General features: G+C 37.4%; 46 protein-coding genes (2 of these 46 cut by a window edge). 25 read left to right on the forward strand and 21 right to left on the reverse strand.

Features of this window, described 5'->3' with window-relative positions; genetic code table 11:
* The 3 genes from BTO23_RS12995 to BTO23_RS13005 all read right to left on the reverse strand — a co-directional run.
* Positions 1-46 carry the 5' end (the start) of an HlyD family secretion protein gene (locus BTO23_RS12995; protein ID WP_060992159.1) on the reverse strand. The gene continues 1,178 nt to the left of window position 1, outside the view, so only the first 46 of its 1,224 coding nucleotides appear in the window; it begins with the start codon at positions 44-46; the stop codon falls past the left edge of the window.
* A complete protein-coding gene (locus BTO23_RS13000) occupies positions 39-407 on the reverse strand; it encodes an MFS transporter (RefSeq protein WP_061003632.1) in 369 nt (122 codons plus the stop codon). The genes BTO23_RS12995 and BTO23_RS13000 overlap by 8 nt, the downstream gene beginning before the upstream one ends.
* Before the next feature lie 107 nt (positions 408-514).
* Positions 515-1,543, reverse strand: a complete 1,029-nt coding sequence (locus BTO23_RS13005) for an AraC family transcriptional regulator (protein ID WP_060992161.1) — start codon at positions 1,541-1,543, stop codon at positions 515-517.
* Positions 1,544-1,717: 174 nt separating this feature from the next.
* Here BTO23_RS13005 and BTO23_RS13010 point away from each other — a divergent pair, with 174 nt between their 5' ends.
* Entirely contained in the window at positions 1,718-2,185 is a 468-nt protein-coding gene (locus BTO23_RS13010; RefSeq protein ID WP_061003634.1) for a NanQ anomerase/TabA/YiaL family protein, read from the forward strand.
* Between the two features lie 81 nt (positions 2,186-2,266).
* Here the strand turns inward: BTO23_RS13010 and bcsG are convergent, their stop codons facing one another.
* From bcsG to bcsE, 3 genes are read right to left on the reverse strand one after another with little or no spacing between them, the layout of a single operon-like run.
* Entirely contained in the window at positions 2,267-3,892 is a 1,626-nt protein-coding gene (gene bcsG / locus BTO23_RS13015; RefSeq protein WP_060992163.1) for a cellulose biosynthesis protein BcsG, read from the reverse strand.
* On the reverse strand, positions 3,889-4,065 hold the full coding sequence (locus BTO23_RS21355; RefSeq protein ID WP_170066741.1) for a hypothetical protein: 177 nt from the start codon (positions 4,063-4,065) through the stop codon (positions 3,889-3,891). The genes bcsG and BTO23_RS21355 overlap by 4 nt, the downstream gene beginning before the upstream one ends.
* A gap of 4 nt (positions 4,066-4,069) precedes the next feature.
* The gene (bcsE, locus tag BTO23_RS13020; protein WP_061029660.1) at positions 4,070-5,617 is read right to left on the reverse strand and encodes a cellulose biosynthesis protein BcsE; all 1,548 of its coding nucleotides are present in this window, start codon (positions 5,615-5,617) and stop codon (positions 4,070-4,072) included.
* 271 nt (positions 5,618-5,888) lie between these two features.
* On the opposite strand from bcsE, the gene BTO23_RS13025 reads away from it, so the two are divergent.
* The 6 genes from BTO23_RS13025 to BTO23_RS13050 are packed head-to-tail and all read left to right on the forward strand — an operon-like array spanning position 5,889 to position 16,724.
* On the forward strand, positions 5,889-6,104 hold the full coding sequence (locus tag BTO23_RS13025) for a hypothetical protein (protein ID WP_060992165.1): 216 nt from the start codon (positions 5,889-5,891) through the stop codon (positions 6,102-6,104).
* Positions 6,101-6,871, forward strand: coding sequence for a cellulose biosynthesis protein BcsQ (gene bcsQ, locus BTO23_RS13030; protein ID WP_105063728.1), 771 nt, complete (start codon positions 6,101-6,103; stop codon positions 6,869-6,871). The genes BTO23_RS13025 and bcsQ overlap by 4 nt, the downstream gene beginning before the upstream one ends.
* Before the next feature lie 4 nt (positions 6,872-6,875).
* Positions 6,876-9,497, forward strand: coding sequence for a UDP-forming cellulose synthase catalytic subunit (bcsA, locus tag BTO23_RS13035; protein ID WP_060992167.1), 2,622 nt, complete (start codon positions 6,876-6,878; stop codon positions 9,495-9,497).
* Positions 9,488-11,794, forward strand: coding sequence for a cellulose biosynthesis cyclic di-GMP-binding regulatory protein BcsB (gene bcsB, locus BTO23_RS13040; RefSeq protein WP_060992168.1), 2,307 nt, complete (start codon positions 9,488-9,490; stop codon positions 11,792-11,794). Before bcsA ends, bcsB begins: the two co-directional genes overlap by 10 nt.
* A complete protein-coding gene (gene bcsZ / locus BTO23_RS13045) occupies positions 11,791-12,969 on the forward strand; it encodes a cellulose synthase complex periplasmic endoglucanase BcsZ (RefSeq protein WP_105063729.1) in 1,179 nt (392 codons plus the stop codon). The genes bcsB and bcsZ overlap by 4 nt, the downstream gene beginning before the upstream one ends.
* Positions 12,960-16,724, forward strand: coding sequence for a cellulose synthase subunit BcsC-related outer membrane protein (locus BTO23_RS13050; RefSeq protein WP_105063730.1), 3,765 nt, complete (start codon positions 12,960-12,962; stop codon positions 16,722-16,724). Before bcsZ ends, BTO23_RS13050 begins: the two co-directional genes overlap by 10 nt.
* A gap of 93 nt (positions 16,725-16,817) precedes the next feature.
* Here the strand turns inward: BTO23_RS13050 and BTO23_RS13055 are convergent, their stop codons facing one another.
* The 3 genes from BTO23_RS13055 to norR all read right to left on the reverse strand — a co-directional run bounded on the left by BTO23_RS13055 (position 16,818) and on the right by norR (position 21,399).
* On the reverse strand, positions 16,818-17,864 hold the full coding sequence (locus BTO23_RS13055; RefSeq protein WP_105063731.1) for a hybrid-cluster NAD(P)-dependent oxidoreductase: 1,047 nt from the start codon (positions 17,862-17,864) through the stop codon (positions 16,818-16,820).
* Positions 17,865-17,958: 94 nt separating this feature from the next.
* Positions 17,959-19,620: a hydroxylamine reductase gene (hcp, locus tag BTO23_RS13060; RefSeq protein WP_060992172.1), complete on the reverse strand. Its 1,662-nt coding sequence runs from the start codon at positions 19,618-19,620 to the stop codon at positions 17,959-17,961.
* Between the two features lie 249 nt (positions 19,621-19,869).
* Positions 19,870-21,399, reverse strand: a complete 1,530-nt coding sequence (gene norR / locus BTO23_RS13065; RefSeq protein WP_105063732.1) for a nitric oxide reductase transcriptional regulator NorR — start codon at positions 21,397-21,399, stop codon at positions 19,870-19,872.
* A gap of 246 nt (positions 21,400-21,645) precedes the next feature.
* Here norR and BTO23_RS13070 point away from each other — a divergent pair, with 246 nt between their 5' ends.
* From BTO23_RS13070 to ccoP, 5 genes are all read left to right on the forward strand, one after another.
* On the forward strand, positions 21,646-23,376 hold the full coding sequence (locus tag BTO23_RS13070) for a putative bifunctional diguanylate cyclase/phosphodiesterase (RefSeq protein ID WP_170066742.1): 1,731 nt from the start codon (positions 21,646-21,648) through the stop codon (positions 23,374-23,376).
* A 165-nt stretch (positions 23,377-23,541) separates the two neighbouring features.
* Positions 23,542-23,880, forward strand: a complete 339-nt coding sequence (locus tag BTO23_RS13075; RefSeq protein ID WP_060992176.1) for a c-type cytochrome — start codon at positions 23,542-23,544, stop codon at positions 23,878-23,880.
* A 5-nt stretch (positions 23,881-23,885) separates the two neighbouring features.
* Positions 23,886-25,301, forward strand: coding sequence for a cytochrome-c oxidase, cbb3-type subunit I (gene ccoN, locus BTO23_RS13080; protein WP_061029639.1), 1,416 nt, complete (start codon positions 23,886-23,888; stop codon positions 25,299-25,301).
* Positions 25,301-25,915 (forward strand): cytochrome-c oxidase, cbb3-type subunit II, encoded by a 615-nt coding sequence (gene ccoO / locus BTO23_RS13085; protein WP_105064269.1) that lies wholly within the window; start codon positions 25,301-25,303, stop codon positions 25,913-25,915. The genes ccoN and ccoO overlap by 1 nt, the downstream gene beginning before the upstream one ends.
* A 2-nt stretch (positions 25,916-25,917) precedes the next feature.
* Positions 25,918-28,074, forward strand: a complete 2,157-nt coding sequence (gene ccoP, locus BTO23_RS13090) for a cytochrome-c oxidase, cbb3-type subunit III (RefSeq protein WP_105063734.1) — start codon at positions 25,918-25,920, stop codon at positions 28,072-28,074.
* A gap of 109 nt (positions 28,075-28,183) precedes the next feature.
* On the opposite strand, the gene arsB is transcribed toward ccoP, so the two are convergent.
* Positions 28,184-29,227, reverse strand: coding sequence for an ACR3 family arsenite efflux transporter (gene arsB, locus BTO23_RS13095; protein ID WP_105063735.1), 1,044 nt, complete (start codon positions 29,225-29,227; stop codon positions 28,184-28,186).
* A gap of 173 nt (positions 29,228-29,400) precedes the next feature.
* Complete coding sequence (locus tag BTO23_RS13100) at positions 29,401-29,742, reverse strand: ArsR/SmtB family transcription factor (protein WP_060992181.1); 342 nt, start codon at positions 29,740-29,742, stop codon at positions 29,401-29,403.
* A gap of 210 nt (positions 29,743-29,952) precedes the next feature.
* Between BTO23_RS13100 and BTO23_RS13105 the strand changes: the two genes are divergently transcribed.
* Entirely contained in the window at positions 29,953-30,312 is a 360-nt protein-coding gene (locus BTO23_RS13105; protein WP_061003662.1) for a hypothetical protein, read from the forward strand.
* Between the two features lie 80 nt (positions 30,313-30,392).
* A complete protein-coding gene (locus tag BTO23_RS13110) occupies positions 30,393-31,052 on the forward strand; it encodes a hypothetical protein (RefSeq protein ID WP_060992183.1) in 660 nt (219 codons plus the stop codon).
* 74 nt (positions 31,053-31,126) lie between these two features.
* Here the strand turns inward: BTO23_RS13110 and BTO23_RS13115 are convergent, their stop codons facing one another.
* Entirely contained in the window at positions 31,127-31,594 is a 468-nt protein-coding gene (locus BTO23_RS13115; protein WP_105063736.1) for an Lrp/AsnC family transcriptional regulator, read from the reverse strand.
* A 149-nt stretch (positions 31,595-31,743) separates the two neighbouring features.
* Here BTO23_RS13115 and BTO23_RS13120 point away from each other — a divergent pair, with 149 nt between their 5' ends.
* Positions 31,744-32,703 (forward strand): hypothetical protein, encoded by a 960-nt coding sequence (locus BTO23_RS13120; protein WP_105063737.1) that lies wholly within the window; start codon positions 31,744-31,746, stop codon positions 32,701-32,703.
* Positions 32,704-33,102: 399 nt separating this feature from the next.
* Here the strand turns inward: BTO23_RS13120 and BTO23_RS13130 are convergent, their stop codons facing one another.
* Positions 33,103-34,227 (reverse strand): M14 family metallopeptidase, encoded by a 1,125-nt coding sequence (locus BTO23_RS13130; protein ID WP_105063738.1) that lies wholly within the window; start codon positions 34,225-34,227, stop codon positions 33,103-33,105.
* A 55-nt stretch (positions 34,228-34,282) separates the two neighbouring features.
* Positions 34,283-35,437, reverse strand: a complete 1,155-nt coding sequence (locus BTO23_RS13135; protein ID WP_061003670.1) for an aminotransferase-like domain-containing protein — start codon at positions 35,435-35,437, stop codon at positions 34,283-34,285.
* Between the two features lie 113 nt (positions 35,438-35,550).
* Here BTO23_RS13135 and BTO23_RS13140 point away from each other — a divergent pair, with 113 nt between their 5' ends.
* Positions 35,551-36,420, forward strand: a complete 870-nt coding sequence (locus tag BTO23_RS13140) for an AraC family transcriptional regulator (RefSeq protein WP_061003673.1) — start codon at positions 35,551-35,553, stop codon at positions 36,418-36,420.
* On the opposite strand, the gene BTO23_RS13145 is transcribed toward BTO23_RS13140, so the two are convergent.
* The gene (locus tag BTO23_RS13145) at positions 36,407-37,258 is read right to left on the reverse strand and encodes an EamA family transporter (RefSeq protein WP_061003675.1); all 852 of its coding nucleotides are present in this window, start codon (positions 37,256-37,258) and stop codon (positions 36,407-36,409) included. The genes BTO23_RS13140 and BTO23_RS13145 overlap by 14 nt on opposite strands.
* Before the next feature lie 152 nt (positions 37,259-37,410).
* On the opposite strand from BTO23_RS13145, the gene BTO23_RS13150 reads away from it, so the two are divergent.
* Both BTO23_RS13150 and yghU read left to right on the forward strand, forming a co-directional pair.
* On the forward strand, positions 37,411-38,031 hold the full coding sequence (locus tag BTO23_RS13150) for a DsbA family protein (RefSeq protein WP_105063739.1): 621 nt from the start codon (positions 37,411-37,413) through the stop codon (positions 38,029-38,031).
* A 44-nt stretch (positions 38,032-38,075) separates the two neighbouring features.
* Entirely contained in the window at positions 38,076-38,936 is an 861-nt protein-coding gene (yghU, locus tag BTO23_RS13155; protein WP_105063740.1) for a glutathione-dependent disulfide-bond oxidoreductase, read from the forward strand.
* Between the two features lie 113 nt (positions 38,937-39,049).
* On the opposite strand, the gene BTO23_RS13160 is transcribed toward yghU, so the two are convergent.
* Entirely contained in the window at positions 39,050-40,234 is a 1,185-nt protein-coding gene (locus BTO23_RS13160; RefSeq protein WP_105063741.1) for a putative manganese transporter, read from the reverse strand.
* A 328-nt stretch (positions 40,235-40,562) separates the two neighbouring features.
* On the opposite strand from BTO23_RS13160, the gene astB reads away from it, so the two are divergent.
* Positions 40,563-41,897: an N-succinylarginine dihydrolase gene (gene astB / locus BTO23_RS13165; RefSeq protein ID WP_105063742.1), complete on the forward strand. Its 1,335-nt coding sequence runs from the start codon at positions 40,563-40,565 to the stop codon at positions 41,895-41,897.
* Between the two features lie 120 nt (positions 41,898-42,017).
* Here astB and BTO23_RS13170 read toward each other — a convergent pair whose 3' ends face one another.
* Positions 42,018-43,208, reverse strand: coding sequence for a leucine-rich repeat-containing protein kinase family protein (locus tag BTO23_RS13170; protein ID WP_061003682.1), 1,191 nt, complete (start codon positions 43,206-43,208; stop codon positions 42,018-42,020).
* 741 nt (positions 43,209-43,949) lie between these two features.
* Here BTO23_RS13170 and BTO23_RS13180 point away from each other — a divergent pair.
* The 5 genes from BTO23_RS13180 (at position 43,950) to glpD (ending at position 49,735) form a co-directional block, all read left to right on the forward strand.
* On the forward strand, positions 43,950-44,201 hold the full coding sequence (locus BTO23_RS13180) for a hypothetical protein (RefSeq protein WP_061003684.1): 252 nt from the start codon (positions 43,950-43,952) through the stop codon (positions 44,199-44,201).
* Between the two features lie 421 nt (positions 44,202-44,622).
* Positions 44,623-45,477: an MIP/aquaporin family protein gene (locus tag BTO23_RS13185; RefSeq protein ID WP_060992198.1), complete on the forward strand. Its 855-nt coding sequence runs from the start codon at positions 44,623-44,625 to the stop codon at positions 45,475-45,477.
* 55 nt (positions 45,478-45,532) lie between these two features.
* Positions 45,533-47,047 carry a glycerol kinase GlpK gene (gene glpK / locus BTO23_RS13190; RefSeq protein WP_060992199.1) on the forward strand — a complete coding sequence of 505 codons (1,515 nt, stop codon included), beginning with the start codon at positions 45,533-45,535 and terminating at the stop codon, positions 47,045-47,047.
* 190 nt (positions 47,048-47,237) lie between these two features.
* Entirely contained in the window at positions 47,238-48,005 is a 768-nt protein-coding gene (locus BTO23_RS13195; RefSeq protein WP_005422126.1) for a DeoR/GlpR family transcriptional regulator, read from the forward strand.
* A 182-nt stretch (positions 48,006-48,187) separates the two neighbouring features.
* Positions 48,188-49,735 carry a glycerol-3-phosphate dehydrogenase gene (gene glpD / locus BTO23_RS13200; protein WP_105063743.1) on the forward strand — a complete coding sequence of 516 codons (1,548 nt, stop codon included), beginning with the start codon at positions 48,188-48,190 and terminating at the stop codon, positions 49,733-49,735.
* Between the two features lie 29 nt (positions 49,736-49,764).
* Here the strand turns inward: glpD and BTO23_RS13205 are convergent, their stop codons facing one another.
* A complete protein-coding gene (locus tag BTO23_RS13205) occupies positions 49,765-50,892 on the reverse strand; it encodes a winged helix-turn-helix domain-containing protein (RefSeq protein ID WP_105063744.1) in 1,128 nt (375 codons plus the stop codon).
* A gap of 489 nt (positions 50,893-51,381) precedes the next feature.
* Here BTO23_RS13205 and BTO23_RS13215 point away from each other — a divergent pair, with 489 nt between their 5' ends.
* Entirely contained in the window at positions 51,382-52,470 is a 1,089-nt protein-coding gene (locus tag BTO23_RS13215) for a linear amide C-N hydrolase (protein ID WP_105063745.1), read from the forward strand.
* Positions 52,471-52,522: 52 nt separating this feature from the next.
* On the opposite strand, the gene BTO23_RS13220 is transcribed toward BTO23_RS13215, so the two are convergent.
* The 3 genes from BTO23_RS13220 to BTO23_RS13230 all read right to left on the reverse strand — a co-directional run.
* Positions 52,523-54,202, reverse strand: coding sequence for a GGDEF domain-containing protein (locus BTO23_RS13220; RefSeq protein ID WP_105063746.1), 1,680 nt, complete (start codon positions 54,200-54,202; stop codon positions 52,523-52,525).
* 163 nt (positions 54,203-54,365) lie between these two features.
* A complete protein-coding gene (locus BTO23_RS13225; RefSeq protein WP_105063747.1) occupies positions 54,366-57,182 on the reverse strand; it encodes a PAS domain-containing hybrid sensor histidine kinase/response regulator in 2,817 nt (938 codons plus the stop codon).
* Positions 57,179-57,671, reverse strand: partial view of a cytochrome-c peroxidase gene (locus BTO23_RS13230; protein ID WP_245922108.1) — the 3' end only. Its footprint extends 539 nt past the window's final position; only the last 493 of its 1,032 coding nucleotides appear in the window; its start codon lies off the right edge, out of view; it ends in the stop codon at positions 57,179-57,181. Before BTO23_RS13230 ends, BTO23_RS13225 begins: the two co-directional genes overlap by 4 nt.

A 57,671-nucleotide genomic window follows, 5' to 3' on the forward strand; every position in this document is an offset into this window, starting at 1 on the left:
GGAGTAGGTAAATAAATAAAGCCCATACCGCTAATCCCTCAAGCATTATGCTTCTCCTCTTGAGTTGATTTTGAGTGTGTTGTTTCAGCCATTATTGGCGTTTGTTCTTGTGAATGAGGTTGATGCCAAATATCTCTGATTTTGATTAATGCTTTCTCTGCATCCACAAAAGCACAAATGACCGCCAATACCCAAACCCAATGCCAGACAAATCCTATCCACGTGAGGGCAGTAATTAATCCAATTTGTTGGTGTTGTTTACTGTGTGCTTTGTTAATTGGTAATTCATGCAATTTCCAGAAACCATAAGCAAGCGCAATAATACTTCCGAGCATAACAACGCTTGCAACAACATGTAGCCCTAGATCCTGACCTGATCCAACAAAGGGCATACTGACTAAACTCATAAATGATTAACCTTCGAAAATAATGAAGGTTAAGCATGAGGTCTAATAGAGTATTGAGTCGATATTATAGGTTTGTTTATATCTATATTTAGTTTATTTTGATGTATTTAAATGTTTTTGTTTGGGGTGATTAATGTGTTTCTGTATTGAATAGGGGTCACACCATACATTCGTTTGAAAGCGACAGAAAAAGACGCTGTATTTTTATAACCAACCCGTTGGGCAATGTGTTGCATTGATAAGTCACTACTCATTAAGGCGATGGCTTCATCACAAATACTGTGGTGAACTATATCTGTAAATGAAATACTTTGATCTTGTAAGCGACGTTGCAAGGTTAATGGACGCATGCCCATTTTTTCAGCGACGAATTCAAGTGTAGGGTAACCAAAAAAAAGCGAGTATTTAGTTAACTCAAATACGATTTTTAAAATATCTTGGGGAAGGGGAATGAGCATATAACTCATGGCTTGTTCAACGGTAAATGCTTTTACTTGCGGGGTTGGTAGATTAAATTGTCTTGGGCAAGTAATGTCTTTTACGGGAAACCAAACTTGAGTGTTTGGGCTATTCCATACAATTGGACAGTTAAAAATGGCTTCTATTTCACCTAATGCGCCAAGAGGCCTTCCCGCTAAATGGATTGCTATCGGTTGATAATCATCCCCATGAAACAATTGAAGTAAACGTAAGAAAGATCCAGCGGCTAATATACTTTCATGAATACGAGCTTGAGGGATTAATGTTGGTGTGAGTATTCGCCACTTTGCTATCGAACCACTTAATAGCATATTAATTTGTACGCCTGATTGCAGTGCATTATGTACCGTATTCATGCGTTTTATTGCCATCCCTAAATTGGTAGAGCTTGCAAGCAGTTGTACAAAAGGACCAAATAATTTCAAGCTAGCTGATTGAGTTAGTTTTGCGGTATAGGTTGGGTCTTGAGTTAGGTGCTCAATCTTACAAAGTAGAGATTCTAGATCTCTTAATGGCATCAGTTTTAATTGATAGTCTAGTAAATGCGGTGGGATATTAAAATCAGAATGAGTTAAGCCATAATGCTTCATAGCATGATCAATCAGTACTTTTGCGATATGAACGCGAACAAGATAAGTTGCACTGAGCTTTGCCATGAATTTCCTTAAAAGACGACTTTGATAATGAAGGGAGATTATATCGAACCTTATTGTAATTTATACTTATCTTGTTCTTTGTGTGCTGGATTAATGAAGAAAGATAAGAAAAATCAATTTATCATGCTACTATTTTCAATTACATATTGTGTGGGTATTTATTAAGAGGTCATCGTGTTTAAAGGCAAATGGAGTGACGATATTCAAGGGGCTGCATTACACCCTGTTATCATTGAGATTATTCAAAAAGTAAAAGAACAAACAATAGAAAATACAGAAATAGGCAACTACCCATTACCTGATGAGTCAGTCTATTTTATTGTTAATGATAAAACTGAGCTGAAAGAAAATCGTCGTTCAGAGATTCACCATAAGTACCTTGATGTGCAGTTGATTTTGGAAGGATCTGAGACGTTTGGTTACAGTGAATATCCATTGCTATCGATTGAAGATGATTACCTTGAAAAGAAAGATATCGCATTCAGTAACGATGTCCAAGATGAGCAGTTTGTAACGTTAGAGGCAGGAGAGTTTATTATCTTTAATCCTAAGCAACCACATCGCCCTCTAGTTGCTGTTAACGATAAGCCAGCAGCAGTGAAGAAGCTGATTATTAAAGTAAATAGTGCGTTATTGGTGTGATCGCTATTTAACGAAACATTAGAAATAAAAGCCCATATTAGCAGTAAATAATACTGTTCATATGGGCTTTTTTATTGCGTGTTATTTTGTAGGGTATTCAGACCATGTGGAGCCATCAAGAGACACGTAAGGCTTGTTGTTGTATTTCATTACTGTGGTTCCTGAGTTTTGAGCGACCATTTTTGTTTTTGGTAGTCCTTGAGTTAAGGTTTTTGGATCAAACGTGGTCTTGCTGTAAATATCTTGCTCTAAAATTCGACTCACAAGTGTTGATACGGCTAAATAACTTGATGCTGCATTAATATGAACCGTATCTCCTGTGCGACTAATATTCTCGCCAAAGATCTTCATACCAACTGGGGTGTGTACAATGGTAGATGATGGAATTTCACGCATGCCTGCAATTTGCATTTTATCGCCACGCATACCTGCGCCATGTTCCGGAACAAGCATAACCACAACATTACGTTTTGAGGCTTTAAGCGTTTGGAAGAAGCCATATAGATCATCTAATAGATTTTTCAATCTAAGCTTATAGCTCACTAAACCTACTTTTCCACTGGCTTTAATAATGCGATTACCATCATGTAATGAAATCGTATTATAGAGCGCGACGGTAGGGCCATCTTGTGATTTCTCTCGGTTCCCTAACCAGCGAGTAAGGACATCTTTGTCTCGGTATATTGGTGAGCCGTCAAAGGCTGATTGATATTGCTCTAATCCTGCTTGAGACATTAACGGTGCTTGTAAATCGCCATCTTCTTTAAGTAAACCTAAGAAGTCATCAAATTTACCGTCGTGATTTAATAATAGATTCTCTTGGAAACCAAGTTTAGCTAGGTTATCAAATAAGAAACACTGTTTAGATGATGGTGCTGAAAATAATTCTTGGTGTGTTTCTTGTCCACAACTTGCTCTTAATAATCGAATAACCGCAGGCCCACTGTAAGAGGTTGCAGCACTGAAGTTATCGAACATGACATCAAACTCTTTAAATAGAGGGTGATTTTCTAAGCCTGCGATCTCAATATCGTCCCATGCCACAGAGCAAATACTTAAGAACAGGAGGTCAAATTTAGCTGATGGTGCGGCAGTAGGGAAGCTGACTTTACGTTGTGCTTCATTCCTAAAGAATAGATCTCTGGCTTGATTAAGTACGGCATCGTTTACTGGGCCGCTTTCGTCGACTGATGACGCAGAAGGCGCTGTGGTTTGAGTAATGATTGGCTGCTGAGCAATAACAGAGCCTTCTGGCTGAGAGTTAAATACTCCTTGAGGAAGGCTGATATAAACCAGAGTAAGTATAACAAAAACAGAAATACGGAATACTTGATTTAAAAAGTAATAGGCAAAAATTAACACAAACAAACCAAGAAGAGCTTGAGGAGAAATAAAGCGTCCCATTAGCTCAATAAGATAACTGAGGTTAAATTGTAATAACTGTCCTATTTGGCTCCATAAACGATCTAGAGGTGGTAGAAAAGAGTCAAAATGCATCAGCCATAATCCAAGAGGTATTGCAATACATTGTCGTATGGTTTTGAGCGATTTTGGTTTTAATGGCAGTAGTAAAAAAGCCACAAAAGCAAAGTTCTCAAGCGGATGAAAACTAATAATACCTTGTGTAAATAGGCCTATCTTAATGATGAAATAAATATTCCACCAACCAAGCCCGTAAAGAGGTTGCTGTAGTGTGTTTGTCTTCATTTCTCTACATTTCCATTATCTTCAAAATTGTATTTAACTAAGTGTTTTGGCTTACGAATATAGGCGTTATAAAAGCCTCGTATAGCAGCTGAAATATCTCGTAAAAAATAACCAATAATAATCCCTGAAAACCCACTGAATAAGACGGTTAGGATAAAATCTTCAATATTCATAATGCTAAAAGTCCAATGGTTTATGTCTTGCGAGAATAATAGGTTTAGATGAACCATCAGAAGAATGAGTGTTGCTTTCTTCTTGGGTTAATTCATTCTCAATGATGACGCTATGTTGTGTAATATTTGGCAGTTCTTGTTCTACTCTTCCTAGTGTTGTAAAGTTTGTTTGACTAGAAAAAATATCTCTAATTGGTAATGTGAAAATATTATGTAGTGCTACTGGAAGGTCTGTCATACGAACGCCTTGTAGGAATAAGTAAATGGCACCCTTACATACTGTCATAACATCCCCTTCTCTTTGAATATTACACATATTTAGATAGGCCTCAGGAGTAATGTTAGGGATAAGTTCTAACTTTATTAGGGCGAATTCCGTATGTGATATATCTAAATGTTTTAGTAATTTATTGGTATAATCAATAAAACGTTCATTGGTGGTGTAACCCTTTATTTCCGTCGTATGTAAGCGAAAATTAAGTAATTCTTCTGTGGAACTAGGCAATGCTCGGGTGAGTATTTGGCCACGTAAGATCTCAATAGAACTAAGCATGCTTGAGAAGCGAGTTCCAAAATGAATGATCAGGTTGATGCCTGATTGCAGTAGGTACATCTCATCGGAATAACGTAAACAAGGCTGCATTTCTCTAACAATGATTTTAATATGGCGCCCAAAGGCTTTCCGTAATCTGTATATGCTGACCCCTAATAGCTGTACTTCATTTTGCGTCGAACAGCTAAATACTATTGTTGCTCGGGATATTGTTGTGAGGCTGTTTTCTAAGCTCTTATTGTCTGAAGAGCAGACCATGGCATCTGAAATCTTCTGATTATTTTCAATTGCTGTTTTTGAAATATAGGTTGTACTTTCATCATCGACATTTAAGAGGGAAGCGATTTGAGCATCGTCTACTTTTGATTGTAATGTGAGTGAGTGATCGTCATTAAGAGTAAGATAGGTCTCACTCTCACCTCGCATGCCAGTATTCAGCCCCCAATAATAAATATGATATAAGTAGGTTTTTTTATCTATGCTTTGTAGGCTTGAATAACCGACACATAAGTTAGGATGTTGGCTGAGCATTTTTTTTATTAAATGTATATCCCTGCCATATATCAATAAATTTATAGTGAGTGTTTTGTCAATAGATAGTTTCTTAAGATTTTCAATGAACGTTATTTCATTTTGAGGTGAGCTTGCGGTAAATATATTATCTGGAATAACAATAATTATTGATGTGTTATCTTTAATCTGAGTCTTATTTATATCATTAGATAAATGTTTAAGTGAATTGCATGCATCATTATTATTAAAAAATATGTTTGGGCAATAAGCATTTAAGCTATGCTTTAATGTAGATACATTTGATTTATTTAATGACCTTGTGAATGTATCTAGTGTTGTTGAGCATATAAATGTATTTACAGTCTCTTCTTTTACCAATTTAGATACATGATTTATGATCGGTGTTTTAGTGCTAAATGTTGTTATATAAACACTTGATTTTAATTTTTTGCTTTTATTTTCAAGTGGATGTGTGTCTTTTAGCATGTTTTTCACTCTGCTTATATTATGGTTTGGTATATGTTTTAAGTTATTTTTTATAACAAATTAAATACAATATTGTATTCTTGTTAGCTTACTTTAAAAGTTAGTTTATATATTTTTTCCAAGTGTGCATTTAATATATAAATCATTATATATATATTTATATCCTAATATCATTAGTGAGACATTTACTGAGTATTATATTCGTATACATATGTAATAGAATATATTCCTATTTGAAATCTATTGCATTACTCATTAAAGGTACTACTTTATGGCTAGAGAAATTAGTCAGGATATAACGGTTTTGTTTTCTGCTTTTGATATAAAAGAGCGTTCATACAATGAGTTAAGTGAAGTTGAACGTTATAATAAAATAAAAAAATCATGGAATGCATTAGAGCTATTATCTAAAAGTAGAACGAATGAAAGTAACGCCTTAAATAAATCTTGTAATCATTTTGTTAATAAAAAAGAACCTGCACTATGAAAAGAATAATCATAACGGGTTTACGCGGTGGTGTGGGAGCAACAACTATCGCTGCAAATTTAATTCAAGCATTAGTGCAACTTGAAGAAAGTGTTCATGCTATTGATACTCGCTCCGAAAATCTCATGAGTTTGCATTTCGCATTAGATTTTTCAGTTAAAGATGGTTGGTCTAAACGCTTGTTATCTGGAGAGTCATGGAAAAAAGCAGCTTATATAAGTAACCATAATCTGTCTTTTGTGCCTTATGGATTATTAACAGTAGATGAACTTAAAACGATTAAACAAGAGGTGTCTTCTTTGTCTCATGGTTTATTGAATGTATTTCCAAGTCAGCCAGAAATAGAGAATGAATGGCAATTGATGTTATTACCGAGTGTGAATGAACTTGATGATATCCATACGGCATTGCTTGATAGCGCAGATATGGTTTTATGTGTGATTAACGCAGATATTCAAAATTATACTTATTCTCAACAAAATGCCTCTTTTTATTGCTTTAATCAGCGTCATCATCCTTATTTTATTATTAATGGGTATCAACCCCTAAGTGAAAATAGTGTTGATCTTTCCTTGGTCTTTAAACAAGAGTTAGCTGAGCAATGCTTACCTATGCTATTGCATCATGATACATCCGTTCCAGATGCTTGTTCGCAATTAAGTAACGTCGTTAAATACGCACCGCATAGTCAAATTTCTAAAGGAATAAATGAACTTGCGTTTTGGCTTTTAGCCCATTTTGCTGCGAAAACGATGGAAGGTATATAACACTATGTTTGGTTGGTTATCTCTGTTTTTTCAACCCAGATTTATGGTTCAATTTCGTAAGCAATTGCATTTTTATACGCAAGATAAATCTCCTTCTTATATAAGTCAGTTGATTCTTTCTGCGTGGTTTGTGGTGTGTTTTTGTTTTTTCAAACCAAAAGTCGCAGGGATCGATAGTTGGAAATTACCTCATTATTGGTATCCGCAAATTGATTTCTCACGTATTAAACTTTTCGACCCAATCAGAATGTGTATTCAGACGTTATGGATCATGCTTGTTGTGCAACCAAGAAAGATCACAAAAGGATTTTCTCTTAGCCAAATTATCAGCATAGTGTGGAAGCAAATTGGACGCTTGTTCTATTTACCACTAAAAGGCCTAACGTCAGTTGTGGGATGGTTAGAAGGGTGTTCAAGTCACTACGCGATTGATGCGAAACAAAAGAAAAAGAGTTCATCTTCATTATCAAGCCGCTTTCTCAATATAGCTATCGGTACTGTTGTTTTTCTCCTCGCCGTATTATGTTTTACCATCCCATTTAGCTTAACGGCTCAAGCCTTCTTTATCGTTGCATTATGGTCGCTTGGTATGATGTTTCGACGTATGCCCGGCCGCTTTCCAACCATCTTATTAATTACTTTATCTGTAACGGTATCTTGTCGTTATATTTGGTGGCGTTATACCTCATCTTTAAATTGGGATGACCCTCTTGCTCTGTTTTTAGGTTGTGTTCTATTAATGGCGGAAACCTATGCATGGATTGTCCTTATATTAGGTTATTTTCAAAATATCTGGCCGTTAAATCGACAACCCGTATCTTTGCCTGACGATCAATCAACGTGGCCAACGATTGATATGATGATCCCAACGTATAATGAAGATCTCGATGTAGTAAGAGCGACAGTTTATTCTGCATTAGGGATTGATTGGCCAAAAGAAAAGCTAAATATCTATATTTTAGATGACGGTAAAAGGGATTCATTTAAAGAGTTTGCTGAAGAGATTGGAGTGGGGTATATCCGTCGTCCAACCAATGAGCATGCGAAAGCCGGTAATATTAACTACGCCTTAAAGCAGACCTCCAGTGAATACGTTGCTATTTTTGATTGTGATCATATTCCAACTCGTGCTTTTTTCCAAATGACGATGGGATGGTTTTTAAATGATGAAAAATTGGGATTAATTCAAACCCCGCATCACTTTTTCTCTCCTGATCCGTTTGAAAGAAACTTATCTAATTTTGGTGATGTACCTAATGAAGGCAGCCTATTTTATGGCTTAATTCAAGACGGTAATGATTTATGGGATGCTTCTTTTTTCTGTGGCTCGTGTGCGGTATTGCGTCGTGAACCGTTAGAAGAGGTAGGTGGCATTGCGGTAGAAACCGTAACAGAAGATGCACATACCTCATTACGAATGCACCGTTTAGGTTATCGCTCAGCGTATTTAAGAAAGCCATTGTCAGCAGGTTTGGCTACAGAGACATTGTCTGCTCATATTGGTCAACGTATTCGTTGGGCGCGAGGTATGGCACAAATATTTCGTGTTGATAATCCGTTATTAGGTAAAGGGTTAAAGTGGCAACAACGCTTGTGTTATGCCAATGCCATGTTGCACTTTTTATCGGGCATTCCTCGTATTATCTTCCTACTCGCCCCTTTAGTCTTTTTGCTTTTGCATACCTACATTATCTATGCGCCTGCTTTAGCGATTATTCTGTATGTTTTACCTCATATGGTTCATGCCAGTATCACTAACTCTCGTATGCAGGGTGAATACCGTTATTCATTTTGGGGAGAAGTGTATGAAACCGTGCTGTCTTGGTATATCGCAAGACCAACAACCGTTGCTTTATTTGCACCTCATAAAGGGACGTTTAATGTAACGGCAAAAGGCGGTTTGATTGAAGACACTCATTATGATTGGACGATTTCTAAACCTTACTGGCTATTGGTTATTTTAAATATTTTGGGCATCTGTTTTGGTTTATACCGTTTAGGTTGGGGCCCAGATGATGAGCTTGGTAGTGTCGTTGTTAACTTACTTTGGGTTTTCTATAACTTACTTATTCTTGGTGGTGCGGTTGCCGTTGCTGAAGAATCAAAGCAAGTGCGAAAAGATCATCGAGTTGTCGTTAACATTCCGATGTCGATTCATTTGCCATCTGGTCATAAAGTGCGATGTGACATTAAAGATTTCTCGTTAGGTGGATTGAGAGTCGAATTGCCGACCTCGGTTGAACTGTTTTATGGGCATTCTTTAGAGATCATTTTGCAGCGAGGTGAACATCATTTTGTTTTTCCTGCAAAAGTAACTTATAGCCGAGGGAAAGCATTAGGTTTACAGCTCGAACCCCTTACGAAACAACAGAATATTGATTATGTGCAGTGTACGTTTGCACGTGCTGATGTATGGACAAAATGGCAAAACAGCTATCAAAGCGACAAGCCTTTAATGAGTATGCTTAGCGTATTTAAGATAGGTGCAAGAGGCTACAAAAATACAATTGCTTATAGCCCCCAATGGGTCAAAGTTATTGCAAAATTTATAACAATAATAAGTGAGTTTTTGCTCACATTTAAACCTAGAAAAGTTAACCTTCAGAGTGCGAAGTTATGTGGATAAAAACTAAAATAAACGCCATAGCAGTGGCGATAGGCTTGGTCAGTTTTGCTGCGAGTGCGGTAACGCCGCTTATGGCTAATGAAAGTAATAGCTCAACACAAGTGATCAGTGGAGAAATGGTCACTTCTCGAATTTCCCCTGTGGTAACCAAAAAAACGTTCAGTTTTAGTGATCTTGGTTATGGGCATTCGATTCAGCTACAGGGCAGTGAGAGCACGGCTTATGTTGGTTTTGGTTCTCGTTTAGATGAAGTTGTTTCACAAGCATCATTGCATTTTGAGCTAATTCCATCACCAGCGTTACTGTCTTTGGTTTCTCATATTAAAGTGTATTTCAATAACGAGCTTGCGGGTGTTGTTGCGATTAATAATGGGATGCAAGGTAAGTCTTCTTCTGTTGATTTAAATTTGGACCCTCGTTTATTTACCGATTATAACCAACTTAAATTTGAGTTAGTTGGGAATGCATCAATGTCATGCAGCAATCCAAATGACAGTAGCATTTGGGCCGAAATTAGTTCAAAAAGCTCTATTACATTATCAACTCAAAAAACAAAGATAAACAATGATTTAAGTTTGTTGCCTGCGCCATTTTTTGATTCAAGAGACATGAGTGACTTAACGCTACCTATGGTATTTAGTGATGACCTTGATATCAATGAGATTAAGGCCGCAGGTATAGCATCATCATATTTTGGTTCACTATCTGAATGGCGTGGTTCAAATTTTCCAATGATTGATAATGCATTACCAACTCGTGATGCCATTGTATTTGTTACAAATGACAGTAAGCCTGATTTTCTACGGAATTTCCCCGATGTTGATGGACCTAGAATTCAAATGATTTCTCATCCAACAGATCCGTACATAAAATTATTACTCGTTATTGGCCGAGACACTAAAGACTTAGTGACAGCGGTAAAAGGTTTAGCGTTAGGGCAAAATCTATTTACTGGGCCGTCAGCAAAAATTAACAAAGCTGAGCAACTTGTACCACGTAAACCTTACGATGCCCCTAATTGGATAGATACAGATAGAGCAGTGGCGCTCTCTGATTTATTAACAGAAGGAGCATCATTGCAGGTTGAAGGGCAAACTCCGCCTCCTATTTCAGTGAACTTTCGTTTACCGCCCGATTTATTTACTTGGCAAAGTCGTGGTATTCCATTTGATTTGAATTACCGCTATACACCTCCGTTGCTCGATAACTCTGGTTCTAGAATGAGTTTAAGTGTGAATAACCAATTCGTAAAAGCATTCAATTTGAACACCACGGGGGAGTCAAACAGCAATACACGTTTGCGATTACCTCTGTTAGATGATGATTTATTAGGTGGTGGTGATGTGGTTCGTATTCCTGCTTTTCAAGTGGGTAGTAAGAATGAAGTGAAGTTTGAGTTTGGCTTTGCATCATCAGTGGGTGGGAAAGATCAATGCCAAACCATGCAGCCAAGTAAAAATTATGCGGTTATTGGTGAAGATTCTACTATCGATTTTTCAGGCTTTTCACATTACATCGAAATGCCAAATATGCGTGCTTTTGCTAACTCAGGTTATCCATTTACAAGAATGGCAGATTTATCTGACACTGTTGTTGTTGTCCCACAAAATCCATCAAATGAAGAGATCCAGACATTCGTTAATATGATGGGGGTGTTTGGTTCTAACTCTGGTTACCCAGTTTTAAACGTTACGGTTACCGATAAGTGGAACAAAGAAGTGTTAGAAAACAAAGATATTCTAACGATTGGAGTCATGCCAGAATTAGCCTCTGTTGACAAGAAAGACATTAAGAATATCCAATTAATGGCATCTGAACGCGTTCTTAATTTACCGAGTAAAAATGAATCGCAACGAGGAAAAAATTGGGTAGATCCTGCGAGTGATAATCAGCAAGTTTCCGATTCTATTAGTATTAACACTACGGGTAACTTTGCCGCGATTACCAGCGTTGAGTCACCTTATACATCACAGCGCACTATGGTGAGTTTACTTGCTCAAACACCAGAGTCATTTGCCTTGATTAATGAAGCATTAAATGACAGTGGCAAAATATCATCTATGTTTGGTTCGGTGATTACATTACGTGATGATGAAGTCGCCAGCTTTAATGTAGGTGAGCATTATTATGTTGGTGAATTACCTATATCGCAGTTGATTTGGTATCACTTCTCTAAATATCCACTATTGATCGCTTTCCTTGCTACTTTGTTGGTCGTTATGGTCACCATTATTTTATATCGAGTACTTCGTCACATTGCACAACGTCGTTTAAATACAGAAGAGGATGACCTATGAAAACGCGACTGACATTATTAAGTGTTTTTATTGGTTCATTATTAGCAACGTCTACATTATCAGCACACGAGGTGAGCGTATCACCTCGTGTTAAATCGCAAGTGGTAATGACAAAAGAAAACCAATGTCAATGGGCTCTTTGGCAGAGCTTTAAGCAAAATTACATTAAGAATGGAAGAGTGATTGATGCTAGCGACCCTCGCTTAATTACGACGTCAGAAGGGCAATCGTATGGGTTGTTTTTTGCATTAATCGCGAATGATCAAGCGACGTTCACTTCATTGCTTAATTGGACTGAAAAGAATTTGGCAGGAGGAGATTTAACTGCTCAACTTCCAGCTTGGTTATGGGGAACGCGATCCAATGGAAGCAAAGGAATATTGGATGCCAACTCAGCCTCTGATTCTGATTTGTGGATTGCTTATAGCTTAATGGAGGCTGGTCGATTATGGGATAACTTTTATTATCAATCCTTAGGACATTTGCTTGCGAGCCGTATTTTACGAGAAGAAACTACTGTCGTATCAGGCCTTGGTACGGTCTTATTGCCTGGTAAGCAAGGGTTTGCTTTTGGTGATAATCACGTTCGTTTAAACCCTAGTTATGTTCCACTGCAATTACTTACTCGTATGGATACCTTGTTCCCAGATTATCAATGGGCAGAGCTATATCAATCAAGCGCACGATTGATTAAAGAGACTATGCCTAAAGGGTCAAGCCCTGACTGGGTTGAATGGAATCAGAATCGATTTCAACACGATAAACAGACAAAAGCCGTTGGAAGTTATAACGCAATTCGTACCTATTTATGGGCAGGAATGCTACCTAATAGCGATAAAAACAAAGCGACTATTTTAAATAAAATGCATCCAGTCGTGCTTGAGTTAGAGAAAGGTAAAGGAATGCCAGAGATATTTAATACACGCACTGGAAAAACAAAGAATAAAGGTGGCGTTGGTATTAATGCTGCAATTCTTCCACTGCTAGGTGCTGTTGAATCAACCCAAATTGCAGATGAGTATGCCCAAGGCATTGAGGCTTCTTTATCAACTATCGAGAAGGACAGTTATTACAACAGTGTACTGACCCTGTTTGGATTAGGTTGGCATAAAGGGGTTTATCAATTTGGTAATGATGGCAGTGTTATTCCGAGTTGGGCTCATGTATGTCAATAGAACGCTTTGCAGTTAATCAAATAACTCGTTTACTTCCTATTGCAGTTATAGGAGCATTTTTTTCATCATCGATTATGGCGGCGAACCCTAAATCGGAATTGACGATGGTGAAGCCAATTGTCTTTCAGAGTGATGTATCCAATGTTGATTCAACTAAACAATTAGTAGAGCAACTAAAATATGCGCAACTACTTCATCGCCCCGATATTACAGAAACAACACTTAAACGATTGTTCGCTGTTGACCCTAATAATGCTGAAGGGCTGAGCTTTCAAGCTCAGCATTTGGCTAAATTGGGGCAGGTTGATCAAGCAATGGGCATTTTAAAAAAATTAGAAGTCACTCGACCTAATTCAGAAACCACTAAGCAGCTCAGAGATACCTTATCTATTTATAGTGTTAATAAAGCGGCCTACCAGAAAATTATTTTGTTATCCCGTTCTGGCCGTAATAAAGAAGCGTTGCAAGCATTAAATAAGTTATTCCCTAATGGTATGCCTACACCAGAATTGCAATTGACTTACTTGAATATAGAATCTGGTGTAAAAGGTCATGAAAGGAAGGTTCTGATTGGACTTAAAAAACTCAATGCAGAGCATCCTGGTGTGCCTGATTTTCAATTGGCTTATGCAGATCATATATCAAAAGGTGACCCATCAAACCCTGTTGCAATGGGGCTATTACAGCGTCTTTCGTTAGAACCATCGGTTTCAGGCAGTGCCGCATCATTATGGATTTCTCGTTTAAATGATAGCTACATAACAAAAGAGGTTGTTCAACAATACGCGGTGCTTTCCAGTTATTTCCCTTCAAATGTCACCTACAGAAAAGCATTACTTGATGCAAATAAGCGTTTTGAACAAGAAACTGAGTTGAGAAAAGATCCTAAATATTTAGCTAAGCTAACAGGGTTAAAAAAACTTGAATCAGGACACATTCTGAGCGCCCGCCAACAATTATTGATTGCCTTAAAAGCTCGACCTAATGATCCCGAGATTTTAGGAGGCTTAGGTCTGGCCTATTTACGATTAGGTCAACAAGAAGTGGCTTTATCTTATTTTAAAAAAGCAAAAAAATACGATAAAGATCTGCGAAATGTCGATAAATGGAATGGATTAATTAACTCTTCAAGCTATTGGGCTTACCTCGAACGAGGTGAAAAAATGATGCAAAGAGGTGATTTTGATGGTGCGAATAGAAAATATCACCAAGCAATAAAATATGAACCAAATGATCCGTATGCATATAATTATTTGGCTGAATTGGCTTTAGTTCAAGAAGATGAAGATCAAGCTTTACATTACTATAATACCGCATTAAGCAAAAATAGGTTTGATGAAACGGCATTACGAGGTTGGTTTAATCTACAACTCTCTTTTTATGGAGGCGAGAAAGCGTTAGACGAAGGGCACAAATTATCGTCACGCCAACAACGTATTTTGGCCGAACGATTCCATGAAGTTGAGATTTCATTGCTAATGACCAAACTGACTGCGGCAATGAATGAGGGAGACATTGAACAGGCTAAAATCATCTTAGATCAACTTGTTCTAGATCCCCCCGTTTCTCCTTGGTCGCGTGGTGAGGTGGCCGATTCTTTACGATTAACGGGCCAAATTCAACGTGCTGATGAGCAAATGCTGGCTTGGTCAAAAGAAGAAACCGCAGAGATGTCATTTGCGTATGCACTATATTTGGCTCGCTATGGAAAAACATCAGAAGCTATCGCTCAATTAACGGCAATTTCTGAAGATAATCGTAGTGATGCCATGGTGTCGAACCTCAATCGATTAGAGCAAAATCAAACGTTTGGCGCGTTATATATTCTTGCTAAAGATGATCCTGATGCGGCTGAAAAAGAGATCAGACGTTTAAAAGTTAAGTACGCATCGAACCCTGATGCGATGCTGTCACTTATTGATGTCCAATTTCAATTAGGGTTTACTGATAGCGCAAGAGATGAGTTATTGCGTATTACGCCTGTAGATGAATGGAGTATGGAAACTCAATTACACTATGGCGGCTTATTGTTTGAATTTGAAGAGAATAAAAAATTTGAAGAATGGCAATCGGATTTAGAAGAAAATCATGCTAATGCACTCCTTTCTATCGATCAAAAAATTCGTCGAGATTTGTTGTTTGCGGAATATGCATTTCGAAGTGAAGAGTATAAAAATGCTCAAATGTATTATTCATCGGCAAGTCAACTAAATACACAATATCAGCACAGTGCTTTACTTGGGTTACTTAAAACTCAACAAGCACTTGGTGAAGACGATGATGCACAACAATTAGCTCTATATTTATACTCAGAAAAACAAGCGTTAAGTAGTCGTCAGAGCATGGAGTTAGCTTTAATTTTGATGGAGTATGGCTACCAATCTGAATCTATAGCTTTAGTTGAAATGCTCAAACAAAAGCAAGACAGCGATGCTATTGATTATCGCGATGGAATGGCCGTTGCAATGGAAGGTAAAAAGTGGAACCTTGCTAAAAGCATGGCACATCATGCATTAATAGAAGATGCAATTAACCCTCAAAACGATTCCACCACAGCTGAGTTCACTGATGATGAGGCGTTGAGTCTTGAACTCAAACCAAATGAGGAACCGAAAGAAGAGAACTTGCGTGAGTTATACAATAATGCGGATGATAACTGGCTCACTCGAAATGTGAAATCTGATCTTGATCGTATCTATGGACGTGACCAAGGTTATATTTCTTTTGGGGTAGATTACAGTGCAAGAGATGGTGCGAATAAATCAGTACAAGTGCCGATTGAAGCTATTATTCCAATGCCAGAGTACGATGGGCATTTACAACTTCGTGCTGATGTCGTGCATCTTAATTCTGGTGATATTGATTATTATCCGTCTAACGAAACCATGAGTGAGAAAAATACTGGTACAGCTTTTGGTATTGGATGGATTGCCGATTCATGGAGTGCGGATATTGGAACCACACCTGTGGGATTTGATCAGCAAAATATCGTTGGTGGTTTAAATTTGTCTGGTGATTTAGGGGATGTGGGTTGGAAAGCAACGTTATCTCGACGTGCAGAAACCAGCAGCACTCTTTCTTATGCGGGTATGACAGTGCCTAATGGAGTAAAAGAACATCAAGATGAAGAATGGGGTGGAGTGATGAAAAGCGGTGTTAATCTCGGTGGTAGTTACGACCTTGGTGGCTCTGTCGGTTATTGGGCAAGTGCACAGTTCCACACCATGACAGGAACGGGCGTTGAAGACAACACTCGTTTAGGTTTACTCGGTGGTACGTATTGGAAAATCATTAATGAAAATGATAGACGATTAAGCCTTGGTTTGAATTTAATGTATTTGAATTATGATAAAAACCTGAGTGAATATGCTTATGGAAATGGCGGTTATTATAGTCCACAAAAATATACGTCGGTTTCTATTCCTGTGAATTATTATGAACGCTTAAATGATGGTTTTTCTTACTTAATCAGCGGTTCAGTATCTAACTCTTGGACTGAGGAAGATGGACCTTATATTGATGGTTCTCCTAATGGTTCAAGTAGCACTGGTGGCGGATTTGGTTTCTCTTTAGAGGCCGCGGCAGAGCAACGTATTAGCAAGCGTTGGTATTTAGGCGCAGCAGTTGATATTCAACGTTCTGATTTTTATGAACCAAACCATCTGCTATTTTATGCGAAATATACCTTTACGGATCGCTGGCAGCCAATAGCGATGCCTGTTGACCCGTTAACCTTATATGGTGACTTTGATTAGAGCTGTCTAATCTCATTATAAGAACCAAGTAAACAAAAAGCCGATGAAATTAATACGTCATCGGCTTTTTTGATTTGTTGTAAAAGTGGCTAGCTAGATTAAGCTTACTTCAACATCTGATTGAACTTGGCTTGAACATGCCAGTGTATAACCCTGAGCAATATCTTCTTCACTCAGTGTTTCCGTACTGGTTCGGCTTACTTCACCTTTCTCTACCTTACATTTGCATGAACCACACATACCGCTACGACAAGCGATAATAATTGGAACTCCACTTTCCTCTAAAACGTCTGCTAAGGTTGCACCTTTGTCGATTTCTCTTGATACGCCAAAAGCGGGTACTTCAAACTGAACCACGCCAGAGGCATCATCCGTTTCGCTAACTTCAGGTTCAATCGGTGTAAAGCTTTCTTGGTAGAAGTTATCCATGTCTAACCCCATGGCCTCAACATAGATTTTCATATCTTGCATAAAGCCAGTCGGGCCACATAAGAATACCGTTCTTTCTGTTAGATCTGGGCACAGTGTGGTTAACCATTCTTGGTCTAATCGCCCTTGAGGATAATCTGTATATTGCGGTTCTTTTAAGAGAAGTTGTAAGTTAAAGTTAGTGTGTTTTTCATTTAAATACTGTAACTCATCAAAGTAAATTGTGTGCTCTGGTGATCTCGCCATATGAATAAAAATGATGTCTACATTGGCGTTATTTGATAGCCATGTCCTTGCCATCGACATTACAGGTGTGATGCCGCAACCTGCGCTTAATAAGGCAATTTTTGGTTTAGATATGCAGTCAACAGAGTTAAATGGACCGGTAGGGGCTAGGGCTAAAATGCTGTCGCCTTCATTGAATTTATCAATTAAGTAGTTAGAAACTTTACCGCCATCAACCCGTTTAATGGTTAATTGCAGGAAATCTTGATTTGGTATTGAGCTAATAGAGTAAGCACGGTATTCCATCTTTCCGTTTAATTCAACGCCAAGACTGATGAACTGGCCCGGTTTAAAATCAAAGGATTGGTTATTATCTGAATCATTATTGATAGGAGAAAGTTGAAGGCTGATTGTATCATCCGTTTCAGGCCATTTTTTATCACAGCGAAGTTGAGCGGCAGGTGTCGGCCAAATAAATTGTGTCATGGTTTTCTCTATTCAGTTTATTGTTAAGATAGGTATTAGCGAAAAATGCCCCAGATAACTGAGGCATAAATTTATTAAGTGCGAAAAGTAGCGATTATGCCGCTAAGATTGCTTTTAAGTCGTCTTCTACGTTGCTAATGCTACGCATGTCGAATTTCTCTTGCATGATAGCAAGTAGGTTATCAGTTAAGAACGCAGGGGCAGTTGGACCTGTGTAAATACCTTTAACGCCAAGAGCAAATAGAGTTAGTAGGATAACAATTGCTTTTTGCTCGAACCAAGAAAGCACCAACGTTAATGGAAGTTCGTTAATGCCACAATCAAACTCTTTTGCTAGTGCAAGTGCGAGTTGAATAGCTGAATAGGCATCGTTACATTGACCAACATCCAATAAACGCGGGATACCATTAATATCGCCAAATTGGTTTTTGTTGAAACGGTACTTACCACACGCAAGCGTTAAGATTACTGAGTCTTCAGGCGCTTGAGCAGTAAAGTCTGTGTAGTAGCTACGTTCTGATTTGTCACCATCACAACCACCAACAAGGAAGAAGTGGCTGATGTTGCCTTCTTTCACTTGCTCAACAACGGCAGGAGCCGCGGCCATTAATGCGTTACGACCAAACCCAACGGTGATCATTTGCTCAATCTCGTTGTGTTTGAAGCCTTCTTGCGCTAATGCACAATCAACAACTGCGGTAAAATCGTCACCTTCTAAGTGAGCCACACCAGGCCAACCAACAATGCTACGAGTAAATAGACGATCTGCATATTGACCTACATTTGGATTCAATAAACAATTTGATGTCATTACGATTGCACCAGGGAAGTTAGCAAATTCTTTTTGCTGGTTCTGCCATGCGCTGCCGTAGTTACCCACTAGGTGAGGGTATTTTTTAAGCTCTGGGTAAGAGTGAGCAGGAAGCATCTCGCCGTTAGTATAAACGTTGATGCCTTTGCCTTCTGTTTGTTGAAGGATCTTCTCTAAGTCATGTAAATCGTGACCAGAAACAAGAATACATTTACCTTCGATAGTTTTTACGTTTACTTGTGATGGCTCAGGGTGACCAAACGTATCTGTTTCACCGGTGTCTAGCATTTCCATGATGCGGTAGTTCATCAAACCGATTTGCATAGAGCATTCTAGTAACGCGTTTAGCTCGGTAGGGTCTGTACCCAACCATGCCATGATTTGGTGATATTCAGCAAACACAGCGTCATCCGTTTGACCAAGAACACGTGCGTGCTCCATGTAAGCTGCTGCGCCTTTTAGGCCGTATAAGCAAAGTAAACGTAGACCGATCACATCTTCATGTTGCGATTCGTGACCACGGTTAACGGCTGCTTGTGGAGCCAATGCGATTAACTCTTCTACGTTGGTTGGTAAATCAAATAGTGCAGCAGGAGAAAGCTCAGATAATTCAGTATTGCTAAGAAGAGCGGCTGCACGAACTTGTTCTTCAAGTTGTTTTTTGTAAGCGTGTGCTTGTAATGCGAATTCGATAACACGTTCAGGGTCAAAGTTAACGTTAGTTAGTGTTGCGAAGAAGGCTCTTGGCGCCCATTGATCGATCTCATCAATCACAACGTTTACTTTACGACCTTGTTCTGCCCAGAAAGAAACACCTTGTAATGCATAAACTAAAATATCTTGTAAGTCAGATACTTCAGCTGTTTTACCACACATACCTTGTGCAAAAGAACAACCTTTCGTTGTTGGTGTTTGAATTGTTTGTTCACATTGGATACAGAACATAGTTGGAACTCCAGTCATTGAATACATATTGTCCAAATCATGCTAGTTCAGTGCGTTCTACTTTGTATAAGAAGATTGCTGAACCCGTCTTGATTTGAATCGACATTGATGAGTTCCTTATTGCACAGGGTATGCCAGTTTTAACTTATTGATTTAAAAGTGTTATTTTTATTTCATTTAGAGATTTGATGTATTAATAACAACGCCCATGTTGTTATTAATACATCAAGGAGGTAATTATCATATTCTCTAAAGCCCGAACTTTTTCCCCATGCGATATAAATTACCTCTGTCCATTTGAAGGAACTCGGCCGCTTGTGACCAAATTCCATTCGATTCGGATAACGCGTGTTCAATTAATTGTTTTTGATAGGTTTCTACTAGCTCTCTCATTGGCTTACTCTCTTTAGGTAGTAAGTTTGTTGTTATTTTGACATCATCAGAATGTTCCACATCTCCTAAAAAGTGCGCAAGAGTAATGCTAGTATCGCTTTCTTGTATTGCACGAAGCCCCGCACGCATTAACGTATGTTCAAGTTCTCGTACATTTCCTAACCACGGACTGCTCTCTAAATGAGTTAATGTACGTGGATGAATATGAAGATTAGGCACGTTAAATTGGGTACGAACTTTATCTAATAAATAGCCCGCTAAAACAGAAATATCACCGTCACGATCACGCAATGGTGGCACATTTATAGGGAACACATTTAAACGGTGGAATAAGTCAGCTCGAAAGCGTCCTGCTTCTACTTCTTGCTCTAAATTTCGGTTGGTTGCGGCGATGATACGCACATTCACCATTACGTTTTTATCGGAGCCAACACGCTGAACTTCACCTTGTTGAATAACACGTAATAATTTGGCTTGAATTAATAGAGGCAATTCACCTATTTCATCCAAGAAGATCGTACCGTTATCTGCTAATTCAAACTTACCTGCTCGATGGTTATTTGCGCCAGTAAATGCGCCTTTTACATGGCCAAATAATTCACTTTCCGCGAGAGATTCTGGTAGTGCCGCACAGTTTACATAAATCATCGCTTGATCATTTCGAGAAGATTGTTCATGTACTGAGTGCGCGACTAATTCTTTGCCAGAACCGGTTTCTCCACTGATTAATACTGCATAATCAGAATGCGCTACCATTTTGATATTATTGCGTAATCGTTCAATTTTAGGGCTAATTCCAATCAACTCGCCTTTTTGATTTCGAGCTTGTTGTATTAAGGCTTGGTTGATAGATTTCTGTTGTTGATTGCTGTTTTTAAGCGTCTCAATTAAGGCCTTATTATGTAGGGTTGCAGCGGCTAATGCAGCGAAGGTTTCAATGGTTATATTATCTATCTTCTTAAAGGCACCAACCTCTAACGCATCTAAGGTGAGCAAGCCCACTAAAGTATCTTCTACATATAAACTACAACCTAGGCAATCATGCACCTCAATACTGATATGTTCATCAACCAATAATAAGCCATCAAAGGGGTCTGGTAAGTCGGAGTTTGATTCGAATCGAACAGGGTGTTTACTTTCTAAAATTGCTTGTAATCTCGGGTGCACCTTTGGTGGAAAGCAACGGCCTAATACCGCGGCAGATAAGCCCTGAACGGCAACTGGCTTTAAGCATCCATCATGGTCTAAGACAAACAATGCACTGGCATCACAGGGAAACACTTGATGAATAGAAGAGATCAAACGTTGGTAATGTAAATCACTTGATAAATTAGAGCTAAGATCCAATGCGATTTGAAGTAAGACTTTTTCGATAGAAGGTTTCATTGCATACACCAATAAAAAGCTGAGAAGCTAGGGTATCAGGTGATGTTAAAAATACATCATCAAAGGCTTAATCTAGATCAATGAAAGGGTAATCAGTAAATAAAATGATCTTACAGGAGGTCTGAATAGTCAGTTTATTTAACTCTTTGTAGGTAAAAGCACAGTCCTTTCACTTTATGGTTTGACGTACTGTAATGTTTGAGGCAGGAGCTTGATGTTTTTTTATCCATGTTGAGTTTACCTACCATGAAATTATTGAGTAAACGAAAATTATTAAGAGTGCTGCAATATCTCCCTATTGCGATCATTCTTGTATTTAACGCGACGGAGAAAAAAGGTTTTTTACTTTATAACAATAAATTAGTGGAAGGCGCGAATTTACTCGGACCTAAAATCAGTTATTTCCGAGTTATTGATGGCTGGGATTGGGTCATTGGAACCGGTTTTCATACTAACCGTGTTTTAACATTCATTAAAGAAAAAGAAAAAATGCTAGTGGCGCAAGGGGATGAAGATTTATTAAAACTGCTTGGGTTAACATTGCCTTTTAGTCTCATTCTAATGTTTTTAACTGTGATTGTTGGTCGTCGTGTGTATCGACATTTTGTGACATTAGAGGGGCAGGTTATTGACGATTTTGAACGATTAAAATTAAGCAGAAATGAAATGCAGTATATGGCGAAATATGATCAACTAACCGATTTGCCTAATCGTATGCAACTTACTGAAAATATAGAAAAACTGATTGCGTTATCAAAACTACAGAATAAGAAAGCAGCAGTTGTTTTTGTTGATTTAGATGATTTTAAACACATTAATGATCAATATGGACATGCTGCGGGGGATCAACTATTAAGACAAATTGGCCAACGATTTGAAGGCATTCTTAGCAACTATGATTGTGTTTCTCGTTTTGGTGGGGATGAATTTATATTTTGCTTTTCCATGTTAGATAATCAGGAAGGAGCAAAATGTAAAGTTAGGCAAATTCAAACCTTATTCATGTCTCCTTTTTTATTGGGGGGTGTCGCTGTTGTTACAAAATGTTCTATTGGAGTTTCAATCTATCCTGATCATGGCGCTAACTCCGAAGAACTGATATCGAAAGCCGATATTGTTTTATATAAATCAAAAGAGCAGCGTAAGGGGGATGTAATGTTTTATAACGCTGATATTAATCAGCAGGTTCAATATAATACATTACTTGAAAACCAACTTAATCGAGCGGTAAAAAGAAATGAAATCAACGTGGTTTACCAGCCACAAATCAATACAGAAACACAAGAAATTGAGTCGGTTGAAGCCTTATGTCGTTGGTATAATCCTGAATTAGGCATTGTGTCTCCTTTAGAGTTTATTCCTGTTGCTGAACGTATTGGTGTTATTCATGATATTGGTGATTATGTATTTCATTTAGCGTGCAGAGATACGCTGGCTTTAATGCCTAATGGTAAAAATGCGATAGGGGTTTCTATCAATATCTCACCTAAGCAGTTGGCTCGAATTGATTTTGAACAACGAGTGATGTCAATTGTGCAAAGATCGGGAATTGATGTCGAGAGGGTGACATTAGAGATCACTGAGAATATTTTTATTGATGATCTTGCGACGGTTTCTCCTGTATTACAAAGACTCAGGGCGCAAGGATTTGGCATTTCTCTAGATGATTTCTGTACAGGATATTCTTCACTAAATTACTTAAATAATTTGCCTATCAGTGAAATCAAAATAGATCGTTCTTTTGTTGATAAGTTATTAAATAACAAACAAAGTGATACCTTGGTGAAGGCAATTATTGCGATTGGTTCCTCATGTCACATGAAGGTTGTCGCTGAGGGGGTTGAGACCTTAGAGCAGCATGAGAAATTGAAAGAATATAGTTGTGATTTATTACAAGGCTATTATTTTGATAAACCACTTAATATTGACGATTTAATTGCACGTTATGCAGAGAAAAAAGAAGAAATATCACATTAGTCCTTAGCTCCTATACCTTGTATTTAGGTTATTTAAAATGGTGATTTGTGCACGAGTAAGTCACATTTAGCACTTATATTTATGATTTTATACGACCTAAATTAAGCACGCTTAAAATAAATAATCTACGCTTATTGTTATTGTTGATCCATAAGGGTTTTAAATATGAATAAGTGGTTTGTCGTTTATTTTGCTTTTTTATTTAGTGGTTTTCTTTCTGCTGAAGAATCAAATCAGTTTGAAATTGGAAAACAAAAAGCCAAAGTATGTATGACTTGTCATGGTGCTGATGGCATTGCATTGATTGATCCCTACCCAAACTTACGAGGCCAGCGTGCTTCTTATCTTGTCTCTGCATTAAAAGATTATAAATCCCGCGAGAGAACGAGTGGGTTAGCCATTCTAATGCAACAGCAAGCAGATACTTTATCTAATCAAGATATGAAAGACATTGCCTACTATTACTCGATGTTAGGTTCTGAGTCTCAAGATAAAATGGAGTGAAGGCGATGACAGATATCAGGGATTACGATACAAAAGTTGTACGCTATTTTATTATTGCTGCCGTTATTTGGGCCGTCATTGGTATGAGTGTTGGTGTTATGTTAGCGGCTCAACTTTACTGGCCATCGCTCAATTTTGATTCACAATATTTTCAGTTCGGTCGATTGCGCCCGTTGCATACATCGGGGGTTATTTTTGGTTTTGTCGTTAATATTTTGATGGGTACTTCGCTTTACATTGTTCAACGAACTAGCAAAATTGAATTATTTAATAAAAGCCTCTCTTGGATGGTCTTCTGGGGATGGCAGTTTATTTTAATTCTCGCCTTGATAACCCTGCCATTAGGATACACAACTACGAAAGAATACGCCGAGTTAGAGTGGCCAATAGATATATTAATCGCCTTAGTTTGGGTGCTCTATGCGGTCTTGTTCTTCGGTACTATTGCGAAACGAACCGTCAGCCATATCTTTGTCGCCAATTGGTTTTTCGGGGCATTTATTCTTGTTATCGCGATGATTTTCATTATTAATAATTTGGCATTACCCGTGTCGATGTGGAAATCTTATTCTGTCTATGCAGGTGCGCAAGATGCCATTGTTCAATGGTGGTGGGGTCACAATGCAGTAGGTTTCTTGTTAACTGCGGGCATTATTGCCATGAACTACTACTTTATTCCTAAAGTGTCAGAACGTCCTATTTATTCCTACCGTTTATCTATCATTCATTTTTGGGGACTCGTGGGCTTTTATACCTGGGCGGGAACGCATCATCTGATCTATTCCTCAGTACCAGAGTGGGTGCAAAATATTGGTATCGTCATGTCGCTGATTTTGTGGATCCCATCATGGGCTGGCGCATTCAATAGTGCGATGACCTTACTTTCTAACAAAGCAAAACTGAAGAAAGACTACATAATGTTGTTCTTCTTCTCTGCCATTCTTTATTACTGTCTAGCCACGTTCGAAGGCCCACTATTGGCGATCCGTTGGTTTAACATGGTTGCTCATAATACCGAATGGATCATTGGTCATGTACATTCAGCAGCTCTAGGTTGGGTGGGTATGTCTGCCATTGCTGTATTCTATTATTTCATTCCTCGTTTATGGGGAAAAGAAGATCTGTGGTCACTCCGTTTATTAAAATGGCATTTCTGGTTCGCTCATATTGGGGTTGCTCTTTATGCTATCGCTCTATGGGTTGCAGGGATTGGTGAAGGGTACATGTGGCTTACCCAACTTGATAATGGCTCACTCGCTTACAGTTTTGTGGAGGCGATGGACTTTAAAGCGCCTTGGTTGTTTGTTCGATTCCTTGGTGGTGTGTTCTTTGTGGTCGGTTTATTGATGATGGTCTTTAATCTGTATAAAACGGTTACCTCAGATTCAGTTCCCACAACGGCAATGGAGGGTAAATCATGATCTTAAGTAAAGACTTTACCCAATCGGTTTTCATCTTAATTCTTTCAACGGTTATTGTTGCGTCTTTTTCGCTATTAGTTTGGGTTGTGCCTAATGTATTTATGGCTTCTGATTTGAAGAAAATATCCTTAGCTAAACCGCTTACCGCACTAGAGCTTGCGGGGCGAGATATTTATATCAGCGAAGGGTGTCATGTTTGTCATACCCAAATGGTGCGTCCGTTAGAAGCCGAAATACTGCGTAATGGTCGTGCTAATAAAGAAGCGGATGATATTTATGAGTTTCCAAATCTATGGGGTTCAAAACGTACCGGACCTGATTTGACCAACATGGGACGCAAGTATTCCGATCAATGGCACGTGATTCATTTGATGAACCCTCGAAATGTGGTACCAACTTCTATCATGCCAAGTTATCCGTGGTTGTTTGAGCAAACACTCGATGGAGAGGCTATTTCTGACAAAATGCGAGCGCTACGTACGCTTGGTGTGCCTTATACGGATGCAGACATTGATGGGGCTCGACTTCAAGTGGTTGGTAAAACTCAAGGTGAAGCGTTAATCCGTTATTTGCAGAGCTTGGGTGTTGATACCATGCAAGATCAGGGAGAATAATTATGACTGGATTTTGGAATATATGGGTCATTAGTCTTACTGTTATTTTCTTAGCCTTAATGGTCTATGTGGTGATTAAATATTGGCGAACTAATCACCTTGCCGATAAAGACAAAACCATTGATTCATTTGATGATATTGATGAAAACGATGGGCCACCACCACGCATCATGTTCGTTGGGTATTTTGTTGCTTTTGCTTGTTCTTTGGTATTCCTCGTTTTATATCCGGGACTTGGGAGTTGGCAAGGATTATTAGGATGGGAACAAAGTGATGATACGGTGCAAGAGCACAATAAATCCTTGGATGAACAAATAGCTCAATTAGGTGAGACAGATTTAACGGTACTCGCTGCCGAATCTAATATTGTGGCTTCTGGCAAAGGGCTATTTCAAACCCACTGCGCTGCTTGTCATCGTGCTAATGGGCAAGGACAAAAACACTTTCCTAATTTAATTGATAATGTGTGGTTATATGGTGGCTCTGATGACGCTATTTTGCATTCAATTAAAAAGGGACGTTATGGGGCAATGGCAGGGTGGATAAATATTCTTCCTAAAGAGGACATTCAAAACATCTCTTACTATCTTGCTTCTCTGCAACAGCGACCACTAAATGCCCCTTCAGTCAAAATAGATCTTGGTAAAACGGCATTTATGAAAAGTTGTATTGCGTGTCATGGTGCCGATGCAAAGGGGAATCAAGCGATTGGTGCACCAAATTTATCTGATAATGTGTGGTTGCATGGAGGAAGCATTGAAGAAATACAGCACACGATTAATTATGGTTTGAATAACATCATGCCCGCGTTTGAAGATCAATTAAGTGACAACGATATTTTAGCGTTAGGCGCATTTATTACGTCTCAACGTATTGCTTACGATGAAAAAATGGCCGCAATTCCAAAAGAGGAACTAACCCAAGGTGAATACCTCGCTTATGCTGGGGATTGTGTTGCTTGTCATAGTGCCGAGGGAGGAGAACCTTTTGCGGGAGGGCTGCCTTTTGTTACGCCATTTGGGACCGTGTATTCAACCAATATTACGCCTCATTATACCGAAGGAATTGGTGATTACAGTTATGAAGAGTTCAAAGCAGCACTTTATGATGGCAAGGGAAAACATGGCTATCTGTACCCTGCCATGCCTTATACGTCTTATCAATACGTAACTGAAGAAGATGTAAAAATACTGTGGGATTACTTGCAATCAATTCCTGCGGTTTCACGTCGTAATGACGACAATAGCATGATGTTCCCATCAAATATTCGCTTAGGACTATTGGGGTGGAATATCGCCTTCATGGACAGAGACCCTCTTGATTTAACCAGCAACATACCTGAAGGGTCAACAAAAGAAGAGGCGGATATTTGGGCTCGTGGTAAATACTTAGTCGCGGGGCTTGGGCATTGTTCGGAGTGTCATACTCCACGTAATATTGCTCAGGCATTAGAAACGGATAAGATCTTCCAAGGTAATATTATTGATGGTTGGAATGCGCCAGATATTTCATCTCGTGAGTTGTATCAAGATCGTTGGGATGTTAAGTCACTGACTGATTTCTTACATACTGGGCATTCAGATAAAGGGTCTGCGTTTGGTGGTATGGCTGATGTGGTTAAAAATAGCACCAGCTTTATGACTCGTGAAGATGTGGAAGCAATGGCGACGTATCTATTGGTGGGTGATGAGAACAATACTATTCCGCCAAATACGAAGCAGCTGCAACCAACAGGATTCACAGAAGAAGCCAAACAATCTGATATGTATCCTTTATTTGTATCAACCTGCGGTGCGTGTCATGGAGAGGATGGTAAAGGGCGAGATCCTATTGCACCTACACTGTTAAATAACGGTATTATCATGCACCGAGACCCATACAATACCATTGCGGTGGTTATTCGAGGATTAGAACCAAGTTATCTCAATGAAGAAAGAAACTTTATGCCGATGGTGAGCTTCCAAAATATATTAACGGACGCACAGTTGTCTGAATTGATTTCTTTTATTCGTAACTACTTAGGAGATCGCACTGAGGTTGTGACGATAGAAGAAGTAAAAGCGGTGCGAGAGAAGCTTCAACAAGCTGGTTATGCGGGTAATTTTCATACCACGCCTGACATGTATGACAAACGAGACCGTAATATTAATGTGGAATAGTTACTTTTAGAACAATAAAAATAGAAAGATGAAAAAATGGGTCGTTGATAGATAATATCAACGACCCATTTTAGTAAAGGCAGAGAGTAATAATTAATTTATCTTTGTATTACGCCACTGCTTTCACTTCATAGGTACTTTTCAATCTTAATGCGACATTTACTAAGGCAATTAATACTGGCACTTCGATTAGAGGCCCAATCACACCTGCAAATGCTTGATCTGAATTCAAACCAAATACCGCAATAGATACCGCAATGGCTAACTCAAAGTTATTGCCTGTTGAAGTGAATGCGATAGATGCATTTTTATCATAAGGGATCCCTATTTTCTTACCGATAAAGAAGCTAGAGAAAAACATCAAAATAAAATAGATTGCTAATGGAATAGCAATACGTACCACATCCATTGGTAGCTCAAGGATCATTTCACCTTTTAAGCTAAACATAAGAACAATAGTACCTAGCAGCGCAATCAATGTAATAGGTGAGATTTTTGGAATGAAAACCGTGTTGTACCATTCTTCCCCTTTTTTCGTGACCAAGATTTTACGGCTTAAAAATCCAGCAAGGAAAGGGATACCTAGATAAATCAGTACACTTTCGGCGATATCCATCATTGAAATATCAACCACCATGCTCTCATAACCAAACACCGGAGGAAGTACACTAATAAATAACCACGCCATAAAGCTATACGTTACGATTTGAAATGCAGAGTTAATCGCCACTAGTGCTGCGCCATACTCTTTATTGCCGCCACCAATATCGTTCCATACCAATACCATCGCAATACAACGAGCAAGACCGATGAGAATAATACCAACCATGTAGCCAGGGTGATCACCTAAGAATGTTAACGCAAGAATGAACATCAGAATAGGGCCAACAATCCAGTTCATGATCAATGATAGAGTAATGGCTTGCTTGTCTTTAACTACAGTACCTAATAGGTTGTAGTTCACTTTGGCAAGTGGTGGGTACATCATTAAAATTAGACCAATAGCCAAAGGAATATTGGTTGTGCCGACTGACATAGATTCATTCCATTCTGCAACTTGAGGGAATTGAACGCCAATAAGAACACCGATAGCCATCGCTAGAAAAATCCATAGTGTTAAGTATCGATCAAGAAAACTGAGCTTAGGTTGCATAAAACCTCCTTACGGCTTTATCTAGTAAATGATTAATTTAATAAATAGAGTTATATTAATCGATTATCGTCGAATTACGATTGATATAGCTAAAAATAATCACGTTCTTATTCATACTAATTATAGGATCTAAATAAGTAACGTGATGATGTTTAAACTTGTTATGTTGGTAATTACATTAAAATTTGATTCGTTAATTGATCAAATTGAGCAATGCACTCTCGGTTAATTCGGTAACACATTTTTGGTGGTATTGATTCGGCAGTAATAAATCCTGCTTGCTTCAATACGCGTAAATGCTCTGATACGGTTGATTGTGCTAAGCCGAGTTCAGAAACTAAATCACTGTTTAAACAGCCACCTGATTTTTCTAATGTTGATAAAATCTTCAGAATACGAACACGAGCAGGGTGAGCTAATGCTTTAGCGAGTATCGAAAATTCTTTCTCTTGCTTCAGATCTTGCTCTGAAGTTGAAAAGGTACATTTGTCAGTCAGTTGGCATTGAGTTCTCATTATCAGCTCGTTGGTTAATCGTAAAAACACGATTAATATAGTCGGATTAAAAAAGAAGATCAAGTCATGAAGGTTGGAAAATGAAATTTGTTGCAAAGAAAAAGTGATCAAACTCTAAAGTTGTTCGTTAAATAATCAAATTGTCACAAGTTTTCGACATTACTCCCGATACAGTATTTAGGTAAATAATCATTTTTATGAGGTCGGTAAATGCTAAATGGAATCTCAACTCAATCAGCGGCATATACTTATGCAAAGCCTACTGCTAACTTGAGTTTAGTCCCTGTATCGACCTCATCAATGAATACGATTAAGGTTCAAGATAATAAGGTATCGTTATCCAATGAAGGCAAAGCATTATTGTATGCTTTACAAGAAATTGAACGAGACAATCAATTTAACAAACAAGAAAATGCAGACGTGACTGAGCAAGTCGAATCTTTTGCTCATGGTGCGTTGGGCATGGACCATCCTGATAAAATTGAAGAGGAGAATGATACTTCTTATTCAGCAGGTCAGTATGTATCAGCAGTCTTAACAGTTGGTGGTATTTTATTGGCTTTAGCTTAGTCCTGATGTAGATAAGTAGTTGTATTTATTTCTGTAGGTGTCGTAAGGTAGGAGGATAACTTATTTTATGGATAATACTTATGGCTAGACTCGGAATAGCAATACAAGCCTTATTGGCGGTTTCAATTTTTTATTTAGGTTACACCATTTATTCTTTTACTCATTCAATTAATACGGTTGTTGAGCGTTACCCTGAATTAATGGACGAGGTAAATAAAACGGCCGATAAACTGGAGATTGAACAATGGCTATTGCTTGCTCAACACATTGAAGAGTTAAGTCCACAAGTATTGACGTTAGTTGATGAGGTTAAAAATACAGTTAATAGCGTAAATCAAACAGTAGCTTCGGTAGACAGTAAAATCCCTCTTATCCTTAATGAAGTAAAGTCTATTAGAACTGAATCCTTGCCTGACGTTATCACGGTAATGAATGTGGTAAATGAAAAGACAGTCCCAACCGCATTGGTAGAATTAAAACATTATCGTGAGCAAGTTTTTCCTAAAGCGTTTGTCGAGAGTAAGGGATACCGCGTGACTACCATTCCGGCTATCATCAAAGAATCTGAAAGATTACGTAAAGAAGTTCCACCTATTATGCTAAAAGCGGATCAGATTATTGATAAGACGGAAGATCTTTCTCAGCAAGCGACTCAAGGAGCTGTAAAAGGGGTGATTATGTCTCCGTTTAATTTATTGAGAGAAGCCGGTACAGAGATTCAATCTAAAGTTAAACAATAGATCTGAAATAAACAGTAATAAAGAAGCCGATTATTTGATCGGCTTTTTTGTTACTGTTTATTAAAACTAATGTGTTAGTTATCTGTGATTTGAATTTCCGTAGAGAATTTGATGGTTCTTAGTGAGATAGAAGTGTGAAATTTACGTATATTTAAATCAGTATGAAGTACACGCTCTACAAAATGCTCATAGGCTTGTATGTCTTTAACTATGATGATCAACATGAAATCGTAATTTCCAGATATTTTATAACATTGGGTTACTTCTGGTGCTTTTGTTATTGATTGACGGAAATTTTGATATATATCACCTCGATCTCGCTCCATTTCTACAGAGACCAAAAAGGTCAGTTTCTTTCCTGCCAATTCAGGGTTAACGATTGATACGTCCCCAATAATTACGTCACTATCTCGTAATCTCTTAATACGCTTTAAACAGGCAGGAGCAGATAAGCCGACAAGCTCGGCTAATTCAACATTAGGAATTCGATTATTTTTTTGTAATTGAATTAAGATATTACGATCAATTCTGTCCAATTCCATAATTTCTTATAAATCCATTTAGAGTGCTTAATATTTCTTATGATAAATTAAATAAGAAATTAACTGTAGGTTTTGTAGCTAATTTTGAAATATTCATCACGATTAAATTGATAGAATAGAGTCTTCTTATATTCACATATGGACGTGATATGACTCCTTTTCTTCATTTTTTTAATACACTCTTTCGAGATATTATCAACGTAATATGGACGCTATTTAAGATTATGATCCCAATCATTCTTCTTATTAAAGTCGTGGAAGAGATGGGAGGGATCGTACTTCTTAGCAATCTATTAAGTCCCTTAATGGAAACTGTCGGTTTACCAAAGGAGATGGGCTTAGTATGGGCAACGACGTTATTAACCAATATTTACGGTGGGTTAATTGTTTTCATTAATACTGATATGCCATTAAGTGTGGCTCAAGTCTCTATATTGGGCAGCATGATGTTATTAGCCCACTCGTTACCGATTGAAGCTGCGATAGCGAAAAAAGCAGGGGTGAATTTATCTATGACCTTACTTATTAGGATTGGTGGTAGTTTTGTTCTTGCGTGGTTACTTCACCAAACTTACCAAACGGGTGATTACCTTAACCAACCAGCTGTGACTTTATGGCAGCCCGATGCTGTAACCGATACGAGTTATCTTGCATGGGGAATCGGACAACTTAAAAACTTCGGGGTTATTTCTGGGTTATTGTTTACGTTGAAAATTCTGAAATTATTTGGAATTGAGAAACTGATGGCGGTTTTATTAAGGCCTTTTTTAAAAATACTAGGGATCAGTAAAGAGGCGACCAACTTAACCATTATTGGCATTACACTAGGGTTATCGTTTGGTGGGGGCTTATTGATTAATGAGGCCAAAACAGGGCATATACCAGCAAGAGATGTATTTACTGCTATTATGTTACTCAATTTACTGCACAGCTTAATAGAAGACACGTTATTGATTCTGCTCATCGGTGCAGATTTTAATACAATTTTCTGGGGAAGATTAGTATTTTCTGTTGTTGTGATTTCAGCAATTTCAGCGGGAGTAAGAAGATTGAACCCTCAATTGTGTGAAAAGTATTTCTATCGAAGTGTTGTATCTGTAAAAAGATAAGTAGTTATAAAAATTCACCATAGCATTTTAAAAAATTGAATGTTCTTAGATGCCATTAAGATGTAGAGAGCGTCTGTAATAATAGTCGGCCACTTGTCATTGGTAGCTGCATGAAATTGCTTGAATATAAAACAGAAAGATCCATTATTACACTTTTTTACGAAGACGGAACTTTTCTATATAATTCGAGTTACCTTAATATCACTTTGTTATTTTTAGAAAATAATAAGAAGCACACGTCTAAAATGGGTATGAATATTCTTAACTTAATAGATTCTTCTTGGATTGAAAAATATGAGTCGCTGATACTGGATAATTATTTTGACAGTGATAATGAGTTTAAATAAAAACGCCGCAGAGTAATGTTTGCGACGTTTTTTTGTTATTTATTAAAATAGATTATAACTTACCAACTGTTGCCCAAACAGCAGCTAACACGTCTTGGCCAAAGGCAATGCTTCGTTCTGGAGACCAACCGTAAAGTTCATCAGCATGGCTAATATGATCTTTAAATGGCATCTCAACGGTATAAGAAAGACATTTGAATTGCTCGCCCACCCAGTTAGAACCAACGGTTAAATTTGCAGTGCCCGGTGCATCTTTGTCGTAACCAATCTCGTCTTGGAACTCAGGAGTAATAGTTAGTAGCGCTTGTTTAAAGGTATTCTCTAATTCAGCAATACGTTCATTGTAAGAAGGAAGGCCTTCACTACCTGCAACGAAGTTATATGGAATGGCTTCATCACCGTGAATATCTAAGAACATATCTACGCCAGTTGCTAACATACGTTCACGAACTAAAAATACTTCAGGTGATCTTTCCATTGATGGCGTTTGCCATTCACGGTTTAAGTTCACACCAATAGCGTTAGTGCGTAGATGCCCACGGATGCTGCCATCAGGATTCATGTTAGGAACGATATGGAAAACAGAGGTATCAAGTAGGGCACGACCAACGGTGTCAGTTTCATCTAATAGGCGTGATAATAAACCTTCAATGAACCATTCCGCCATTGTTTCACCAGGATGTTGACGACCAGTGATCCAGATGTTCTTCTTACCTTCGGCTGGCTCACCAATAGTTAGTATACTGATGTCATTGTTATCTAGTGTCACACCAAGTGTTTCTAACTGACAGCTGTGGTGGGTTTGTGCACCGTGCAGTAAGTCTTGATGGCGATCGTACGAGTAAGGTGCAAAGTATGCGAAGTACATTGAACGGTACTCAGGCATCACATTAAAGCTAAGCGTATCACCATCAAATTCAGTTGGAATGCGGAACCATTCTTCACGATCATAAGAAGCAACAACATCATAATCTTGCCAGCCTTCTGGATAAGCTGATTTTGCAAGATCTAGGATTTTAAATGAATGCTGTTGTTGAGGCTGGCTTTCTAAACGAAAGTGAAACCACTGAGCTATCTCAGTTTGGTTATCGGCAGGAATAGTCAGTTGGATATCATCTGGCGTATTTGCCGCTACTACGTGGATATTACCACTTTCAAAATTACTGAATATTTTCATTTATATACTACTCAAATTATAAAAATTATGACCATTAGTTTGTTATTGCAGAAGACTAATTTAAGGTCTCATTTAATACTTTAGCTAAGCGACTTACCGCTTCAACTAACTCTTCAGCATTAGCATTAGTAAAGTTTAAGCGTAGTGCTGACGGTGCGCCTTCTGGTTTTGGATAAAAAACAGGACTTGGTACAACCGCAACGCCATTGGCGATTAATGTTTTTGCTAGTGCAAACGTATCGCAATCGGGAAGAGATAACCAAATAAACATACCACCATCAACAGGGTTTAGTATGCAAGTTTCAGGCAATTGCTTTTTCAGCTCTGCGAATAAAACGTCATAACGTTGTTTGTATAGTGACTGAATTTGTTCCATATGTAGGCCAAAGTCAGGGTGTTTTAATAGACCAACCAATAGAGCTTGCATTGGGACGCTTGAGTGTAGATCTGCCCCTTGTTTTACCTTGATTAATGGCTCTAAATAGCTTTTCTTACCTGTGACTGCACCGATACGTAAACCTGGAGAGGCAATTTTTGAGAATGAACGCAGCACAATAGAATCGTCAGGACAAAAAGTTGAAACCATTGGAAGTGCTTCGCCAGTAAAGCGTAGTTCACGATATGGCGCATCTTCAATGAAAGCGACTTTGTATTTAATACACAACTCAGCCACTTTTTTGCGTGTTTCTAAAGACCAGCATACGCCTGTTGGGTTGTGGAAATCAGGTACTGCATAGAACATCTTTGGTGAATCTTGAATAAAGCATTGTTCTAACTCTTCAAGATTAGGGCCAAAATCCGTTTGAGATACAGTTGCGATGTTTGCTTGAACCAAACCAAAGACTTGCATTGCACCAAGGTAGCTCGGCGCTTCCATAACAACCGTGTCATTTGGGTTGACATAAGCTCGAGCAATAAGATCTAACCCCTGCTGAGAACCCGTACAGATCATTGGCATGTGCGTGTCTGGTAATTGGTACATTTCTGTCAGTAGTTCTAACAGTGGACCGTAACCTGCGGTTGCACCGTATTGAAAGACCTCTGGCATATCAGACAGGCTTTCTAATGTTGGTTTCATTAAATCAATAGGGAACGTCTTTTCGTCTGGTAATCCACCAGCAAGTGAGATGACATTCTTGTCTGTAGCTGCAGCTAAAATCTCTCGGATGTAAGAGGATTGAATTTGTTGCAGTGAATGAGCTATTTCCATATGTGTTCCCATTATTATCTTATTTATTTTATCTCTTGATAGTACAAGGCGTTGATTAACTTTGTTTGTCCGTTTATGCTTATAAATATGTCCATTTATGCTATTTTGAGTTTATGAGTCAACAACACATATCAAGAATTAATGATGTTCTGTTTTATATTCATCAAGACATAAGCCAAGAACTTGCAGCAAAAGACTTAGCTGAAGTCGCCGCTTATTCGGAACAACACTTTCATCGTATCTTTAAACAAGTCGTGGGGGAGTCTATTCATCAGTATATTCGTCGAACACGCATGGAATATGCCGCCAATCAGCTAATGTTTGATACTAAATCAACGGTATTGGATATTGCAAATACCTGTGGATTTAGCTCTCTATCCTCTTTTAGTCGTGCGTTTAAATCTACGTTCGATATGTCTCCGGGCGAGTGGCGTAAACATGATTTACAAATATCAGATAAACCGTATTTGAAAGATCCAGAAATTGCAGCGGGGTACTTAGCAGTTGCAGAGCGAGTTTTGCCCCAACCAAAAATTACAGAGGTTCCAGAGTTATTAGCGGCTTATGTAAGACACGATGGTTATAACCGTTCAATTCGTAATGCATGGTTAGTATTAAAGGCGTGGGCAAATACTGAGGGGAGAGACTTCTCAACTCAATTTGGTTTACATCATTCAAATCCAGCATGGGTAAATCTAGATAAGTGCCGTTACGTGGCATGTATTGCGATAAATAAACCGTTAAAATACCGTGGTGTAGTTAATCAAATGGTGATCCCTGGAGGGTTACATGCTGTATTTAGGTTGCATGGCGTTTATGGTCAATTGTTACCACAAATCAGTACGGTATTAGAGCAATGGTTGCCGGCGTCCGGCTTTAAACTTAGATCAACACCAGCGTATGTTCGTTACCATCAAAACCATTTTCTAAATGATGATGAAGCGTTTGAATTGGATTTTTATCTTCCAATCAGCTTTTATTAGCAAGGTTCGGTTTATGCGGTTTCTTCATTTTGATGTTAGCAACCATGATAGAGAGAATAACTAAGAGCAACGCGCACTTTTGACCGTTAGAGATAGGCTCGTGGTAAATCCATACCGCTAATGCAAGATGTAACGTTGGTTCAATATATTGAAGTAAACTTATCTTACTTAATGGTGTTTTGAGAATAGAAATACTCAATAATAAAATAGGGATGAGTTGTAATGGTGCTGCTCCCATTAAGGTTGCCCAGTTAAATGCAGAAAGTCCATTAGAGTGAATCATGATGTACCATAAGGCAACAGGGGCAAATAAGATGTGCTCAAAGAAAATCGCACCAAACGTATTTAATTTAATCAGTTTTTTGATGGCAATATAACTAGCAAAAGAGAGTGAAATAGCCAAACTTAAAACAGGCAATTGTTGATCTAAATATACATAACTCACAATGGCCAATACCATCAGAAATAAGGCAACTTTTTGTGGTGATTTAAGCTTTTCTTTAAAAAAGACAAAGCTCATAAAGAATACAAAAACAGGCGTAATATAAAACGCTAATGATGCCGCCATGATGTTATTGGTTATGGTGGCGTATACAAATCCTAACCACGATAAATTCATCATGATCCCTGCCACAAATGCAATAGAGATATTTCTAGTCGTACATTGCTTCTTATCTATTAAATTGGGCTTGAAGCAAAAAACAGCCATTAAGATCACTGCTGACCAAAAAATGCGGTTAGATAAAATTAATGCAGGGCTCATGTCTCCTAATTGATGGAAGTAGACAGGAACTAATCCCCATATCATAAAAGCTAAAGCCCCAAAAAATGTATACATAATGACCCTTTCTAAAATTGATAGTAGAGCAATAATTGCGCACAGGTTAGATGGCGCTGATTCTATGCTCTTATTTGAAATTTTGCTATTAAGTTATGCATCCCATATGATGAAAGTAACGATTGCTGATATTAATATAAAGGGATTAAATTATGTCAGAAGAAAAAGCAACACTCTATTATGTATATGACCCAATGTGTTCATGGTGTTGGGGTTATAAACCAACATGGGATAAAGTGAAACAAGCCGTTTCTGAGGATATGAAGATTGTTTATGTTCTTGGTGGGCTAGCGCCTGATTCAGATGTACCAATGCCAAAAGAGATGCAGGTACAAATCGCGTCTTACTGGCAGAAGATAGAAAACTATTTAGGCACAGATTTTAATCATCAATTCTGGGAAACCAATACACCTCGCCGTTCTACTTATCCGTCGTGTCGAGCAATTTTAGCCGCCCGTGAGCAAGGGGCTGAATTATCAATGCTTGACGCTATCCAGCACTCTTATTATTTGAATGCGAAAAATCCAAGTGACAATGACGTTCTTATTGAGTGTGCTAAGACGATTGGATTGGATATGGAGCGCTTTGAATTGGATTTATTATCTCCAGACACACATAAAATGTTATTAGATGAAATCATGTTTACTCGCTCTCTTGGAAAAAGTGGTTTTCCCTCTTTATTTCTAGAGCAAGAAGGCAAGATTACAGAGTTACCAATTGATTATGAAAAGTCAGAAGGAACCGTTGCACTATTAAAAAGTCGTCTATATTAATAAGTAATCAATTACTCTACCTCCGAACGGATAAGGATTTTTCAATGGCTGCGGAATATACACCACCAAAAATTTGGATTAATGATACTGATGGCGGTAATAAATGGGCGAATATAAATAGTCCAGAATCAGGAGCGAGGCATGAGAAAACGCTTCCAGTAGGTGAGCACTCTTTACAGCTTTATTCATTAGCCACACCAAATGGACAAAAGGTGACGATTCTTTTAGAAGAACTATTGGCGTTAGGTATTAAAGACGCTGAATATGATGCGTATTTGATCAACATTGGTGAAAGTGAACAATTCTCATCAGGGTTTGTTGATGTTAATCCGAATTCAAAAATTCCAGCGCTAGTTGATCATTCTATTGACCCTGAATCTCATGTTTTTGAATCGGCCTCTATCTTAGTTCACCTTGCCGAAAAGTTTGGTCAGTTTTTACCAAAAGAAGGCAGTGCAAGAACACAAACGTTTAATTGGCTATTTTGGGCACAAGGCTCAGCCCCATTCTTAGGGGGTGGTTTTGGTCATTTCTATGCGTATGCTGATGAAAAACAAGAATACCCAATTAATCGTTTTTCAATGGAAGCTAAGCGCCAATTAGACGTCCTTGATAAACAACTCGCGACGAATATGTATGTTGCTGGTGAAGAATACAGCATTGCAGACATGGCGATTTGGCCGTGGTATGGCAACTTGGTGCTAGGTAATTTGTATGATGCCGCTGAATTCTTGCAGGTAGAGAGCTATACCAACGTACTACGCTGGGCAAAAATGCTTGAAGCTAGAGAAGCGGTGCAACGTGGACGCATTGTAAACCGTTCATGGGGTGAAGAGTGGGAGCAAGTACCAGAGCGTCATAGTGCAGAAGATATTGATATGGTGTTAAACAAGAAGCCAAAATAATCACTGTTACGTTATATAGATGAAACAAAGGCGACAGCATAATACTGTCGCCTTTGTTTTTTTATTCGCATTTATTTAGTTAACTACTTTATTTAAATGAATCAGAGAGGTGATTACATTTCAAATAAGAAGTAATAACCATAACCAACCACAAAAGCAGGAACTGCTGAGTAGAAGGTCGCAACCATTGCCGCTTTTGGTGCTAGTGCAATCGCAGGGAAAAGTGCATCACCATCATTTGATATTGCATTTGAAAGCTGTGCAGACATTGGCATTGCTCCAGATAGATATAGGCTTGTGACTAAAATCTGAGGACCACAACCCGGTAATAAACCAATAGCTAAACCAATTAAGGGCATCCACATACCGTAACCTAAGAATACTGTGTGTAAATCGATATCTGAAAAGTAGGTAGTCAGCTCAAAAATTAAGAAAGCCACAATCACCCAAGCTGAGACAAAGTTAGTATCTTGCGCGGCTTTTTGAATTGGATGAGAAGTCACACATTTATTGTCTTCTGAAACCGTTGACTGATAGTCACTGATCTCTTTTGTTAATGACCATAACAACATACTACCAATCGCTAATACAGCACCTATCCATTCAATCGTGTGATCAGGAACATGAAGCAATTGGTTAATATCAACTTGGAAAGAACCTAATACTGCAACGATAGTTGCAGGAACGAGTACCCATTTCCAAAATGCACCTTGTAGATTAATTGCTTTAACTTGTAAACAGGGTATGTCGCGTTTTGGTTCTATTATTTCTTGAGCTTCTGGTCGTAAAAAATCATCTTCATGTAAGGCGTTTACGATGATGCCAGATACTGCACCGACAACCACACCTAACGCCATCACACCAAATCCGACTTTAGGTTGCGCTGCAATCAATAAGAAAGCAGCATCACCCATAGTTGCTGTTAAAACAGCAACTACTGACCCAAACCCCACTTTACCGCTGATGTATTGCGTAGTCACTACTATTGCACCGCCACAACCAGGTAGAGCACCAAGTAAAGATGAAAACACTACTTGGTTAGTTCGAGATTTATTATAAAGTGCAGTAATACGGTTGGTTTTACCCATGATATTTGATAGGTAGTGGTAAATCACTAAAGTAAAAGCAACATAAGTTGAAACGGCCCAAAATGCATCAGAAAGAGTAGTTACCGTAATTGTACGAGTTGTTTCCGCCGCGACTAACGCGAGTAATGTAATAGGCAATAATAGACGCTTGTGTTGCAGTGAGAACTGCGAAAACGAGAACGATTGTGAAAATAAATTAGTAGTTATCATAATAATAAAGCCATTAGTAAATGCGAATTATTATCAGTATATGCAAATGAGAATTATTATCAACTATCATTTTGATAGTTTTTACCGATGAATAAGTAATTAACAATCAGTAGAGCTGTTTTTATTAATTGCTAGAATAAAAGCCTGAATAGATATTTGATTATAGAGAATAGTTAATTAAAAGTACGTTAATGTTAAATAAAAGTTGTGATTGTGCGCTTGTTTGATGAGATCAAATGCTGCTGACTGGGTTTAATTTGCTACTATCAGCCAAATAGATTGAGTCAAAGAACTCAATACGCGGAAAAGAACAGTCATGAGGGAATATATGAAAGCAGTTGAAGCGAATTTTGATGGTCTTGTTGGGCCAACACATAACTACAGCGGTTTATCGGTAGGGAACATCGCCTCTAAAAATAATAAATCTGGCGCATCAAATCCAAAACAAGCAGTGAAGCAAGGTTTAGAAAAAATGAAAGCCTTGCATGATATGGGCTTTGTTCAAGGGGTATTAGCGCCACAAGAGCGCCCAGATATTCATACTCTACGTCGTTTGGGTTTTTCTGGATCAGACGGTGAAGTATTGCAAAAGTCTCATCAGTATTCACCTCAATTATTAGCGGCGTGCAGTTCTGCATCAAGTATGTGGACAGCCAATGCGGGCACTGTCTCTCCAAGTGCTGATACTGTTGATGGCAAAGTTCATTTTACACCAGCAAACCTCATTAATAAGTTTCACCGTTCAATTGAAGATGAAGTAACGGGTAATATTTTAAAAGCCACCTTTGCAGATGAAAAACATTTCGCTCATCACGAAGCTTTGCCTCACAGTGATTACTTTGGTGATGAAGGCGCAGCAAACCACACTCGTTTTTGTAATGACTATGGCGAGCAAGGGGTTGAGTTTTTTGTTTTTGGTAAGAGTGCCTTTAATGACCGTTATCCTGCTCCGAAAAAATACCCAGCACGTCAAACATTAGAAGCGAGTGAAGCAATAGCAAGAACGCACGGTTTACGTGATAAATTCACTGTCTTTGCGCAACAAAATCCGGATGTTATTGACCAAGGTGTGTTCCATAATGATGTTATTGCTGTCGGTAACCGAAATACATTATTTTGCCATCAACACGCTTTTTTAAACCAAGAACAAGTGAAATCAGATCTAAGTGCTTCCTATGGTTTAGGTTTTAATGTTATAGAGGTACCAACAGATAAAGTCTCTGTTCAAGATGCAGTAGAAACGTATTTGTTTAATAGCCAATTAATCACTAAGTCAGATGGTACAACCTTAATCATTCTTCCACAGCATTGTCGTGAGAATCCAAGAGTATGGGCATACTTGAATGAACTAGTGGATCAAAACCGTGGAATTGATGAGTTACATACCTTTGATTTAAAACAGAGTATGCAAAATGGAGGGGGACCAGCTTGCCTCCGTTTACGCGTAGTATTAAATGAAGCAGAGCAAAAAGCAGTAAATCAACATACGTTAATGAATGATCAATTGTTTACAACACTTAATCTGTGGGCTGATAAGCATTATCGAGATCGTATTGAAGATAAGGATCTTGCTGATCCTCAATTGCTACTGGAGTCACGTGCTGCCTTAGATGAGCTAACACAAATTATGCACTTAGGATCAGTGTATCCTTTCCAAAGATAAATCTCCGAAATAAGGCCTTAAAGTCGTTTCTTTCAAACTAAGCTAGTTAAGGCCCTTGTGTATATATAAAGGGGTTTACATTGTAAATCCCTGCTATAGCTTTATGTACGTGTGATTTAGCTAATTCGCTTGCACACTCATTAAGTCATCAATGAAGTAATTTAGAGCACGTTCTTCAATGGACCTGATTTTTTGTTGTTGTGCTTGAGTCAGCATGTGATACATACTGGCTGCGCCAAAATCACCAAAGATAATATTTGCCTCTTCATCAAATAAAGTGTTGTGCGCGTATAAGTCGCCATGACAGACTTGGTTATCATGAAGGTGTTCAAATACGTTACGCATTTCTGCAACCATCTTATTGATGTGTCCTAATGATAAGCTAAACCCTTCAGGAAAAGTATCACGCGTACAGCTTTCTAAACTTGGTGGTAAACCTAAGTTTTTGTAATGTGGTGGGATCAAATTCATTATTAAGGCTAAGTAATTATCTTCATTTACTTGCGCTAAAGATTGCACCAAACTTGGATGATTACCGACTTTTAAGCATGCTTGTAATTCATCTTCAGGGTAACCATCACTTGTCACTTCGCCCTTAAAGACTTTAACCGCAATCTCTTGTGGAAAATTATTCTGCTCTTTATTCCAATGTGCTTTAGAAATTACGCCAGAAGCGCCTTGGCCTAATACGTTTTCTAAGGTGTAACTTGAAGACGCAATACTTGGGACTGATTTTACTTTTAGATCAGATTTACAGAATGGATTACCTGCAAAGGCAAACCACGCCAGTTTTGGTAAGTTTAGCAATTGCTCTGGGCATTCAATTAATTGGTTTGCTGAAATACGTAACAACTCAAGATTGTGTAACTGAGATAAGTTAGCAGGTAGATCAGTTAAGTTGTTACCCGCTAATGCTAACTTTTGCATTAAATGACAATTACCAAGAGTGTTAGGCAAAACGTCGATTTGGTTATCCGTCAAGATTAACCAACGCAACTTAGGTGGAAATGCGTTTTCAGGTACGCTCTTAATCTGGTTTGCTTTAAAGCCAATCATTTCCAAATGTGGAAGTGTAGCTAAAACATCAGGAAAAACAGTAAATGGGTTATTCGAAGCAAAGAAGATTCTTAGCTTGGTTAACTGGATAATTTCTTCTGGTAGCGTAGTTAATTGGTTATTCGATAAATCTAAGATCTCTAAAGAATCAGCCAAAGATAAAATTTCTAATGGAAATTCGGTTAGGTTTTCACTTAATTGAAGTCGAGTGATGCCTTGTAATTCACCTGATTTTAACTGCGCTAATGTATGCAAACTAATTTACCTATTGTCGTTTATATATGAGGCTTATTGGAAAGTGTCATTTGAAATGAACAGTCTCAAAATTTAGCGCTGATTGTACGGTGTTTAATACTATAAATCTAATATAACGAGTTGGTTATAACCTATATAACTTAGGAGTCATTGGCTCACAACTTGGCATCGTGTATCGTCACTTTGTAGTGGTAAAAATATTTATAATTGATGTGGAGTAAATGGTGTACTTCAAATAATGTGGGGAAGTACGAGAGATATTTGGAATAGAAAAGCAGCCATAGCGTTAGGATCATTCACTTCGTACTCAACAGCAATAGCTGAAGAAAGTCATGATGACGTGCAAGATATACCAGCTCTTCTGGCGGTATATATACTCATTTCTCTGATGGTGATCATCGAATTGAAATTAGCTACCAATTTTAATGATAATTCTAATTATTATAGTTTAACTTAAAATGACTTACTGTATTGGTAAGAGCTTAAATTAAATATCTTTGATTATTCAGTTTATCTGAATAGTTAATTCATAAAAAACACCATTATAAAACAATCACCAGATGAATATAATAACTTAAAACTACAAGGTAAATGATATTGGTAATGTAGATTTATCGATATGATGTTTAATATTTTTATATTTACTATTAGATATAAAAATCTATAGCGCATATGGTATTAATTATTATCAACAACAACTTGTATCTTTAAACTAAAGACTAAGAAACTTAAAGGAAGGAAATGTTACCCACAAAAAAATCGTATTCAATCGCATTAGTACTGACACTATGGCTTGGTCCTATTGGGCTTGCCTATTCATCAATTGAATTATCAATAATTTTAACGCTCCTTTCGCTTGCCTTTTTACCCAAAATTATTGTACTTGTATTTTGTTGGTTCGGATCTACTTTATTGAGCTTCCATTATGTTGGTAAATATAATTATAAAATAGAAAGAGAGTTAGAAAGTATTGAATTTAGTAATGATTTATAATTACAGTTGAAATCAATACTATTTGCCAAGCTCATGCTCGTTTTTAATCATAATGTATTAAAACGAGCATTCTTATTTGTATTGATGAGAGTGAGTAGTGTGATTTCAGTTAATAATTATCATTCTAATAACTTATTGCTTCAGCCATTGATATAATAGTTTTTGTCTTTGTTACTCTTGTTATCCTTTCTCTTCTTTTTATTTCTTAAATAGGTATATCACTCTGGTCATACCTGTTCGTTTGCTTGTTTTATGCTCCAGATCTTCTTTTTGATATTCTAACACGCATTTTCTGTGCTCGAATGCTCATTTTGACTTTGATGACATATCAATTATTAATAAAAGGAGTACATTTCTGGCTGCTTAACGTGAATGCTGTAAACCTACTTTAATAATAAATAACGAAACAAAGGAATGAATCATGGCGAATAATGAACAACATACATTACTTGGACAATGCATCGCTGAATTTATCGGTGCTGGTTTATTAATCTTTTTTGGCGTCGGCTGTGTTGCCGCTTTAGTATTAACTGGCGCAGAGTTTGGTCAGTGGGAAGTTAGTATTATATGGGGCATAGGTGTTGCGATTGCCATCTATTGTACTGCGGGCGTTTCTGGAGCGCATTTAAATCCTGCTGTAACCATTGCATTAGCGGCGTTTCATGGATTTGATAAAGCAAAAATAATTCCTTATATCATTGCTCAAGTGTTAGGTGCTTTCTGCTCCGCGGCATTGGTTTATGCTTTATACAGCAATTTATTTTCTGATTATGAAATTGCAAATGGTTTCTTACGTAGCAGTAAAGAAGCACTATCTACAGCCGGTATCTTTTCAACTTATCCACATCCTTCTTTATCGATACTAGGCGCATTTGCGGTTGAATTTGTCATTACTGCGGTTCTTATGTTTGGAATTCTTGCTTTAGGTGATGAGCATAATGGTGCAGCCCGCGGTGCAATGAATCCACTTCTTATTGGTTTACTCATTGCCGTTATTGGTGGTTCTCTTGGTCCTCTAACTGGTTTTGCAATGAACCCTGCTCGTGATTTTGGTCCAAAACTATTTGCTTACTTAGCGGGGTGGGATTATGCATTAACGGGGGCAAAAGAAATTCCTTACTTTATCGTTCCAATTTTAGCGCCAATTGCTGGTGCATGTTTCGGTGGTTGGGCGTATCCAAAAATGATTGGTGCTTATTTACCAAAAGCAGGCCATGGTTGTACAATTCCAAATCAGTGTGATGTGGAAGAAGACACTAAAACTGCTGAAGTTTAATATAATAAAATAACAATTATCTCCCTACGAATTTTACACACAAAAGGACTCCATCATGACTGAGCAAAAATACATTGTTGCACTTGACCAAGGAACTACTAGCTCTCGTGCCGTCATTCTTGACCACGATGCCAATATTGTCAGTGTTTCTCAGCGTGAATTTACTCAGATTTATCCTCAAGCAGGATGGGTTGAGCATGATCCACTCGAAATCTATGCAACACAAAGTTCGACGTTAGTTGAAACCTTAGCGAAAGCGGGGATTCGCAGTGATCAAATTGCTGCGATTGGTATTACTAACCAACGTGAAACGACGATTGTTTGGAATAAAGAAACGGGTAAACCAGTCTATAACGCCATTGTTTGGCAATGTCGTCGTACTGCAGATACGTGTGAAAAACTGAAAGAAGCAGGTCTTGAAGAATACATTCGTGAAAATACAGGTTTAGTTGTTGACCCATATTTCTCAGGTACAAAAATTAAATGGATTCTTGATAACGTTGAAGGCGCTCGTGAAGACGCAGAGGCGGGTAAATTATTGTTTGGTACCGTTGATACATGGCTTGTTTGGAAAATGACGCAAGGACGTGTTCACGTTACAGATTACACCAATGCTTCTCGTACCATGGTATTTAATATCAATACACTGCAATGGGATGAAAAACTGCTGAAAGAGTTAGATATTCCACTTTCAATGATGCCTCAAGTTAAATCATCATCAGAAGTGTATGGCGAAACAAACATTGGTGGTAAAGGCGGTACGCGTATTCCAATTGCAGGTATTGCAGGGGATCAACAAGCCGCACTTTATGGTCAAATGTGTGTAGAGCAAGGTCAAGCGAAAAATACGTACGGCACGGGCTGTTTCTTGCTGATGAATACAGGCAAAGAGAAAGTAACGTCTCGCAATGGTCTATTAACGACACTAGCATGTGGTCCACGTGGTGAAGCGTCTTATGCACTTGAAGGTGCGGTATTCATGGGAGGAGCATCGATTCAGTGGTTACGTGATGAAATGAAATTACTGGCAGATGCAAAAGACTCAGAATACTTTGCAACTAAAGTGGATTCATCAAATGGCGTGTATGTCGTTCCAGCCTTTACTGGCCTTGGTGCTCCATATTGGGATGCATATGCTCGTGGTACGATTGTGGGTCTAACGCGTGGTTGTGGTTCTAACCATATTATTCGTGCAACGCTAGAGAGTATTGCTTATCAAACACGTGATGTTATTGATGCGATGCAAGCAGACTCAGGTATTAAGTTATCAGCACTCCGTGTTGATGGTGGTGCGGTTGCCAATAACTTCTTAATGCAGTTCCAATCGGATGTATTAGATGTTGCAGTTCACCGTCCAAAAGTAACCGAAGTGACTGCTTTGGGTGCTGCTTACCTTGCTGGTTTAGCCGTTGGATTCTGGGGTGGCCTTGATGAACTGGCTGGTAAAGCCGTAATTGATCGTTCGTTTGAACCTCACCATGATGAAGATAAACGTAATCAACGTTACCGTGGTTGGAAACGCGCAGTAAAATGTGCTCAATCATGGGCAGAGCTACACGACGAAGAGTAATTAATCTAATTTGATGATTAATTAAACGAAAAGGAGTGCATTTTATGTGCTCCTTTTTCTTTTCCGAACTTTGTTTGATATATATCACGCATATTTACGTCAAAAATTTCATTCCTTATATTTTCTTTAGTACACTGATTTGAGTTGAAAAATATAAGTCATTGATTGATCGAAATTAGGGGAGTAATTCGTGAAGCAATTATCAAGACACCAAGAAATCGTAAACCTTGTGCAACAACATGGATATGTCAGCACTGAAGATTTAGTGGAGCAATTCAAAGTCAGTCCACAAACCATTCGTCGTGATTTAAACGAACTTGCTGATGAAAATAAGATCCGCCGTCATCACGGTGGTGCAACCATTCCTCTTAGCTCTGTAAATACGGCTTATACTACGCGTAAAGTGATGCAGTTGAATGAGAAAGATACTATAGCAGAAGCACTTGCAAAGCATATTCCAGACGGTGCTACGCTATTTATCGATATTGGTACAACGCCAGAGTCAGTCGCAAAAGCATTGGTGAAGAATCATAAAGACTTACGTGTGGTTACTAATAATATCAATGTAGCTATGATCTTAATGGCTAATCCAGACTTTAAAGTTATCCTCGCGGGTGGTGAAGTTCGTAATCGTGATGGTGGTATTGTGGGCGAAGCAACCCTCGATTTCATTAAGCAATTCCGTTTAGATTTTGGTATTTTAGGGATCAGTGGTATTGATTATGATGGCTCACTATTGGATTTTGATTACCACGAAGTTCGTGTGAAAAAAGCGATCATTGAGAACAGTCGCAGCGTGTATCTTGCCGTTGATCATACTAAATTTGGTCGTAATGCGATGGTGAACTTAGGCAGTATCACAGAGCTGCACATGATCATTACCGATCAAGAACCACCAGAAGAGATTGTAACTATCTTAAAAGATAATGAGATCCCTTATGAAGTAATTTCAAAGTAGCCCTCATTTCTAATAAATAAAAAATCCCTGTTCTTGATTAAGATCAGGGATTTTTTTGTATCTCCATCACACTAAATGTTCGAAATCGAAAATATAAAGTGACTCAAAACGAAAGTTAAGCTATCGTGTTTTTATCGTAATTAATGTTCGTTCGCTCATTATGAGTCTTTGAGGTCACAACTATGAATAATGGAAACCAAACACACACAACCTGCGCTGTTTTAGATTTAATTGTAGTTGGTGGTGGTATTAATGGGGCGGGGATTGCAGCTGATGCTGCTGGTCGAGGCTTAACTGTGGGTTTATATGAAGCATCAGATTTTGCTTCTGCGACGTCATCTGCAAGTTCAAAGTTGATCCATGGTGGTTTACGTTATTTAGAACATTATGAATTCCGTTTAGTCTCTGAAGCGCTCGCGGAGCGTGAAGTATTGCTAGCAAAAGCACCACATATCGCTAAACCGATGCGTTTTCGTTTGCCTCATCGCCCATTTTTACGTCCCGCATGGATGATCCGTGCTGGCCTTTTCCTTTACGATAATTTAGGTAAACGAACTACACTTCCTGCAAGTCATTCAGTTAACCTCGCGGCTTCTGGCCTGCTAAGACCGGAAATGAAAAAAGGGTTTGAGTATTCTGATTGTTGGGTTGATGATGCGCGTTTAGTGATTCTTAATGCTATGGCTGCTGAAAAAAATGGAGCAGAAGTGAAGAACTACTGCCGTGTTGAAAAAGCAATACGCGTTGATAGCATTTGGCATGTGACTATTTTTGATGAGCAAACGAATACACGCTTTGAACGTAAAACTAAAGCGCTTGTGAATGCTGCAGGTCCATGGGTAAAACAATTCTTTGATGATAGCCTAGAAGAAGAATCACCACGGAATATTCGTTTGGTTAAAGGTTCTCATATAGTTGTACCAAAAATACATAATGAAGAACAAGCCTATATTCTACAAAATAAAGATAATCGCATTGTTTTTGTTATTCCTTATATGGAAGACTTTTCAATTATAGGAACAACGGACGTTGAATATCAAGGCGACCCGAGAAAAGTAGAAATATCAGAAGATGAGGTAAACTATTTAATTGATGTTGTGAATCAACATTTTGTTGATCAAATCCAACGTAATGATGTTGTCTGGACTTATAGTGGCGTGCGTCCATTGTGTGATGACGAATCTGATTCTCCTCAAGCGATCACTCGTGATTACACTTTAGAGTTAGAACAAGAGTTAGATCAAGCACCTTTATTGTCTATTTTTGGTGGGAAATTAACGACATATCGAAAATTAGCAGAAACTGCAATGAAGATGCTAAGTCCATACTTTATGAAGATAGGGACGTCGTGGACCAAAAATGTAGCATTACCGGGTGGTGATTTTGATTATCCACGTAAGCAGTTAGTAAATAATATCTGTAGTAAGCACAAATGGTTAGCAGAAAAAACAGCAACGCGCTATGTGAACCAATTCGGTACTTTAGTTTGGACATTATTAGAAAATATCACTTGTGAAGCTGATATGGGAATAAAGTTCTCAGAAGGCGTTTATCAAGCTGAAATTGATTATTTAATACAGTATGAGTTCTCTCAGAAAGCAGAAGACGTGCTATGGCGTAGAACGAAGTTAGGTTTGTATTTAAATGATGAAGAGAAAAACGAATTGACGGCTTATATAGAAAATACGGTCGTAAATAAACACAACATACAGCTTAAAAAAGTAGTTTAAAAAGGAGCAGCCGATTATGGCTGCTTTTTTTAGGAATGATAATAACCAATATAGGAAATATTCATTTCATCATTGAAGAAATACCCTATATTTTCAGATATAGGGTAAAAGTAACTATAAGAATTATTACCCATTTTTTTAAATAGCTGATTATAAGCGTACGTTATTTCATCATTTCTCACTATTCCAAACTGTAGTCGCCCTGAAGTTATGTTATTTTCATCATTGTTTTTAATCACAAACTTTTCAATAGTTTTATCTTTTATTAATGTAACATGGTTTTGTGATATATACCCATAACCACCAGAATAACCAGATTCTTTGATAAATATTGTTTCTTTTGTATTGTAATTATTTTCATTTATTTTGATTATGTCAGTGTTAATGTAAAGATTACCTTGATATTTTTGGTTAAACAATGATTTTAGATTAATTTCAGTAGATAGTGATATCGAATTGGTTAAATTATTTACAGGGATCTTTTGTTTTTTATCAAATTTAATATCATTGAATAATTTAGCTACGTCTATTTTTTTTGAATTATCTTTAAAGTAAATCTTATTGTATATTTTAATGCATTTGTTTTTTTGTATTTCACAAGCAGATAAAGCGATGAAATTATGTTGATTATTGATAAAGTATTTAATGTTATTTTTGGTTTTTATTTGTGATAGGTCTAATTTTTCTGACGTAGATGTAACGATAATATTTTGTATTTCTTGTTTGAATTTAAATGACTTTATTTTTTCTTTTACTAAGTAGATATCTATTTGATCTAAGGAAATTAATGAAGTCATTGTTAATAATAGAAGAAGTAGGAGCAATGAGTTCTTCTTTTTTTTCTCTTTGTGGTAGGGTTGCGCCGCCATATAACCCTTTCCTTTAATCGTTTTTATAGGGTCAAAGCCATGCGGTTTCATTTTCTTTCTAAGCAGAGAGATGGCTTGAGGTACTGCAGAAGTATAGCAATTGAGTTCTTTTCCCCATGAATTATTGAGAATCTCTTCTTTTGTAAAGATTGTTTTTGGATTTTGTATCAGAAGATAAAGAATATTTATTTCTACTGAATTTAATTTTATTTCTTTATTCCTTTTTGTAATGATTTTCTTCTCGTTGAGAAATAATGTGAAATTATGATTTTTAATTATATTAGACATTTTTAAACCTATGTTCTATACGACTCATGATTCTCAAATATGATATTGAAAATGTCTATAATATAGTTGAATTATTTTTAGATTAAATTGGTTATATGGGATATTTCTCATTTTATTTTTTAGTTTTCATTTTTTTGTGTTTTTTTATTTTTCATATGATCCTACGTATGTAATTATATATTTATTAAATAGGTAGGTGGCGATATGGAAAAAATAACCTTAATATGTAATTCAATGCAGTCATTTATGGACCTTTGTGAAAATAACCTTGTCCAATCGTGCTTTGTGCATTGTACTTTTATTGTTGGAATAAGTGATTTTAAGTGGATGGAAAGGGAATTGAAATCAAAAAATGGTAATGAATTATCAGTAAGGAAATTGGTTAAAGATGGTGTTAATTAAATCGTATTTATAAACACAGAAAAGAAGTGCTTGGCAAATGTCTGGATAGGAGTAATATCAAAAAATAATTAATCATGAGATAGTAAAATGAAACTTAAACTTCTTTCAATGCTTATCGCCTCTTGCGTTGCTTATTCTGCTAGTGCCTGTACTGGTATCTCTCTTTCGACAACTAATCATGATTATATTCAAGCGCGAACGATCGAGTGGGGTCAAAATGACCTCAATAGTAAATTGATTGTGTCTCCTCGTGAATATACATATACCTCTATTATGCCAGATCAGAAGAAAGGACTTGAATGGAAGTCTAAGTATGGATTTGTTGGTATTTCAGTGAGTGATGATCGCTTTATTGCTGATGGGGTAAATGAAAAAGGATTAACCGCAGGTTTATTCTATTTTAAAAACTACGGATCATTAGATACATACGATCCTAAAGACACAAAAACAACCATTACAGATATGGATTTTAATCGCTGGATGTTATCGCAATTTAAAACGGTTGCCGAAGTAGAACAGGCGTTAGATAAAATTAAAATTATCCCAGTTTATATTGATGCGAAAGGTGTTCCATCACCAACAGCACACTGGCGCGTTGCAGATAAACAGGGAAATAACATTGTTATTGAAATTATGAATAACGGTGAAATTAATATCCATAAAAATACAGCGAAAGTGTTAACTAATGCGCCTGATTACCAATGGCAGGTTACAAACTTGAATAATTACATTCATCTAACTCCTGGTGTTAGCAAAGGGCAGAAGATTAATGATGTGAATGCCTTTTCATTTGGTGTTGGTTCTAGTTTCTTAGGGCTACCAGGAGATATCACGCCACCCTCTCGATTTGTTCGTGCGGCTTTTTATGTTAACTCAGCTCCAGAAATAAAAGAAAGTGATGCTGCTGTATCTCAAGCCTTTCATATCTTAAATAATTTCGATATTCCTATTGGCAGTGAGTTTAATAGCAAAGCGCATATTCCTAATCTACCAAGTGCAACTCAGTGGACCTCGGTTGTTGATCAGACTAACGGATTGTTTTTCTATAAAACGATGTATGATAGTACGATTAAAAAAGTCGATTTAAATAAACTTACGTTTAGCGGGAAAACAGAAGAAAAACGCTCATTAGATGCAGGTAAGTTCCATGCTGAAGAGGTTATTCCTCAACTTTAAGTTTGATGTACGATTAAAAAATAAGCCTCTTTATGAGGCTTATTTTTTATGATTATTGCTTACGCTTTCTTTTGTTTATATACATCTGTTTATCTGCGTTATCTAATGCAGTCTTAATGTCATTATTAATCAACGATACACCAAATGAAAAAGATAAAGGCAATGATTTTTGTTTGAAATACAGTTCGAAGTGAGAACGTATACTGCGCATTTTAGTGCTAATGTCTGTAATTGAAGAGGAATCAAAACAAAGAACAAATTCATCCCCACCAAATCTAATTAAAAGATCTTCTTTTCTCAAATATTGATTAATTAATCGAGCGCCTTCTTTAAGTTGTTTATCCCCAAACTGATGGCCATGCTCGTCGTTAATACTCTTAAATCCATCTAGATCAATAAATACCATTATATTGTAAGAGTTTACATCAATTCTATCTAATTTTTCTTTTGTAAAACATCCGGTTAATGGGTCAATCGATGTTTGTGTATTCTGGTTATCTTCATAAACAAAAGTCATAATAAAAGTGTTATCAAAATACTTTATTTTTTGCCTATAAGTATGAAAACTAGTAGTTTGAGGCCCAACTTCAATCGTTTCATTTGATATTAGAATATCTGATTTTTTATTAAGTAGTTGTTGATCAAGCTGTAAACACGTTTGATAATCGGGAAAGCGAGTAAGAACTTTATCGACTGTCATACCAACTAGGTCGCATTCTAGATAATCTATGTGTTTTTTATTATTGTATATCGCTACACCATATTCATCTCTTAGAATAAAAAGACAGTTACAGTGCTTCATTAAATTGGTTGTAAATAAAATCGATGGACTTTTTATACCATCGAGTAATTCTTGATATTTTTGATTAAGAGCATGGAGATCGAATTTATTATAATCGATCCCTAATAGATTAAAGGGGTCTTGTGGCTGTAATTCATTCAAGGCGATAGTCAGTTCTTCATCATTCTTGGCAATGTTGAGGTTATAAATAAAGCGATCAATAGGAGGTGTAATTGAGTTTGATTGATTATTTGATTGTGGTTTTCTTGATTCAAAATTCTGATCAAGGTCAGATAAAGGTAATGGGTACGAGAGGTGATAGCCCTGCGATATTACCGAACCAAAAGATTGAATTAAATTAAGTTGATTGACGTTTTCAATGCCTTTTATTACAACGGTATTACCTAAAAATTTATTTAGCTTATGGTAGAGAGAGCGTAAGAAACAAAAAGACAAATAATCATCATTAATCGCACTAATTAAAGAACGGTCAATTTTAATATAGTCAAAATTCAACCCTAATAATGGGTCTGAGCTAACACATTCTATACCGTAGTCATCAAGTGTAAAAAGAACACCAATGTGACGTAAGCGCTTCATATGAGAGCGTATTTTTTCTAGATTAAAGTCCTTATTGTTGAAGTTAAGTTCTAAGGTAAAGCCTTTATGCTGCGAAAATAATGCTTCACAGTAATCAATAAAAGATTCTGATTCTAAGCTTTCTACTGATATATTAATTGAAATATGAATATGATCGTGATTTCGTAAACTTAGCTTATCTGAAATAACGTGAGAAATGACTTCTTTATCAAAACCTTCTTTGTCTTCAATTTCAGAAATGAAATGAATAGGCAATTCATCAGAGTATCTGATTCGTAATAATGCTTCATAAGAAACAATAGACCCTTCGAAAAAATTCGGCTGGTAAATGAAGTATTTATTCTCAAGCATTATTATTATCACATCCCAAGTTGTAATTGGCGTTAATTTATCATGTTCAATAAATTGAGCCTATCTGAACCCAAGTTCAAATTGAGATGAATGTCACATTTACAAAATGAAACAGTGCGATAAAAAATATAACTATTGATGATGTTATCAAATTTAATTGAAATTAGGCGTTAATGTTAACGTCACCTTGTTTTTTATCAGATTTATTTTCCATTAATCGTGTGGCTTGTTGAATGTTTACCTCTAATAAATTGATAAGTTGTTGGATATCATTCAATTTTGGGAGCATACCCATTTTCGCATCTTTTTCGATAGAACTTGCACTTTCTACAAGACGATGAGCATCAAAATTTCCTGCCATTCCTTTTATTGAATGCGAATGAAGGCGGATATTATCGATGTCTTTCTTGTCGTAAGCGGTGATTAAAGAAGTAATGCTCTCTTCTGAGGTATTGATAAATGAAGTTAAAAATTCATTTCGTATTTCTATATCATCCCCACAAATTTCAATAAGAGGTTCTAATGTTAATTCGGCTTCAGTAAGGGCTAATGTGGTAATTTTATCTTTTGAGTATCGTTTTAACTCTATAATATTTGTTTTTGGTTGGTGGCTAGATTTGTTTCGTTCAATTTTTATCTTGTGATGATTGATCGCATCTAGAAAGCTTTGTTCTTGAAGAGGTTTAGTTAAAATATAATTGGCACCTGCGGCAATAAAATTATCATGAGCTTCTTGGAAAACATCTGCAGTACAAGCAAAAATGACGGTTGAGAGTTTTAATTTATTTCTGATAATTTGTGTTGCTGTTATACCGTCCATGATTGGCATATGGTTATCCATGATGATCAAATCAAATGAACTCTCTTGTAATATATCAAGCGCGATCTGACCATTTTCCGCGATGGTGACTTGGTGTCCTAAACGTTGACAGAACATTTTCGCAACGAGTGCATTTACCTTGTTATCTTCTGCAATCAATATTGATAAATTAGTTGGCGTTTTAGTTTCTTCAATATTGGTTCTCGGTGAATGATCTTTATTTTCAACGGTCGCTTGTTTAATGCTTGTTTCAAGAGGAATAACGATTGTAAATGTCGTTCCTTTTCCCTCTGTGCTATTAACGGAAATGTCACCTCCCATAACATCAACCAGCTGTTTGACTATCGCTAGTCCTAACCCTGTGCCACCATATTGCCTAGTCGTTGAAGACTCCGCTTGAATGAAAGGGTCAAAGATTTTCTCTAAGCGTTCTTGTCGTATCCCTATACCGCTGTCTTTGATTTGTATGGTAATACCTGTTTCTTTTTTTACGGTTAATGTGTGATTGAAAAGCAAAGTAATCGAACCATCATGAGTAAACTTTACTGCGTTGCTTATCAGGTTAAAAATGATTTGTCGGATCCGAGGTTTATCACCTTTAAACACAGTGTTAGGGCCTATTTCATTGTTAATAATTAAATTAAGCCCCCTGTCTTCACAAATGGGTATGTAGGTACTGGTAATAGGGTTGATGACATCTTTGAAATTAAAATCTTCGCAATTTAATTCGAGTTTATTTTGTTCAATCTTAGAAAAATCAAGAATATCATTTAGTAAGGAGAGTAGGTGGTCACCAGACTCTAATAACACATTAATTTGTTTGTGCTGTTCTGGATCTTTTATATTACTTTCTATAATTTGTGCCATACCAAGAATACCATTTAAGGGCGTTCTCAATTCATGACTCATGGTTGCTAAAAAAGTAGATTTGGCTTTATTTGATACTTCAGCTTGCTTTGCTGCATCGGCTAGATCTATTTCCAGCGCTTTACGTTTAGTTATGTCTCTTTCAACGGCGATAAATTGCTCTAATGAACCTTCTAAATCAAAAGTTGGGGTAATCGCAATATCTATCCAATATTCAGTTCCGTTTTTATGGTAATTAACTAATTCGGATTCTATCGATGCCCCGTTTTTGATAGCTGTAGAAATCCGGTTAATATCATCTTTTGATGTTTTTTCACCTTGTAGAATATTTCCCGGTTTTTTACCTAAAACTTCATTTAATTGATACCCTGATAAGGTACAAAAGCTTTGGTTTGCCCATGTTAAAATGCCATCTTTGTCAGTAATTAAGATTGCGTCATGAGCATGTTCGGCAACCAGTGCAAGCTTTGATTTTTCTTTTTCAGAGTTAAAAAGGTCCCGTTTTATAACTAATGTTTGTCGTAAACGTTCACGTAACTGAAGATAAAAATAGGCAGCAATGGCACAGATAAAAAGTACCACGGTAATAAACATGTGGTTTTTTATTGATTCGGCCTGAGATAACCAATAGCTATTTTGCTGTGTAAGCATTTGTTTTACATTGTTGGTAAATATATCTTTTTCTTTATTTTTACTTTCGACTTTAATTCGTTCACGGAAGGCTATGTAATTAGATAGGCTTTTAAATTCAGGTTGTGTCTTTAGGTAACGACTAGGAGGGGACTCCATTAAGCCAGTTAATGTAAATTGTGAAACATACAGTTTATCTTCGAGTGCAGGTAAAGTGCTTAATAGCTTTTCTTCCAGTAATAGCGTTGTTAGTGCTGAGTACTCATATGAAACCTTTAATCGAAGTGATGTCTCTAGATCGTTAATAAGGGTGGAGGCACCAACTTGAGTATTTTTTGCGTAGCTAATCGCTTCATCGCTACTAATCAGAAAGCGTGATAACCAATGTGCTTGATCGTTTTCTAAGCGCTCCGATAGAAAAGAAGCTTTTAGATCGGCATTAACCAATTGTGATGAGTAAACGTCATAGGCTTTATTGTCTTGATGATTAAAATAATAGAGATTTTCTCTAGATTGAATGAGGCTGTCAGATAGTGACAAATAAGCACGTTGGTATTGATCTACCAAATGACTTTTAGTGACAATCAACGATAAATACACAGCAGAGCAGGTGATAAATACAATAAGCATTAAGCTGAGTTGATTAGTGTTTATTAATCTCATTGAATTAACTCCTCTAAAGCAGCGGGTCTTGGCGCTGTTAAGCTGTTTAAGAAGGCGCTGATTTCTACAACAGTCATTGGACTTAACTCTTGTCCTAACTGAACGCGAGCCATAATGATAATGGCTTCTTCAAGAGTTTCTGTTTTTCCATGATGGAAATAAGGGGCAGTAATCGCAACGTTACGTAGACTAGGGACACGAAAAACATGACGGTCATTGATGTCTCCTGTGATATCAAATCGTCCAAGATCGTCTTTTACAGAATCTCCAAATTGTGTTTCTAATGCGGTGAGGTTACCAAATTTTTGAAAGAGGTTACCTCCCACGTTTTGACCTTGATGACAAAATACACAGCCTAATTGTTGGAACTTATCCCAACCATTAAGTGCGATTTGAGATATTGCTCGTTTATCGCCTTTTAAATAATTATCGAACGGAGCGTTAGGTGTATTTAGTGTTGTCATGAAAGTTACTAAGGCATTTTTAATG

It is taken from the genome of Aliivibrio sifiae, assembly GCF_002954715.1.
Taxonomy (GTDB): Bacteria; Pseudomonadota; Gammaproteobacteria; order Enterobacterales; family Vibrionaceae; genus Aliivibrio; species Aliivibrio sifiae.

Coding starts and splice junctions, on each gene's coding strand:
- BTO23_RS13000 (WP_061003632.1), bottom strand. CDS start 407: ATGAGTTTAGTCAGTATGCCCTTTGTTGGATCAGGTCAGGATCTAGGG.
- BTO23_RS13005 (WP_060992161.1), bottom strand. CDS start 1,543: ATGGCAAAGCTCAGTGCAACTTATCTTGTTCGCGTTCATATCGCAAAA.
- bcsG (WP_060992163.1), bottom strand. CDS start 3,892: ATGAAGACAAACACACTACAGCAACCTCTTTACGGGCTTGGTTGGTGG.
- BTO23_RS21355 (WP_170066741.1), bottom strand. CDS start 4,065: ATGAATATTGAAGATTTTATCCTAACCGTCTTATTCAGTGGGTTTTCA.
- bcsE (WP_061029660.1), bottom strand. CDS start 5,617: ATGCTAAAAGACACACATCCACTTGAAAATAAAAGCAAAAAATTAAAA.
- BTO23_RS13025 (WP_060992165.1), top strand. CDS start 5,889: ATGGCTAGAGAAATTAGTCAGGATATAACGGTTTTGTTTTCTGCTTTT.
- bcsQ (WP_105063728.1), top strand. CDS start 6,101: ATGAAAAGAATAATCATAACGGGTTTACGCGGTGGTGTGGGAGCAACA.
- bcsA (WP_060992167.1), top strand. CDS start 6,876: ATGTTTGGTTGGTTATCTCTGTTTTTTCAACCCAGATTTATGGTTCAA.
- bcsB (WP_060992168.1), top strand. CDS start 9,488: ATGTGGATAAAAACTAAAATAAACGCCATAGCAGTGGCGATAGGCTTG.
- bcsZ (WP_105063729.1), top strand. CDS start 11,791: ATGAAAACGCGACTGACATTATTAAGTGTTTTTATTGGTTCATTATTA.
- BTO23_RS13050 (WP_105063730.1), top strand. CDS start 12,960: ATGTCAATAGAACGCTTTGCAGTTAATCAAATAACTCGTTTACTTCCT.
- BTO23_RS13055 (WP_105063731.1), bottom strand. CDS start 17,864: ATGACACAATTTATTTGGCCGACACCTGCCGCTCAACTTCGCTGTGAT.
- hcp (WP_060992172.1), bottom strand. CDS start 19,620: ATGTTCTGTATCCAATGTGAACAAACAATTCAAACACCAACAACGAAA.
- norR (WP_105063732.1), bottom strand. CDS start 21,399: ATGAAACCTTCTATCGAAAAAGTCTTACTTCAAATCGCATTGGATCTT.
- BTO23_RS13070 (WP_170066742.1), top strand. CDS start 21,646: ATGAAATTATTGAGTAAACGAAAATTATTAAGAGTGCTGCAATATCTC.
- BTO23_RS13075 (WP_060992176.1), top strand. CDS start 23,542: ATGAATAAGTGGTTTGTCGTTTATTTTGCTTTTTTATTTAGTGGTTTT.
- ccoN (WP_061029639.1), top strand. CDS start 23,886: ATGACAGATATCAGGGATTACGATACAAAAGTTGTACGCTATTTTATT.
- ccoP (WP_105063734.1), top strand. CDS start 25,918: ATGACTGGATTTTGGAATATATGGGTCATTAGTCTTACTGTTATTTTC.
- arsB (WP_105063735.1), bottom strand. CDS start 29,227: ATGCAACCTAAGCTCAGTTTTCTTGATCGATACTTAACACTATGGATT.
- BTO23_RS13100 (WP_060992181.1), bottom strand. CDS start 29,742: ATGAGAACTCAATGCCAACTGACTGACAAATGTACCTTTTCAACTTCA.
- BTO23_RS13105 (WP_061003662.1), top strand. CDS start 29,953: ATGCTAAATGGAATCTCAACTCAATCAGCGGCATATACTTATGCAAAG.
- BTO23_RS13110 (WP_060992183.1), top strand. CDS start 30,393: ATGGCTAGACTCGGAATAGCAATACAAGCCTTATTGGCGGTTTCAATT.
- BTO23_RS13115 (WP_105063736.1), bottom strand. CDS start 31,594: ATGGAATTGGACAGAATTGATCGTAATATCTTAATTCAATTACAAAAA.
- BTO23_RS13120 (WP_105063737.1), top strand. CDS start 31,744: ATGACTCCTTTTCTTCATTTTTTTAATACACTCTTTCGAGATATTATC.
- BTO23_RS13130 (WP_105063738.1), bottom strand. CDS start 34,227: ATGAAAATATTCAGTAATTTTGAAAGTGGTAATATCCACGTAGTAGCG.
- BTO23_RS13135 (WP_061003670.1), bottom strand. CDS start 35,437: ATGGAAATAGCTCATTCACTGCAACAAATTCAATCCTCTTACATCCGA.
- BTO23_RS13140 (WP_061003673.1), top strand. CDS start 35,551: ATGAGTCAACAACACATATCAAGAATTAATGATGTTCTGTTTTATATT.
- BTO23_RS13145 (WP_061003675.1), bottom strand. CDS start 37,258: ATGTATACATTTTTTGGGGCTTTAGCTTTTATGATATGGGGATTAGTT.
- BTO23_RS13150 (WP_105063739.1), top strand. CDS start 37,411: ATGTCAGAAGAAAAAGCAACACTCTATTATGTATATGACCCAATGTGT.
- yghU (WP_105063740.1), top strand. CDS start 38,076: ATGGCTGCGGAATATACACCACCAAAAATTTGGATTAATGATACTGAT.
- BTO23_RS13160 (WP_105063741.1), bottom strand. CDS start 40,234: ATGATAACTACTAATTTATTTTCACAATCGTTCTCGTTTTCGCAGTTC.
- astB (WP_105063742.1), top strand. CDS start 40,563: ATGAAAGCAGTTGAAGCGAATTTTGATGGTCTTGTTGGGCCAACACAT.
- BTO23_RS13180 (WP_061003684.1), top strand. CDS start 43,950: ATGTTACCCACAAAAAAATCGTATTCAATCGCATTAGTACTGACACTA.
- BTO23_RS13185 (WP_060992198.1), top strand. CDS start 44,623: ATGGCGAATAATGAACAACATACATTACTTGGACAATGCATCGCTGAA.
- glpK (WP_060992199.1), top strand. CDS start 45,533: ATGACTGAGCAAAAATACATTGTTGCACTTGACCAAGGAACTACTAGC.
- glpD (WP_105063743.1), top strand. CDS start 48,188: ATGAATAATGGAAACCAAACACACACAACCTGCGCTGTTTTAGATTTA.
- BTO23_RS13205 (WP_105063744.1), bottom strand. CDS start 50,892: ATGTCTAATATAATTAAAAATCATAATTTCACATTATTTCTCAACGAG.
- BTO23_RS13215 (WP_105063745.1), top strand. CDS start 51,382: ATGAAACTTAAACTTCTTTCAATGCTTATCGCCTCTTGCGTTGCTTAT.
- BTO23_RS13220 (WP_105063746.1), bottom strand. CDS start 54,202: ATGCTTGAGAATAAATACTTCATTTACCAGCCGAATTTTTTCGAAGGG.
- BTO23_RS13225 (WP_105063747.1), bottom strand. CDS start 57,182: ATGAGATTAATAAACACTAATCAACTCAGCTTAATGCTTATTGTATTT.